The organism is Pseudodesulfovibrio piezophilus C1TLV30, from assembly GCF_000341895.1.
Classification (GTDB): domain Bacteria; phylum Desulfobacterota; class Desulfovibrionia; order Desulfovibrionales; family Desulfovibrionaceae; genus Pseudodesulfovibrio; species Pseudodesulfovibrio piezophilus.
In genome coordinates this window covers 1,440,001-1,495,990 of sequence record NC_020409.1, presented here as the reverse complement: position 1 = coordinate 1,495,990, position 55,990 = coordinate 1,440,001, and the positions used below count along the sequence as shown (strand labels likewise).

57 protein-coding genes (1 of these 57 cut by a window edge) are annotated in these 55,990 nt (G+C 50.4%); 21 read left to right on the top strand and 36 right to left on the bottom strand.

What is annotated here, in order from left to right; genetic code table 11:
* Window positions 1-958: the 3' portion of an EAL domain-containing protein gene (locus BN4_RS07195; RefSeq protein WP_041720787.1), read on the top strand. The gene continues 308 nt to the left of window position 1, outside the view; only the last 958 of its 1,266 coding nucleotides appear in the window; its start codon lies beyond the left edge, outside the window; its stop codon occupies window positions 956-958.
* Here BN4_RS07195 and BN4_RS07190 read toward each other — a convergent pair.
* The 5 genes from BN4_RS07190 to panC form a co-directional block, all read right to left on the bottom strand.
* Complete coding sequence (locus tag BN4_RS07190) at window positions 950-1,969, bottom strand: methyltransferase (RefSeq protein ID WP_015414713.1); 1,020 nt, start codon at window positions 1,967-1,969, stop codon at window positions 950-952. The genes BN4_RS07195 and BN4_RS07190 overlap by 9 nt on opposite strands.
* Window positions 1,970-2,018: 49 nt before the next feature.
* Window positions 2,019-2,477, bottom strand: a complete 459-nt coding sequence (locus BN4_RS07185) for a MarR family winged helix-turn-helix transcriptional regulator (RefSeq protein WP_015414712.1) — start codon at window positions 2,475-2,477, stop codon at window positions 2,019-2,021.
* An 82-nt stretch (window positions 2,478-2,559) separates the two neighbouring features.
* The gene (metK, locus tag BN4_RS07180; RefSeq protein ID WP_015414711.1) at window positions 2,560-3,729 is read right to left on the bottom strand and encodes a methionine adenosyltransferase; all 1,170 of its coding nucleotides are present in this window, start codon (window positions 3,727-3,729) and stop codon (window positions 2,560-2,562) included.
* Window positions 3,730-3,858: 129 nt separating this feature from the next.
* Window positions 3,859-4,236: an aspartate 1-decarboxylase gene (panD, locus tag BN4_RS07175; RefSeq protein ID WP_041720786.1), complete on the bottom strand. Its 378-nt coding sequence runs from the start codon at window positions 4,234-4,236 to the stop codon at window positions 3,859-3,861.
* 5 nt (window positions 4,237-4,241) lie between these two features.
* On the bottom strand, window positions 4,242-5,090 hold the full coding sequence (gene panC, locus BN4_RS07170; RefSeq protein ID WP_015414709.1) for a pantoate--beta-alanine ligase: 849 nt from the start codon (window positions 5,088-5,090) through the stop codon (window positions 4,242-4,244).
* 186 nt (window positions 5,091-5,276) lie between these two features.
* Here panC and BN4_RS07165 point away from each other — a divergent pair, with 186 nt between their 5' ends.
* The gene (locus BN4_RS07165; protein WP_015414707.1) at window positions 5,277-7,700 is read left to right on the top strand and encodes a tetratricopeptide repeat-containing diguanylate cyclase; all 2,424 of its coding nucleotides are present in this window, start codon (window positions 5,277-5,279) and stop codon (window positions 7,698-7,700) included.
* Between the two features lie 120 nt (window positions 7,701-7,820).
* Here the strand turns inward: BN4_RS07165 and BN4_RS18320 are convergent, their stop codons facing one another.
* From BN4_RS18320 to rpmH, 9 genes are all read right to left on the bottom strand, one after another.
* Complete coding sequence (locus BN4_RS18320) at window positions 7,821-9,188, bottom strand: methyl-accepting chemotaxis protein (RefSeq protein ID WP_015414706.1); 1,368 nt, start codon at window positions 9,186-9,188, stop codon at window positions 7,821-7,823.
* Between the two features lie 377 nt (window positions 9,189-9,565).
* Complete coding sequence (locus BN4_RS07155) at window positions 9,566-10,030, bottom strand: GNAT family N-acetyltransferase (protein WP_015414705.1); 465 nt, start codon at window positions 10,028-10,030, stop codon at window positions 9,566-9,568.
* Window position 10,031: 1 nt separating this feature from the next.
* Window positions 10,032-10,310: a hypothetical protein gene (locus tag BN4_RS07150; protein WP_015414704.1), complete on the bottom strand. Its 279-nt coding sequence runs from the start codon at window positions 10,308-10,310 to the stop codon at window positions 10,032-10,034.
* A 2-nt stretch (window positions 10,311-10,312) separates the two neighbouring features.
* Complete coding sequence (gene mnmE / locus BN4_RS07145) at window positions 10,313-11,704, bottom strand: tRNA uridine-5-carboxymethylaminomethyl(34) synthesis GTPase MnmE (protein WP_015414703.1); 1,392 nt, start codon at window positions 11,702-11,704, stop codon at window positions 10,313-10,315.
* A gap of 176 nt (window positions 11,705-11,880) precedes the next feature.
* A complete protein-coding gene (locus BN4_RS07140; RefSeq protein ID WP_015414702.1) occupies window positions 11,881-13,011 on the bottom strand; it encodes a Jag family protein in 1,131 nt (376 codons plus the stop codon).
* Window positions 13,012-13,056: 45 nt separating this feature from the next.
* Entirely contained in the window at window positions 13,057-14,724 is a 1,668-nt protein-coding gene (gene yidC, locus BN4_RS07135; protein WP_015414701.1) for a membrane protein insertase YidC, read from the bottom strand.
* Window positions 14,694-14,975: a membrane protein insertion efficiency factor YidD gene (gene yidD, locus BN4_RS17530; RefSeq protein ID WP_083863084.1), complete on the bottom strand. Its 282-nt coding sequence runs from the start codon at window positions 14,973-14,975 to the stop codon at window positions 14,694-14,696. The genes yidC and yidD overlap by 31 nt, the downstream gene beginning before the upstream one ends.
* A gap of 7 nt (window positions 14,976-14,982) precedes the next feature.
* A complete protein-coding gene (gene rnpA / locus BN4_RS07130) occupies window positions 14,983-15,354 on the bottom strand; it encodes a ribonuclease P protein component (RefSeq protein WP_041720781.1) in 372 nt (123 codons plus the stop codon).
* The gene (gene rpmH, locus BN4_RS17695; protein ID WP_097012604.1) at window positions 15,342-15,476 is read right to left on the bottom strand and encodes a 50S ribosomal protein L34; all 135 of its coding nucleotides are present in this window, start codon (window positions 15,474-15,476) and stop codon (window positions 15,342-15,344) included. The genes rnpA and rpmH overlap by 13 nt, the downstream gene beginning before the upstream one ends.
* Before the next feature lie 249 nt (window positions 15,477-15,725).
* On the opposite strand from rpmH, the gene BN4_RS07125 reads away from it, so the two are divergent.
* On the top strand, window positions 15,726-16,379 hold the full coding sequence (locus BN4_RS07125) for a lactate utilization protein (RefSeq protein ID WP_015414699.1): 654 nt from the start codon (window positions 15,726-15,728) through the stop codon (window positions 16,377-16,379).
* A 74-nt stretch (window positions 16,380-16,453) separates the two neighbouring features.
* Window positions 16,454-17,200 carry a UPF0280 family protein gene (locus BN4_RS07120; RefSeq protein WP_015414698.1) on the top strand — a complete coding sequence of 249 codons (747 nt, stop codon included), beginning with the start codon at window positions 16,454-16,456 and terminating at the stop codon, window positions 17,198-17,200.
* Window positions 17,201-17,439: 239 nt separating this feature from the next.
* Here BN4_RS07120 and BN4_RS07115 read toward each other — a convergent pair whose 3' ends face one another.
* From BN4_RS07115 to BN4_RS07100, 4 genes are all read right to left on the bottom strand, one after another.
* Window positions 17,440-18,084, bottom strand: a complete 645-nt coding sequence (locus BN4_RS07115) for a Crp/Fnr family transcriptional regulator (protein WP_015414697.1) — start codon at window positions 18,082-18,084, stop codon at window positions 17,440-17,442.
* Window positions 18,085-18,147: 63 nt separating this feature from the next.
* Window positions 18,148-18,456: an MTH1187 family thiamine-binding protein gene (locus tag BN4_RS07110; protein ID WP_015414696.1), complete on the bottom strand. Its 309-nt coding sequence runs from the start codon at window positions 18,454-18,456 to the stop codon at window positions 18,148-18,150.
* Between the two features lie 13 nt (window positions 18,457-18,469).
* Entirely contained in the window at window positions 18,470-19,096 is a 627-nt protein-coding gene (locus tag BN4_RS07105; protein WP_015414695.1) for a cysteine hydrolase family protein, read from the bottom strand.
* Between the two features lie 99 nt (window positions 19,097-19,195).
* The gene (locus BN4_RS07100) at window positions 19,196-20,026 is read right to left on the bottom strand and encodes a YkgJ family cysteine cluster protein (RefSeq protein ID WP_015414694.1); all 831 of its coding nucleotides are present in this window, start codon (window positions 20,024-20,026) and stop codon (window positions 19,196-19,198) included.
* Between the two features lie 309 nt (window positions 20,027-20,335).
* Here BN4_RS07100 and BN4_RS07095 point away from each other — a divergent pair, with 309 nt between their 5' ends.
* The 3 genes from BN4_RS07095 to BN4_RS07085 all read left to right on the top strand — a co-directional run bounded on the left by BN4_RS07095 (window position 20,336) and on the right by BN4_RS07085 (window position 23,712).
* Window positions 20,336-21,322: a hydrogenase small subunit gene (locus BN4_RS07095; RefSeq protein WP_015414693.1), complete on the top strand. Its 987-nt coding sequence runs from the start codon at window positions 20,336-20,338 to the stop codon at window positions 21,320-21,322.
* A gap of 65 nt (window positions 21,323-21,387) precedes the next feature.
* Window positions 21,388-23,106 carry a nickel-dependent hydrogenase large subunit gene (locus BN4_RS07090; protein WP_015414692.1) on the top strand — a complete coding sequence of 573 codons (1,719 nt, stop codon included), beginning with the start codon at window positions 21,388-21,390 and terminating at the stop codon, window positions 23,104-23,106.
* Window positions 23,107-23,160: 54 nt separating this feature from the next.
* Window positions 23,161-23,712, top strand: a complete 552-nt coding sequence (locus BN4_RS07085; RefSeq protein ID WP_015414691.1) for a hypothetical protein — start codon at window positions 23,161-23,163, stop codon at window positions 23,710-23,712.
* Window positions 23,713-23,793: 81 nt separating this feature from the next.
* On the opposite strand, the gene BN4_RS07080 is transcribed toward BN4_RS07085, so the two are convergent.
* From BN4_RS07080 to icd, 3 genes are all read right to left on the bottom strand, one after another.
* Complete coding sequence (locus BN4_RS07080; RefSeq protein WP_015414690.1) at window positions 23,794-24,051, bottom strand: HypC/HybG/HupF family hydrogenase formation chaperone; 258 nt, start codon at window positions 24,049-24,051, stop codon at window positions 23,794-23,796.
* Complete coding sequence (locus BN4_RS07075) at window positions 24,014-24,574, bottom strand: HyaD/HybD family hydrogenase maturation endopeptidase (protein WP_015414689.1); 561 nt, start codon at window positions 24,572-24,574, stop codon at window positions 24,014-24,016. Before BN4_RS07075 ends, BN4_RS07080 begins: the two co-directional genes overlap by 38 nt.
* Before the next feature lie 205 nt (window positions 24,575-24,779).
* Window positions 24,780-25,922, bottom strand: a complete 1,143-nt coding sequence (gene icd / locus BN4_RS07070) for an NADP-dependent isocitrate dehydrogenase (protein WP_015414688.1) — start codon at window positions 25,920-25,922, stop codon at window positions 24,780-24,782.
* Window positions 25,923-26,096: 174 nt separating this feature from the next.
* Here icd and BN4_RS07065 point away from each other — a divergent pair, with 174 nt between their 5' ends.
* Window positions 26,097-26,828, top strand: a complete 732-nt coding sequence (locus BN4_RS07065) for an SIR2 family NAD-dependent protein deacylase (protein WP_015414687.1) — start codon at window positions 26,097-26,099, stop codon at window positions 26,826-26,828.
* A 146-nt stretch (window positions 26,829-26,974) separates the two neighbouring features.
* Window positions 26,975-27,442: an META domain-containing protein gene (locus BN4_RS17140; protein WP_015414686.1), complete on the top strand. Its 468-nt coding sequence runs from the start codon at window positions 26,975-26,977 to the stop codon at window positions 27,440-27,442.
* A gap of 21 nt (window positions 27,443-27,463) precedes the next feature.
* Here BN4_RS17140 and BN4_RS07055 read toward each other — a convergent pair whose 3' ends face one another.
* Complete coding sequence (locus tag BN4_RS07055; RefSeq protein WP_015414685.1) at window positions 27,464-28,630, bottom strand: glycoside hydrolase family 3 protein; 1,167 nt, start codon at window positions 28,628-28,630, stop codon at window positions 27,464-27,466.
* 48 nt (window positions 28,631-28,678) lie between these two features.
* On the opposite strand from BN4_RS07055, the gene BN4_RS07050 reads away from it, so the two are divergent.
* From BN4_RS07050 to BN4_RS07040, 3 genes are read left to right on the top strand one after another with little or no spacing between them, the layout of a single operon-like run.
* Window positions 28,679-29,698: a rhomboid family intramembrane serine protease gene (locus BN4_RS07050; RefSeq protein WP_015414684.1), complete on the top strand. Its 1,020-nt coding sequence runs from the start codon at window positions 28,679-28,681 to the stop codon at window positions 29,696-29,698.
* A gap of 58 nt (window positions 29,699-29,756) precedes the next feature.
* On the top strand, window positions 29,757-30,587 hold the full coding sequence (locus BN4_RS07045; protein ID WP_015414683.1) for a metal ABC transporter ATP-binding protein: 831 nt from the start codon (window positions 29,757-29,759) through the stop codon (window positions 30,585-30,587).
* Entirely contained in the window at window positions 30,584-31,387 is an 804-nt protein-coding gene (locus BN4_RS07040) for a metal ABC transporter permease (RefSeq protein ID WP_015414682.1), read from the top strand. Before BN4_RS07045 ends, BN4_RS07040 begins: the two co-directional genes overlap by 4 nt.
* 13 nt (window positions 31,388-31,400) lie before the next feature.
* Here BN4_RS07040 and BN4_RS07035 read toward each other — a convergent pair whose 3' ends face one another.
* Complete coding sequence (locus BN4_RS07035) at window positions 31,401-31,811, bottom strand: DUF3592 domain-containing protein (RefSeq protein ID WP_015414681.1); 411 nt, start codon at window positions 31,809-31,811, stop codon at window positions 31,401-31,403.
* A gap of 167 nt (window positions 31,812-31,978) precedes the next feature.
* Between BN4_RS07035 and BN4_RS07030 the strand changes: the two genes are divergently transcribed.
* On the top strand, window positions 31,979-32,353 hold the full coding sequence (locus BN4_RS07030; protein ID WP_015414680.1) for a hypothetical protein: 375 nt from the start codon (window positions 31,979-31,981) through the stop codon (window positions 32,351-32,353).
* 74 nt (window positions 32,354-32,427) lie between these two features.
* On the opposite strand, the gene BN4_RS07025 is transcribed toward BN4_RS07030, so the two are convergent.
* Window positions 32,428-33,048 carry a D-sedoheptulose 7-phosphate isomerase gene (locus BN4_RS07025; protein WP_015414679.1) on the bottom strand — a complete coding sequence of 207 codons (621 nt, stop codon included), beginning with the start codon at window positions 33,046-33,048 and terminating at the stop codon, window positions 32,428-32,430.
* 209 nt (window positions 33,049-33,257) lie between these two features.
* On the opposite strand from BN4_RS07025, the gene purU reads away from it, so the two are divergent.
* Complete coding sequence (gene purU / locus BN4_RS07020; RefSeq protein WP_015414678.1) at window positions 33,258-34,139, top strand: formyltetrahydrofolate deformylase; 882 nt, start codon at window positions 33,258-33,260, stop codon at window positions 34,137-34,139.
* A gap of 79 nt (window positions 34,140-34,218) precedes the next feature.
* Here purU and BN4_RS07015 read toward each other — a convergent pair whose 3' ends face one another.
* Window positions 34,219-35,931 carry a hypothetical protein gene (locus BN4_RS07015; RefSeq protein WP_015414677.1) on the bottom strand — a complete coding sequence of 571 codons (1,713 nt, stop codon included), beginning with the start codon at window positions 35,929-35,931 and terminating at the stop codon, window positions 34,219-34,221.
* 167 nt (window positions 35,932-36,098) lie between these two features.
* Here BN4_RS07015 and BN4_RS07010 point away from each other — a divergent pair, with 167 nt between their 5' ends.
* On the top strand, window positions 36,099-36,878 hold the full coding sequence (locus BN4_RS07010) for a M48 family metallopeptidase (RefSeq protein ID WP_015414676.1): 780 nt from the start codon (window positions 36,099-36,101) through the stop codon (window positions 36,876-36,878).
* A gap of 4 nt (window positions 36,879-36,882) precedes the next feature.
* Here BN4_RS07010 and BN4_RS07005 read toward each other — a convergent pair whose 3' ends face one another.
* Complete coding sequence (locus BN4_RS07005; RefSeq protein WP_015414675.1) at window positions 36,883-37,785, bottom strand: HD domain-containing protein; 903 nt, start codon at window positions 37,783-37,785, stop codon at window positions 36,883-36,885.
* A gap of 121 nt (window positions 37,786-37,906) precedes the next feature.
* Here BN4_RS07005 and BN4_RS07000 point away from each other — a divergent pair, with 121 nt between their 5' ends.
* A complete protein-coding gene (locus tag BN4_RS07000; protein ID WP_015414674.1) occupies window positions 37,907-38,218 on the top strand; it encodes a zinc-ribbon domain-containing protein in 312 nt (103 codons plus the stop codon).
* A gap of 48 nt (window positions 38,219-38,266) precedes the next feature.
* On the opposite strand, the gene BN4_RS06995 is transcribed toward BN4_RS07000, so the two are convergent.
* Both BN4_RS06995 and BN4_RS06990 read right to left on the bottom strand, forming a co-directional pair.
* Window positions 38,267-38,788 (bottom strand): hypothetical protein, encoded by a 522-nt coding sequence (locus BN4_RS06995; protein WP_015414673.1) that lies wholly within the window; start codon window positions 38,786-38,788, stop codon window positions 38,267-38,269.
* Window positions 38,789-38,803: 15 nt separating this feature from the next.
* Complete coding sequence (locus BN4_RS06990; protein ID WP_015414672.1) at window positions 38,804-39,016, bottom strand: hypothetical protein; 213 nt, start codon at window positions 39,014-39,016, stop codon at window positions 38,804-38,806.
* Between the two features lie 506 nt (window positions 39,017-39,522).
* Here BN4_RS06990 and BN4_RS06980 point away from each other — a divergent pair.
* Both BN4_RS06980 and BN4_RS06975 read left to right on the top strand, forming a co-directional pair.
* Complete coding sequence (locus BN4_RS06980; RefSeq protein WP_015414671.1) at window positions 39,523-40,671, top strand: glycosyltransferase; 1,149 nt, start codon at window positions 39,523-39,525, stop codon at window positions 40,669-40,671.
* A gap of 149 nt (window positions 40,672-40,820) precedes the next feature.
* Window positions 40,821-41,465 carry an outer membrane protein gene (locus BN4_RS06975; protein WP_015414670.1) on the top strand — a complete coding sequence of 215 codons (645 nt, stop codon included), beginning with the start codon at window positions 40,821-40,823 and terminating at the stop codon, window positions 41,463-41,465.
* A gap of 215 nt (window positions 41,466-41,680) precedes the next feature.
* Here the strand turns inward: BN4_RS06975 and BN4_RS06970 are convergent, their stop codons facing one another.
* The 5 genes from BN4_RS06970 to BN4_RS06950 all read right to left on the bottom strand — a co-directional run bounded on the left by BN4_RS06970 (window position 41,681) and on the right by BN4_RS06950 (window position 46,276).
* Window positions 41,681-42,994 carry a TRAP transporter large permease gene (locus tag BN4_RS06970; protein ID WP_015414669.1) on the bottom strand — a complete coding sequence of 438 codons (1,314 nt, stop codon included), beginning with the start codon at window positions 42,992-42,994 and terminating at the stop codon, window positions 41,681-41,683.
* A 1-nt stretch (window position 42,995) separates the two neighbouring features.
* Window positions 42,996-43,487: a TRAP transporter small permease gene (locus BN4_RS06965; protein ID WP_015414668.1), complete on the bottom strand. Its 492-nt coding sequence runs from the start codon at window positions 43,485-43,487 to the stop codon at window positions 42,996-42,998.
* A gap of 54 nt (window positions 43,488-43,541) precedes the next feature.
* On the bottom strand, window positions 43,542-44,543 hold the full coding sequence (locus BN4_RS06960) for a TRAP transporter substrate-binding protein (protein ID WP_015414667.1): 1,002 nt from the start codon (window positions 44,541-44,543) through the stop codon (window positions 43,542-43,544).
* Between the two features lie 97 nt (window positions 44,544-44,640).
* Window positions 44,641-45,645, bottom strand: a complete 1,005-nt coding sequence (locus BN4_RS06955; protein ID WP_041720190.1) for a TRAP transporter substrate-binding protein — start codon at window positions 45,643-45,645, stop codon at window positions 44,641-44,643.
* A gap of 37 nt (window positions 45,646-45,682) precedes the next feature.
* Entirely contained in the window at window positions 45,683-46,276 is a 594-nt protein-coding gene (locus tag BN4_RS06950) for a TetR/AcrR family transcriptional regulator (protein ID WP_015414665.1), read from the bottom strand.
* A gap of 187 nt (window positions 46,277-46,463) precedes the next feature.
* Between BN4_RS06950 and BN4_RS17525 the strand changes: the two genes are divergently transcribed.
* The gene (locus tag BN4_RS17525) at window positions 46,464-46,955 is read left to right on the top strand and encodes a methyltransferase family protein (RefSeq protein WP_041720772.1); all 492 of its coding nucleotides are present in this window, start codon (window positions 46,464-46,466) and stop codon (window positions 46,953-46,955) included.
* A 47-nt stretch (window positions 46,956-47,002) separates the two neighbouring features.
* Here the strand turns inward: BN4_RS17525 and BN4_RS06940 are convergent, their stop codons facing one another.
* From BN4_RS06940 to BN4_RS17130, 3 genes are all read right to left on the bottom strand, one after another.
* The gene (locus tag BN4_RS06940) at window positions 47,003-47,938 is read right to left on the bottom strand and encodes a DUF2971 domain-containing protein (protein ID WP_157871300.1); all 936 of its coding nucleotides are present in this window, start codon (window positions 47,936-47,938) and stop codon (window positions 47,003-47,005) included.
* 166 nt (window positions 47,939-48,104) lie between these two features.
* Complete coding sequence (locus BN4_RS06935; RefSeq protein WP_015414662.1) at window positions 48,105-49,793, bottom strand: FAD-dependent oxidoreductase; 1,689 nt, start codon at window positions 49,791-49,793, stop codon at window positions 48,105-48,107.
* 91 nt (window positions 49,794-49,884) lie between these two features.
* The gene (locus BN4_RS17130; protein WP_157871298.1) at window positions 49,885-52,065 is read right to left on the bottom strand and encodes a diguanylate cyclase; all 2,181 of its coding nucleotides are present in this window, start codon (window positions 52,063-52,065) and stop codon (window positions 49,885-49,887) included.
* A gap of 263 nt (window positions 52,066-52,328) precedes the next feature.
* Between BN4_RS17130 and BN4_RS06925 the strand changes: the two genes are divergently transcribed.
* Both BN4_RS06925 and BN4_RS17125 read left to right on the top strand, forming a co-directional pair.
* Window positions 52,329-52,538 carry a hypothetical protein gene (locus BN4_RS06925; protein WP_041720189.1) on the top strand — a complete coding sequence of 70 codons (210 nt, stop codon included), beginning with the start codon at window positions 52,329-52,331 and terminating at the stop codon, window positions 52,536-52,538.
* A gap of 337 nt (window positions 52,539-52,875) precedes the next feature.
* Window positions 52,876-55,440, top strand: coding sequence for an ATP-binding protein (locus BN4_RS17125; RefSeq protein ID WP_162138612.1), 2,565 nt, complete (start codon window positions 52,876-52,878; stop codon window positions 55,438-55,440).
* The last annotated feature ends 550 nt before the right edge of the window (window positions 55,441-55,990 follow it).

The following is a 55,990-nucleotide window of genomic DNA, read 5'->3' as shown; positions in this document are numbered from 1 at the left end:
CATGACTCGCGGGTCCAATCATCTGCTTGAACTCGTCAAGCGTTGTGGGATCAGCCCGAACAATGTCATTATAGAAATCATTGAATCGCGATGCGAAGATGAAAATGCGCTTATGGAGTTCGTTCGATTCTATCGTAAAAAGAACTTTCTCATCGGGCTGGATGATGTCGGCGCGGGCTACTCTAATCTGGATCGGATCCCATTGCTCAAGCCGGACATCATCAAGCTTGACCGATCTCTTGTTTCCGGAGTGGATAAACAGTTCCACAAGCTGGAGGTTGTGCGCAGTTTTGTGCAGATGTCGAGCCGCCTTGGCTGTCTGGTACTTGCCGAGGGAGTGGAAACAAGCAATGAAGCCATGTGTCTGCTTGGCAATGGTATTGATATCTTTCAGGGATTCTTTTTTGCCCGGCCAGCACCGGGCCTGTCAGCAGTTCCGTGTATGGCCAACAAGATTGATGCTCTTGCAGAAAAATACAGGGATAATCAGACCCGCCGTATTGCAGAGGAAAAACAGCTTTTTTCCGGATTCTACCATATTGTACTCACGATGTGTCAAAGCCTGGCAAACCGTCCATCCCGTGAAATTGACCATCGCTTGTCTGAATTTATAGCGAATTATCCAAATGTTGAGTGCCTCTATGTGCTTGATATGCAGGGCAGGCAGGTTTCAAATACCATATGCAATCCTGACAAGCTTCGTAAAAGCAAGCGGTTCCTCTATGAACCGGCCCGAATTGGCGCAGATCACTCACTCAAGGAGTACTTTCTGCCAATCCAGGCCGGGCTTGAGAAGTTTACAACTCCTCCTTATATATCGATGGCTTCGGGTAATCTTTGCACCACCATCGCTCAGGTTTTTTACCATAAAGGCAGTCGGGATCACCGTATCCTTTGCGTGGATATGGGGCGACAAAACTCAGACTCCTGCGGGGCATCATCAGCTGAGTCAGGTTGAGGACTTTCGAGCGATCAGTAGGAGGCTCTGTCCGTCAACGCCAGTGAATGTGTGTTCCATCTGTCCGAACCCAGTCTTGAGCAAGGCGTCTTCCAATTCCGCACGAGCGATGAAGTGGGTGTCGTAGCCGAGCAGTCTTGTCAGCAGTTCCACATTGGTCTTGTACAATTCAGATGCGCCGCCTTCAGGGGCGAAATGTTGGCTGACGAGGCATCCTCCAGTTTTCAGGGCATTCTTGGCCATTGTGAAAATCGAGTGCAAATCGTCCTTGCAGCCGTACAGTATATGGGAGAAGAAAATCAGGTCATAGGAGTCCCGGGGTAACGCGTCTGCGCGAAGATCAAACTCGGTGCACGTCAGCCTGTCGGCAAAACCCCTGTCTTTGCAGCGTTGGGAGGCGGCTGAAACAACTGCCGGAAAGTCGTAGAGAGTGCTTTTCAAGTCAGGGTTTCGTTCCAAAAGTTCCATGGAATACTGCCCATGGTTGCCGCCGACGTCTGCCATGCTGCGAAAAGAAGGGAATTCCGGGAGTGCTGCCAGGTATGCTGTTGTTCCTTGTATCTGACCGTTCAGTGCATGTTGATAGGTTCCCAGCATTGTTTCGTACTCCCCCCAATTTTCATCCACCTCATTCCGTTTGAGCGATCCCTCCTTCAGGATGTTTCTAAAACCTTGTCGCATTGTCTCGTTGAATCGGGCTTGCATGGTCATGGCCGCTCCCTGAAAAAGAGGGGAGGAGCTTACCATGTATTCTTGAGCCATGAGGCTATTGGCGTACTCAGTACCGGGGTGTTCAAGAAGTTTCTTGGTGACCAGTACGTCAAGCAGTGCTTCAAGAGGCTTTTCTTTCAACCCCAGTTTTTCGGCAAGACCATGAGCCGTGAGAGGAGCCTCGTTCAAATGGTCGAAAATGCCTAACTCGATGGAATCGAGAATTGCGTGGGCACTGACAGCTTCCATCAGGGTGTTTTCGATCGGGGCCAGGGATGCTTTTGGATTGGGAAAAGACATAAAAACCTCCTTTAAGGGGTTAGTAGCTATACTCTTCAAGTAAAAAAAATTACAGGGAATACGTACTCATCCAGGCGTCCATTTTGTGACAGAGTTCTTTGAAAAATGCGTATTTTTCCGGGTCAAGATTTGCGATGTAATCAAAAAAATCTTTGTCGTGTTCCATATGAAACCGCATATGACCCTCGTGGGCTTTTAGGCCGAGTTCTGTGGGGATGATTTGGTGCTTTGATAGATTGTCAGGATCTGTCTCACGATAGGCGAGGCCTTTTTTAATAAGTTTGCTGACCAATTGCGACATGGCACCTTTTGTTACTCCCGAGGATTCGGCCAACTCGGTGATGCTCATCGGTCCTCGCTCACACAGTCGCTCAACAGTATGTATCTCAGCGGGGAAAATATTGATCCCAACGCCGAAATCCATAGGGCGCTTGCTGATCTGAGTAAATCGCATGAACGTTTTTGTCAGTAAGTTCATTTCCGGGGTCATGTCTTTTATGGTGCGCATAGGTTATGTGTATAGTAGCTAAACTCTTTGGTCAATAAAAAAGGTGGACGCAGAGCGCCCACCTTGGAGTGGTAGAGAGTTTTTAGATTTTGCAGGCTGTGCGTAGGTCGTCGACAGCATCGGTTTTTTCCCAGGTGAATTCAGGCAGTTCACGGCCAAAGTGACCATAGTTGGTGGATGCCTGAAAAATTGGCCGACGCAGATTCAGGCGCTCTAGGATGTAATAGGGGCGCATGTCAAATACTTCGGTGACAGCTTTGGTCAGCTGTTCATCTGTGACTTTTCCTGTTCCGCGAGAGCAAACAACCACGGAAACCGGGTTTGCCACACCAATGGCGTAGGCAATCTGCACTTCGCATTGGTCAGCCAGGCCTGCGGCCACGACGTTTTTGGCAACGTAGCGGGCCATGTATGCGCCGGAGCGGTCAACCTTGGATGGATCTTTACCGGAAAATGCTCCGCCGCCATGTGCACCAGCGCCACCATAGGTGTCATTGATGATCTTGCGTCCGGTCAGCCCGCAGTCTCCCACAGGGCCACCGATAACAAACCGTCCGGTCGGGTTGATGTAGGTCTTGAGTTTGTCGTCGATCAGGTCTTCAGGCAGGGTCTTGAGGATGACTTCCTTGAAAATATCCTCTTGCAGATCCTTCAGTTCAATGCCTTCGGCATGCTGGGACGAGACAACGACGTTGTCGATACGCACGGGTTTCCCGTTATCGAATTCAACGCAGACCTGTGTTTTGCCATCAGGGCGCAGGTAGTCAAGAATTCCTTCCTTGCGGACCTGAGTCAGACGTTTGGAAAGCTGGTGGGCGTAGTAGATAGGAGTCGGCATCAATGTTGGCGTTTCGTTGGTGGCAAATCCGAACATCATGCCCTGATCGCCAGCACCCTGTTCTTCCGGCTTGGTACGATCGACACCTTGAGCAATATCCGGGGACTGTTTGTCTATGGATGAGATGACTGCGCAGGTTTGCCAGTCAAAGCCCATGGTATCGGCACTGTTATAGCCGATATCCTTGATAGTGTTACGAACAATGTCAGGAAAATCGGCATAGGCCGTAGTGGATATTTCCCCGGCGATGAACGCCATACCGGTCGTGACCAATGTTTCGCATGCCACACGAGCCATAGGATCTTGGCCGATGATGGCATCCAGTATTGCATCGGAAATCTGGTCGGCAACTTTATCGGGGTGACCTTCGGTCACGGATTCGGAAGTAAACAGGTATTTGCCTTCGATCTGCATTGAATCCTCCTAACAGATTCTTTCCGGCCGGTGTCGCCTGTCCCTCTTGGGAGTGATGTCCTCCACGCTCGGGAGGGACAGTGCAGCCAGAACTTTGAAGTGTCCGTTGTAACTATTTTGTCATACCAATTAGAAATCGAGAGTAATGTCGCACTCCAGAAATTCGTCGACAGTGTTGTCCTTGCCCGCAATCACGACCTTGGGCTTGTAGCTCAGGGCTTCTTCTTCGCTGAACCATGCATAGCTTGCGATGATGACCCGCTGTCCGACCTGCCCTTTGTGAGCTGCTGCGCCATTGAGACAAATCTCGCCAGGCTCACCAGGAATGGCGTACGTTGTCAGTCGCTCCCCGTTGTCCAGGTTGTAGACATCTATTTTTTCGTAGGGGATCAGGCCGACAGCCTTCATCAGGCTGCTGTCGATAGATAAACTCCCTCGGTATTCAAGCTTTGCACAGGTAATGGTTGCGCCATGGATTTTGGCACTGAGAAAACATCGTTGAGCCACAGTCTTCAAACCTCTATCAAAATGTTGTCGATGAGCCGGGCCTTTCCGAGTCTGATGGCTACAGCAACCAGAGTCGACGAACTGATGGTTTCCACCGGTTCGATGTCGGCAGGGTCCACGGCCTCTATGTAGTCGACCTTGCCCGTGGGCAGGGTGGCCGCATATTCCTCTTGCAGAAAATGTTTGATCAATGCCGCGTTGCGTTCTCCGTCCCGGACCTTTGAAATGACTTTGAGCAGCCCCTGTCGGATCGCCGGAGCGACATCTCTCTCATCTTTCGTGAGATACGCGTTCCGGGAACTCATGGCAAGGCCATCTGGTTCCCGCACTATCTCATGCCCGATAATTTCGACCGGTATATTCAAATCCCGCACCATCCGGCGGATTATGGCTAGCTGTTGCCAATCTTTTTGGCCGAAAACCGCGATTTCCGGTTGGGTGAGCATGAAAAGTTTGGTCACAACAGTGCAAACCCCACGGAAATGTCCTTGGCGGGAAGCCCCGCAGAGATTGCTCCCCAGAGCAGGGACATCTATCCATGTGGCATGGTTTTCGTGGTACATTGATTGAGGAGCCGGGGCGAAAAGGACATCAACCCCCTGTGCTTCTGCTTTGGAGCAATCCCCGTCAAAATCGTGGGGATATTTATCCAGATCTTCGTTCTCCCCGAACTGAGTCGGATTGAGAAAAAGACTGACCACCAGCTTGTCGCATAGTCCACGAGCCTGCCGCATCAGGGCTTGGTGTCCGTCATGGAAGAATCCCATGGTTGGGACAAGGCCTACTTTCAGACCTTGGTTCCGCCAGGCGAAGCATTGTTCTTGGAGTGAGTTCAGGTTTTTTATAATTTTCATGATCCCTCTATGTTCTCTGTGGAACTGACAGGCTTGCTGTCATTAGTCAAGAAAAATTTCTATATCTGGATACATTGATATAGTCCTGAAAAAGAATTGATATCCTTTTCAGGGGAACACGTATTTATGCCGAAAGTCGGAACTTTTGTTTGAGTTAAATTCGACCCCGATGTATTCTCCGGCATTATGAGGACGATAAAAGACATCTTTTCTAACGGTTCCCTTTCTTTCACTCCGCAGGAGCTGATTGATTTCGAGCATACGATCAAAGATTGTATAGCTGAATTCCTGCCTTTCACCTCCTACAGCCTGTTTTTTCCAAGAGATCATCCGGGCACGCCGATTCCTGAACCCGAGTTCAGGGTGGCGGACAGGGAATTGATTCTTCCGCTTGTTTTTCAAGGGCGGATGCTCTGCTATTTTATAGCTAAGGGAGTGAAGCTCAAGGCTCCGGGGACAGCCCCCAAATATATCATGGCCCTTGCCAGTTCCGTCCTGGAAAAGATCGCCTTGTATAAAAAAAGTGTCACCGATCCTCTGACCGGATTGTTTTCGCGTGATTATTTTATGGATGAATTGGAGAAATCCATTGATCAGGTACAGGGATGCATAGAGACCGGCAGTTGCCCTACGGACATGGAAGCAGCAGAAGTGGACGTCGCCTTTTCCGGCACACTGGGGGTTCTGTTTCTTGATCTTGATGGTTTTCAATGGATCAACGAGCATTATGGGTATCTCAAGGGAGATGACATTCTTTCGGAAGTTGGTCGTCTGCTTGATCTGGTCTGCCCGAAATATACAACTGTTGCCCGCTTTTCCAACGACAAATTTGCCATCCTGGTGCCGGATGCCAAGCCCAGAGCAAGTTTTCAGCTTTCCGAAGTTATTCGGTCGGGTATCGGTAAGTTGTCTTTTACCGATGATATAACCAACGACACCATTAGTATTTCCGGTTCTGTTGGGTTTGTTAATTATCCGCAGGGTTTGGAAGGCGCTCAGTTTCGAAGAACTGCCTCGGAGCAGGCCCGCATGTTGGTCCGTAAGGCGCGTAAGGGTGTGGCTGTGGCCAAAGATCAAGGGCGCAACCGGGTCTTTGGGTATGCGGATATTCTCTCCAAGGGAGGCCGTGTTCTCGAAGTGCTTCCAATGAACCGGATGCTCGTCTCTCTCGGCGAAACGACCGGGGCCAAGGTCGGGCAGCGATTTCTTGTCCGTTCCCCCAAGTCCGGAACGGCAACGTCCGCATCACTGACTGAGGATGAGCGCATAGTCGGGCGCTATCCCGCCATGTACAAAGGGGAGATCGTCCTTGTGGAAGTACAGGATGAAATCGCTTTTGCTGAAGTCTTGCATCTGGGTGATGCCACAACGACCCTGGTGGCAGGGGACCGCTTGAAATTGGTTTCAGGCGACGATTCGCTTTTTATCGATCTTGGAGCCAAGGATGAAGAAACACATCGGGATGTCGCGACCAGGCTCTATAGCTACAGTGATTTTATAGCCAATTTTGCTTCGGCTCGCCTTGCTCCGGAAACCTTCGGGCTTTCCCTTCTCCGGGTGCTCGACCAACCTTCGGACACCGGGGAGCGGTATCAGGAAGCAATGGAACAGATGGTGTCCGATATTGCGACCCTGGCTCGAGGCGCATTCAACGAGAGCGCGCTTGGCGGGCGTTATGGCCTGAACGGCATGGTTTTCTTTCAGGAGGGTGTGGATGCCGAAATCATACGCCGACAATCTTTGGAAATTGAGCGGTTGGCAAAGGATACATTCGGACTTCGTGTCGCAGTGGGAGCAGCAGTGTATCCTTTCCTCAAATTCAGTCGTTCGGATATTTTGGAGAATTGTCGGAAGGCATTAGAGCATGCTCTACTACTCCCTGAACCGCGTGTGGCTGTCTTTGACTCCATTTCCTTGAATCTTTCAGCGGATCGACGCTTCATGGATGGTGATGTCTACGGCGCGATTGAAGAATTCAAGTTGGCTCTGCTTGACGATGAAAACAACTTGTTGGCTCGTAATTCACTTGGAATATGTTTTGCCCAATTGGGACGATTCGAGGATGCCCGCAAACATTTCGAAGGGGTTTTGCAGTTTGAAGAAAAAGATATGCTTGCTCTCTACAACCTTGGCTGGGCCAATCATCGGCTTGGAGATTTGGAAAAAGCCGAACAAGCGTATCGCGAATGCCTCAAAATAGAGCCGAACCATGTGTATTCATTGATGAGGCTGGGGACTATCGAGGAGAATGGAGGCTTTTTCGACAAGGCCAGTTCCTTGTATAAAAGGGCCGCGGATTTACCCGGAGGTGAACGCATGGTGCTTCGCCCCCTTGCCCGTGTGTCCTATCGCCTTGGTGATATTGAAGCGACACGGGAGTATTTGCATCTGGCTCTCAATGCTGATCACAACGATCATCAGGCTATGCATATGCTTGCCAAGCTTTATTTGGATAAAGGTGAAGATCCACAGATTGCTGAAGTCCTGGCTCGTCAGTCCGCTGCTTTGTCTCCCGGCAAGGATGCCTATTGGGATGTCCTGGTCGAAGCGTTGGAGGCTCAAGGGAAAGGAGAGGAGGCGATAAAAGTGGCTGCTCGGGCTGCCGGATAATCTTTGTATATCACCTGGTTTGCACTCCGCATATGGTGATGCGGATCGTGATGGTGGGAAAAATGAAACCGGAGGCACTGATCAGTGCCTCCGGTTTTTCGTTGACCTGAGGAAGGCGGGTTAAAATCGTTCGTATTCGTCCATGCTATCGGCAAAGGCACTCATGGGAGGGGCTGGTATAGCCAGAGTGCCTGGGGGCGCAGACTGGGAGTTATAAGGACGTTGTGAAGGCTGGTCTTTGACCTTGAAGTAGCCGATGACACCTCGCAAATGATCGGCCTGCGCCGCCAGTTCTTCGGCAGTGGAAGAAAGCTCTTCCGATGCGCTGGCATTTTGTTGGACCACTGTGTCCATCTGTGCAACGGCATGGATAATCATATCGCTGCCGTGCTGCTGTTCATCACTTGATGCGGAAATTTCTTCGAGATGTTCGGCTGTTGCGGAGATATCGGGAACCATATGGTGCAGTATCTGTCCGGCCTGGGATGCCACATGTTGGCTTGCGGCAGAGACTTCACCAATTTCGGCAGCGGCTTCCCCGGACTTTTCAGCCAGTTTTCGAACTTCGGCGGCAACGACGGCAAACCCCTTGCCGTGTTCTCCAGCTCGGGCGGCTTCGATAGCCGCGTTTAACGCCAGGAGGTTTGTTTGCCGAGCAATCTCTTCGATTATGGTAATCTTGCCAGCTATTTGATTCATTGCTTCCACTGTTTCCGTGACGGATTTGCCTCCGCGCGCAGCTTCTTGCGCGGCTGCTGTCGCTGTTTGAGAAGTGGCCCTGGCGTTTTCGGCATTCTGGGTGATGTTGCTTGCCATCTGTTCCATCGCAGCCATGGTTTCTTCAACGCTGGCAGCCTGTTCGGTTGCTCCCTGGCTCAGGGTCAATGATGAGGATGAAAGAGCGGCACTACCATCTGCTACGTGACTTGCGCTGTTCTGGATTTCTCCGACAATTTCACGCAGCTTGTCACCCATGGTGTTGAGTACGGAACCCAACTCTTCAAATTCATCATGCACGGCATGTTTATATATTTTGCAGGCTCGACAATCGAGTCCTTTAAGTGCTTTCGGGCAATGAGGGTCGGCATTGAATGATCCTGCCTCAACCCAACAGTAGGCGTCTTTGCCATATGAGCGGCAGTCTTGCTGGCCGCAGCCAACTTTTTCGCCACAGTTGACTGCTTTGCCCATGGGAATATAGTTGACGTCCAGATTGCCAAGGTTCAGTTCCTTCAGAACATTGGCAACTCGTTTGACTGCACCTGTTACGTATGAGCCAAGCCAGATGCCGAGGACGGCAGCGAGAGCCAGGGAAAAGACGCCGATACCCCATGCCCATGTGCGAAGCGATTGAAAAATCTGAAGGTTTTTTGTGGACGCTGAGTCCATTACTGCGCCTGTTTTCCAGTAGATAAGCCCAATGAAACAGCCGGTGGTGACGAGAGCTAAAAAGCCACTCAATGCACCTACTTTGTATCCAACTCTCATTGTATTGTTCCCTCTCTATTGCATGTGTTGTCATGACTGCCTACCGCCATAGAGCCACAAAGCACTGTGCAGTTGACCTTCCTACAAGCATTTTCTACCATGTAGGTAGGAATACCACGTAACGTTCTCTGATTATTATTACAAGCATATTTTATCCCGATACTCGGAGTTCTCTAAGCTCCAAGAGTGATAATAGTATTCACTTGTATGAGAAGAACCGAGGCGTGTATTGTGTAAAAGTTGTGTTGAACTGGATATGAAAAGTGCTGTTTTGGGTGGAATGCAGGCATCTATAGAGTGAGCCTGTGAAGCAGCAAATTCATTACTGCATCAATAAAAGAGGGGATGGGGAAGTACGAGGTCGTTACAACAGCTCTTCAGGGGGATGGGACCTGTTGAAGGAATGTTATGGAGCGCGGTTTGAAGCCATATTTGGCATAAAACGAGTGTGCTTTTTCATTGCCATAGATGACATTGACTGATTTAGAATGAGCGCCGTTGGATTCCATCCAGGCAAGAGCCGCTTGCATAAGCCCTTCACCCAGCCGTAAGCCTCTGTATGCCTCAAGTATGAATATGGACTCGATTTCACCATGACTTTCACATATCGAGACTGCACAATATCCTACTCGGCGTTCATTGACATAGCCGAGGAAGATACGAACGACCCCTTGCTCCGCCTTATGGTGTAAAGCCTTTCTGCGTTGGGCAAAGCTTGTGGATTCGAAAAGATGGCTGAAGTGAGGAGAAATCGTGGCATGGTGCTGGTTCAACTCTTCCCAGAGAGGCTGGATATCTTCCACTCTTTCGATTCCGATTTCCGATATGGAGAATTGAGGCATCCTAGAATTCCATTAACCCCAGTGGGTCCAGTTCGTTTTCTTCTTCCCGTCTGAAACAGGCAATATCGAAGAAAAGGTCCTTGCGAATCTCGATAAGTCGCCACAGTCCGCCTGTGCCAAAGGAATTCCATAGTTCGGTTTCAATGCCCTGTCGGATCTTGAATTCGAGTGCGTCTACATGGGGTTCCGAGCCTTCCAAGTGAGTCTGCATGAGTGGAACAAGCCCACAAGTCACATGTTGGACATCAATAATTTCCGGAGTATTTTTCTTTTCATTCACAACTATTTTCCTATGCAGAACGAGTCAAAGATCGCATTAAGTACTTCATTTGAGGTGATCTCTCCTGTCATGCCAGACAGAAGATCACATGCGGATTCCAACCGAACGCTGAGCAGATCGTAAGGGATACCGAGTGCCGTGTCTTGCTCAAGCCCTTCAAGTTCTTCAAGAGCGTGTCTCAGGAGAGCGGCCTGCCGGGCGTTGGGAGCAAGCTCATCTGGATCAGGCTGCCCGGCTCCCTGAAGGATTCGTTCTCGGATACGCTCACAGAGTCTATCGATATCTGTTCCCTGCTTTGCCGAAACTGTGACGGATTCTATGTTGGATGCCAAGAGTGGCACTGCATTCCCTGAATTGAAGAGGGGAAGGTCCGCTTTGTTGAGAACGACCAATGTTTTTTCCGGGTCCAAAGATTCGGCAGTTTCAAGCGCATCTGCGGGGAGAGGGATTGTTCCGTCGATCATGAAAAGGACAAGGTCGGCTTTATCCATAAGTTCTCGGCCGATTTTGAGTCCTGCTGCTTCGATGGCATCATCAGTCTTTCTCAGACCCGCTGTGTCGGTCAGTCGAATATTCAGTCCGTTGAGATTGATGGTTTCTTCCAGATAGTCACGCGTGGTCCCTGGCTGGTCTGTCACGATGGCTCTATTGCGGCCAAGCAACGCATTCATCATACTGGATTTGCCTGCATTGACACGGCCGACAAGAACCACCAGAGCGCCTTCGCGCCAGGCTTTGGTTCTGTCCACGGCGGAAAGGAGCAGGGTTATTTCATTTCTGACCTGCGCAGATGTCTGCTGCAGTTCTTCAGGAGAAAGACATTCCACTTCATCATCAGGGAAATCCACTGCCACGACGAGTTGTGCACGGAGAAATTCCAAGCGAGTTCTCAGTTCACGTATTTTTTTGCCCAAAACTCCTGAAAGTTTCACTTGGGCAAGGTGCATGGCAGCTTTTGTCGGGGCATGGATCATTTCGGCAACAGCTTCTGCTTGCGTCAGATCCATACGACCATTCATGAAGGCTCGGTAAGTAAATTCTCCGCGTTCAGCCAGCCTTGCCCCCTGATGAAGTATCTCATGAAGTACGGCTGCCAAAATAGCTCGCCCGCCGTGGCAGTTGATTTCCACGACATCTTCACCGGTGTATGAGTTGGGGCCAGGCATGAAGGCAGTCAGGACATCGTCGATCTCATGTCCATGTCCATCCAGAATATGTCCATAATGTAAATGGTATGGGATGAAATCCACAAAGGTATGGCTTCCAGGGCGAAAGACTGTGGCTGCAAAAGCACGGGCGTCTTTGCCACTTATACGGATAATTCCGACACCGCCGTCTCCGGGCGGTGTCGCAATGGCGGCAATAGTGTCGCCTACAAATTTAGGGTCAAGCATGTGGGTCTTTTACAGTAAGCTTATTGGAAAGGCAAAAGGTGAAAGATAAATAAAAGAGCGAAGCAGGGTGCATTTATACCGTAATTGCATCAGGATGCTTGTCAAAAATAAAATGGCCGATTGAATGTTCAACCGGCCATTTTTTCTAGTCAAAATGGATCTATCGCCAGATTTATCTATCTTCTGGGGCGATTTTCATTCTTGCGGCTTTTAGGGACAATCAGCACGCGCTTCATGGGACCGTCGCCCTTGGAGCGTGTAAAGACCTCCTCGTTCTCCTGGAGCGCCAAGTGAATGACCCGGCGATGATAGGAGGAGAGAGGCTTGGTCGATTGGGTGCGGCCAAGATCACTGGCCTTTTCTGCTAAATGCTGCGCAATCTGGCGTAGTTTATCGTCCTGGCGTTCACGGTAATCCCCAGTATCAACCTGGATGCGAACAGAGGCTTCCATTTTGCGGGATACAAGACGGTTGACCAAATATTGCAGGGAAGACAGTGTCTGCCCCTCACGGCCGATAAGAAGTCCACTATTCTCTTCATCATCTATAAAGACTTTGACACGGTCCGACTCGATAGTGACTTTGAGGGGAGTTTCACCGACTATGGGACGGAGTAGTTCGGACATGATTTCAGTCGTGGCACTTTCCAGGACTGCCGGATCAAAATCTTCCATGTTGGCGCGTGGTCTTTCTTCGACCTGTGCACCCTCACGGGGTTGACGCTCACGAGGTTTGCGTTCTCGACGCGGGCGTTCTTCCCGAGCTTGAGGCTCACGAGATTGCCTGTCGTTGCGGGCACGTGGCTCACGTGGTTTCTTTTCACGCGGCTTGCGCTCACGCGGCTTGCGTGATTGCTTTGGTGAGGATTTTTGCGGGTCAACATTGCCATTGACTGCGTTGTCGAGGGCTTCCAGGTCGACTTCCGGTTCCATCACATTGCCGTTGATCTTGTTATCAAGTTCGTCAAGATCAACTTCCGGGGCCAGAGCATTACCTGGGTCAACTTTCTGTTTTTTGGGTTGAGGCTGAGCTTTGGGTGCCTGCTTCGCTTTTGGCGCAGCTTGCGGCTTTGGGCTTGCCTTTGGTTGTGTCCGCTCTTCCCCATTGAGGATGTCGGTGGTGTTGACCTGAGCACGGGGGCGGGCCTGAACTTTGGCCTTTTTCACTCCCATGATGCCGAAGATGCCTGACGAGCCGCCTGCGAGGATTTCTATTTCCAGGCGGTCACGCTTGAGATTGAAGTAATCGCAGGCACTTTCGATGGCTTCGTCCAGATCTTTTCCCTGGAATTCTTTGAAGTCACTCATAGTACATTCCTTTTCATGCCGGGGTGAAATGGCCCCCCGGAGGCGTTAATCGTTTTGTGCTGCTGCTTTGGTTTTGTTTGCCCGAGCGATCATGAGTTGCTGACCAATGGACAGGAGGTTGTTGAGCAACCAGTAGATGACCAAGCCTGACGGGAACTGCAGGAACATGAAGGTGAAAACCAGAGGCATGATGAGCATGATTTTCTGCTGGGTCGGGTCGCCGGCACTCGGGGTCATTCGCTGTTGCAGGAACATGGAAGCGCCCATGATGATTGGCGAGATGTAATACGGGTCCTTTGCAGACAAGTCGGCAAGCCAGGGCAGGTCGGTAAACGGCAGGTGAGCTATAAAAGGCGCATGCCTGAGTTCAACTGCTCCGAGCAGAGCCTTGTAGAGGCCGAAGAAGACCGGGATCTGTACGACCATGGGCAGACAGCCTCCCATGGGGTTGACCTTGTAGGTCTTATACAGGGCCATGGTCTCCTGGTTGAGACGTTGTTTGTCATCACCATATTTCTCGCGCAGTTTGGCGACCATGGGTTGCAGTTTTTTCATCTGCTCCATGGAACCGTAGCTTTTCTGGGAAAGTGGCCAGAAGATGAGTTTGATGACGAGGGTGAGAAGGATAATGGCGACGCCATAGTTGCCGACATAGTCATAGAAGAAGTTCAGACCTATGAGCATGGGCTTGGCAAGAAAATCGAACCAGCCGAAATTGATGGCATCGCCGAGTTGATGAGGCATCTTGGCGAGCATCTGACGGTTTGTGGGCCCGAGAAAGTAAGAAGCCTTGAATGATTTGGCAACATTGGGGACAAAAGTTGCCTTCTGATTGACCGCCATGCGGAAAACATCGTCCTGGTATCCTGCGGACAGGGAAGTGTCGTTGTTTTCCGGGACAATGGCAAACATGAAATAGTTAGATTCGATAACACCCCATTTTAGGCCGTCAGTTGCGGTCAAGCCTTCTTTCTGGAGATCCTCACGATCACTTTCTTCCTTCCGGGTCTCACTGTTCTCGTACGCTATCTTGGTCGGATTGTAGCGGTTGCCGTCAGCAGACATGGATTTGGCCGCTGCTGTGAAGGAGACAGAGCCATCAACACCAGTGGTATTCAGGTTGGTGACAGTGGTATTTTCTTCGATGAGATAGGTGTCTGCATGGAATGTCAGAACTCTCTGAATGCGGTAGCCATGGACATCGCCGGTGAAAGTCAGGGTTTTTGTGCCATCAGTTTCGGATAAAGCGATATCGTTTCCATCAAAGGCCCACTGGCCGTATTTCCATGTATGAACCTGATCATCTCCACCACGGGAAAGAAACAAGCCCAGCGGTCCTTTGGCATACGCATTGTTACCGATGAGATCCACGTTGAATGAATCCGGCTTAATGGTATCTTTGTACTGCTTGAGAATAAATTTTTCGAGGATACCGCCCTGGGAATTGAATATTGCGGTATAAAGAGGAGTATCCACCGTGACGGAAACGCCTTCGGTGGGGATGAAGTCAGGAGTTGGAATGGCTGCCTGGGCTGCCTGCGGAGCGACGCTTTCCTGAGTGAGCGCGGCGGTCTGTTTTTCGGCTTCGGCGGCTCTTCTGGCCGTTTCAGCTTGTTCTTGGGCAGATGGAGCCATGAAGTACTGCCATCCGAAGATGACGATGGCGCTTAATGCCATTGCAACTACAAGGCGGATTTTCTCCTGCTTGTCCATGAAATGATTCTCGCTTTTAATTGGGGATCTGGCCAAACGGCCGGTACGGGGTCGTAGCCCCCGTTACAAAAAGGCTGGCAACGAAGGAGACGCCAAGACGCGAGAAGGGTTCCCTTGAAGGCTCCATGGAGGATAACAGCTTCCTTCGCGTACTCCGAGCACGACGGAACGAACCTGCATGCTCTGGGCAGCAAGGGAGAGATGAGTTTTTGGTAAAACCAAATGAGCGCTAATACTGGTCTGCGCATCATTTCCTCTCTAAGAGGCCGCCGCTTCCGCACAGATGCGGGTAAAAAGCGGGGTGAACTCTTCTTTGGTGAGGGCGAGTGTCAGCTGCCTGGCCTCAAGGTTCCGTTTGGGAACAACGACAATGTCCAGAGGCAGTTCAAAGTCAAATTGATGCAGCCGGAAGTACTCGCGCACTACCCTTTTTATCCGGTTGCGCGCCACTGCATTTCCCATCTTCTTGCTCACGGTGAGACCAAGGCGTAGTCCGCCTTGGTCTTCATTGCGTCGATGAATGAACAGGATGAAATTTCGGGTGAAATATTTCCTGCCCCGTTCGTAACATTCCGTGAAAGCGGGACTTTTGAGCAGTCGGCGCTCCTTGTTCCAAGCTAGACGGCTAATCTCTTGCGACCTTTTGCGCGACGGCGGCGAAGCACTGCCCGTCCGTTTTTGGTGCGAGAGCGCACCAGGAAACCGTGGGTTCTTTTGCGACGGCATTTGCTGGGCTGGTAAGTACGTTTCATATCACTATCTCCTGAGAGTAAAATTTCGCTGTAAAAGCTCCGTAGAACGGAAGCATATAACCGGGTCGATGTCGCTCGTCAAGTTCTAATTGGTGACAATCCCGTGGGAAGTGCTTCTCGGAGCCCTTTCTCGCGGCAGGGAATTCTGCTACAAGTTTTTGCGATGAATGGCGAGGATTTTTATCGCGATTCCGGTGAAATGTTTTTCGAACCAAGGCCATAATCATTATAAAAGCGAATGGAGATACCATGGACAAGCCAATCGAAACTTTCTGGGATATTCATCTTCGTGATCTGAAGATCAAACTCGAAAAAAATGGATTTGATACCTATCTTGTCGAGTCTGCGGAAGACGCAAAGACAGTGGTTCTGGAAGAAATATTGCCTGCAAGCAAGGCCAGAACCGTTTCCTGGGGTGGGTCTGAAACATTCGTGGCGACAGGGCTTTACGAAATCCTGCGCGATTCAGAAGAATTTGAATCCCTGGATGCGTGGGATGACAGTCTGTCAAATGACGAAAGATATGAGTTGCGTCGGCAGGCTCTTCTTGTAGACTGTTATTTTTCAGGGACCAATGCAGTTACCGAGGAAGGCCATCTCGTCAATCTTGACATGATAGGCAATCGGACAGGGGCGCTCGTTTTTGGTCCCAGAAATGTGGTCGTCTTTATTTCGAGAAACAAGGTCGTGCCTGATCTCTCCAGGGCCATGGACCGGATCAAAGAATTTGCAGCCCCTACCAATGCCATGCGGTTGGATATGAAGACTCCGTGTGTAAAGACAGGATACTGTATGGACTGCAACTCTCCCCAGCGCATTTGTAATGTGTGGACCGTGACGGAAAAATCTTTTCCCAAAGGGCGCATTAAAGTTGTTTTGATCAATGAAGACCTTGGTCTGTAACCTGTGGAAAACGTGTTCCTAAACATGTTCTTAAGCTGTTACTTCTTAATCATAACTCTCAGGAGTCATTGTCATTGAAGGAAAAATATCTTTCCACAAGGCGAACATATCGAGAGAGTGTGCGTCCGCATGATGGGGAGGTTCGATTTCAGGTCGCAGTGGAGCAGACGGATCTGCTCATTGTGGCGCAGGAAGATTTACGTCATGAAATCGCTTCTTTCGTCTTTCAGGTTCGCGGTGAGATCAAGAATTGGATTCTGTTTCACCCCGAGTTTGCGGAAAGTCTTTCGCCTGTGATTGTCGATGATGGTGCTCCTGAGATCATTCGGGCCATGGCCCAGGCTGCGGCTTTGTGCGACGTTGGGCCAATGGCTGCCGTCGCCGGAGCTGTTGCTCAGGCTGTGGGGGATTTCTTTTCCCCTCGGACCCCTAATATTTTGGTCGAAAATGGTGGAGATACTTATCTTCATTCCACCCGCGAGCGTGTCGTTGCCCTGCTTGCCGAGCCAGATTCCGGGGCGGTGGTCGGTCTTGGTATCGAGGCTGAAGCATTCCCTGTTGCGGTGTGTGCTTCCAGTGCCACGATCGGACATTCTCTTAGTCTTGGTGCTGGTGATCTCGTGGCTGTTCGGGCACAGGATGCGCGGCTTGCAGATGCCGCTGCCACGGCGCTTTGCAATATGCTTCGCAGTGAGGCTGATATTGCTTCAGTCCTTGAGAGGGCTCAGATATTGGCTGAGTTCGGCGTGGAAGGGGTCTTTGCCCAATATAACAAAAAAATAGCTGCCTGGGGCAATGTGGAACTTGTGGCATTGAATTAAACGGGTCAACGTGAAATTGTGACCGAAAAATCGGCTTATCTGCTGCTTCGCTTTTCCTACTTTTCATGTTTGTTGGACAGACTTTTGTTTCTTTCTCTTTTCTGAAAAAGGGGGAGTTTTCAGATGGCCTATCCCGTGAATCTTTTACCGATCATGTGCGGGAAGGGGGGGCGCTCCTTCATTGAGGGAAGAGGGGTGACCGGTCAACAGGAAGCAGCTTCCAAGTGAGCTTGTTCTGCTCAATTCTTGCGGGTCAGGACTTCCCGGAGCAGGTTGCGTTCCCTGAGTCGAATAATGCGGGTATCGTTTCGGTCCCGGCCAACGACGAGGAGTTTTTGATCAGCGAGGCCGTGGATATAGCTTTCGATATTCTCCGGTGTGGTGACAAAGGTATCCGCCAATGATTTGACTGTGGTGTCATATTTGATTTTCATCACCCCGTTTATGGCAAAGAGGTCAAGGGTACGGACAACACCCATGCCGATAGACGGAACTTTCATGGCTTTTTTGGTGGTTGATTTGAGTCGGCTGACTAGAACGGTTATGATAGCAGAGATAACCTTTGGGGATTCGTTCATGAACTGAAGCAGGTCGTTCTTGGTGACGACGATGACTTTGGAATCCTCCAGAGCAATGGCAGTGGCCGTGCGGATTCCCTCGTCCAGCACAAGCGCCATTTCTCCAAAAATTGAAATGGGGGTGAGTACTGCAAACACTTTTTTGTGCCCTTCCATGATTCCTGAAATTTCTATTTTCCCCTCCGTGAGTATATAGGCCGCATCACCACTTGTCCCCTCATTGAAGATAACGTTGTGTTTGAGAACACTGCGCATCAGGTAGTTCCCTCGGGAGACCTGTTTCATCTGAATGGACTGTTGGGCCATGATTCCCTCTTTGGGGGGTGGGTGGAAATCTTCCTCCCGACTTCGGGCAGGTTGAATATTCGTCTATCGGGAGTCAGTCGCCTTGGAAAGGACACTCTCAACCTTAGCGATCATTCCTTTGGTCCTGTTGCGCCTGCTGTCTGCTTTGATCGTCAGGTAGATGCGGTCGCAATCCTGTTCCAGTTCCCGGTAGCAGCGGTCGACAACCTGCATGACCTTTGACCATTCGCCCTCAATGCATGTCCCCATGGGGCCAAGCTGGTATGAAAGGCCGGACGATTTGATGATGGATATGACGCGAGCTACATACGGGCTCAGACTGAGTCCTTCCTTATCCATGGGGAATATGGAGAGTTCGACAATGACGCTCATGAGTGTGCTCCGATTATTGGATTGTAATGAGATTGGATGTGGTCAAGGTGGTATTACGGCGTGTGCCGGGACCATTGATCAGGCACCAGACTGCCGCTTGTTCCGTGTATAACGATGCACCAGAAAGACAGTCTACCGGGATGATGACGGACAGTCCGCGCATGGCAGCTCCTGTTGCCGTATGCAAAACCGCTCCATGGGCTGCTGTTCCGGTGATGATGACAGTGTTTATTTTCTTTATTTTCAGGATGGCCTCAAGGTCCGTGTGGTAAAATTTATTCACTCCTGAGCTGACTATCGGATCTCCGGGAGCAGGAAGAACTTCAGGCAGGATTGGTGTTGGTCTGGCTATTTGACTATAGATCACCGGCATGGCCTGGGCTCGTGCCGATTTCATGAGTGCGGCGATATGTGGAACAGTCTCCAGGCACCGTGGACGTTGTTCTATGTCACAAGTGCGTTCCTCAATATCAAGAATCAGCAAGGCGGTGTGGTGTGCATCTACCGTCACCGGGAAGACTTTGGGCACGGGTGGAGGGGGTGCCTTGGTCCAGAGTTCAATGATTGTCGAGCCGGCTTGGGCTTTTGACCATGCTAACAGCGTGATGGCTGTCATGAAGAAAATGACTTTTCTCAGCATCGTTGTTTCCTCCGGTAAAGAAGTCACAGGGACATGTTTGAGTCTCTACCGTGCTATGATGTCAGCGGTCTGTCAATGATGTCCTTGCTCCTTGCAGAATCAATTTGATCTGGAGAAACCGATGGCGAGCAGGTCGAGGAAACGATTCATCATGCGGTGTGCGTGGAGGGTCGGTGGTGATTGGGAGAGAAGGCCGCGCTCGGCGAGCAAAGAGAAAATCAAAGGAAGGGCGCGGGAATGGGCTAATCCTTCTCCGGAAAAAGAGGCCAGGGCACCGCCAACGTCTGCTGGGTGAATGACAACCTCGTGCCTTGCATCGGATGAATAGAGGGCGGCACATTGGTGTGGCGCAGAAGTCACAAGGTACTGTCGACAGGCGACAGGGCGATGTGGATGGATCGAACAGGAGTTCTCTTCGAGAAAAGGGCAGGGAATGGCGAGACGCCAATAGTGTTTTTTCAAGTCCAGGAGCTTGTGCTGGTCATGCACATCGCGGGTGTATGCCTGGGCGAGTTTCGAGACAAGTCCCGCTTTGTCCAATCGGGCAATCCCCTGATTAAAGCGGTTTATGACGCGGGAGCGTCTCCCTTTGGGCATATTTCTGACGACCGTTGCAATATGGACGGCTTCGTACTCGCTGATCGGGACAAGCTGGTTGCAGCAAATGCCACAGCCTGGACCACATTGAACGGTGTTTCCAGACAGGGCAAGAGCCTTGCATGTCTGTGTGATCATGGCATCGGTTATCTGATAAATATGGGGCACCAGCTCAAAGGGGGAGAGGGTCTTGTCAGGGAGGTCCAACTCTAACCGAACGGGAGCACCAATTCCGAAATCGAGTATGTATGGCGTTGCCGAATGACGTTTCATGGGGAGTTTCTTGGGTGTCCTGAATGTCCTGAGGAGAGTCCTCTTTTTGCCAGTATTCATTGATTGCTCAATCAGTGGGAACTCGTTTCCCGTTGGAGGGTTCAATGCATCTAGCGTGCCGATACGTTTGAAAGTTTTTTATAGTTGCCTATTGATTTTGTCAGTGATCCGAGATACGAATTTCTTAATTAATTTTTCCGGGGGGTTATAGCACGAACTCGGGAAAAGAATGTCAAAAATGGCACGTTTATCGTATTCGTGCTATTTGATGTTGGTTAGGTCCGAGTTCGGGCAGGTGTCCGACGGTCGCGGGTGGGGATAACGGTGTTCACCACTCGTGACAGACTCATTTTATTACGGAGGTGTTCTATGAAATTTTCCGTAGGTCATGGCAGGGACGGAGCCGTGGAACGGCTGGAAAAGCGCGGCGTCACTCGTCGTGATTTCATGAAGTTCTGCGGAACCGTGGCCGCAGTGATGGGCATGGGACCGGCTTTCGCTCCGAAAGTCGCCGAAGCCCTCACCGCAGATACCAGGCCTGATGTCGTTTGGTTGCACAATGCAGAATGTACTGGGTGTTCCGAATCTATTTTGAGAACCGTGGAACCCTACATTGATGCTCTCATCCTGGATTATATCTCGCTGAATTACCATGAGACCATCATGGCTGCCGCCGGTCACGCTGCCGAGGAAGCCCTGTGGGAAACTGTGGAGAAAGGCGCGTACGTTGCTGTCATCGAAGGTGGTGTTCCCACTGCCGTGGCCGGAACGGCCAACGAGCCTGGCGCTCATGGTAAAGTCGGTGGCCATACCATGTATGAAAACACCACCAAGGTTGTTGAAAAAGCATTGGCCACAATCACTTACGGTACCTGTGCTTCCTATGGCGGCGTTCAGAAGGCCGCACCGAATCCGACCGGAACCAAAGGCGTCGGCGAGCTGTACCCCGGCAAGCCTATTGTCAATGTTCCCGGTTGTCCCCCGAATCCATTCTCCCTGGTCGGTACCATCGTGTACTATGTGACCAAGGGTATCCCCGAACTCGACGATGTTGGTCGTCCGGTCGCTTTCTATGGCGAGACCGTTCACGACAACTGTCCTCGTCAGGAATTCTTCGATATGGACCAGTTCGCTCCGTCCTTCGGTTCAGAAGAAGCCCGCAAGGGGTGGTGTCTGCGCAAGCTCGGTTGCCGTGGTCCCGAGACCTTCAACAACTGCCCGACAGTGAAGTTCAATCAGTACAATTGGCCCGTCCAGGCCGGTCATCCCTGCATCGGCTGTTCTCAGCCTGATTTCTGGGATGGTGCCGATTGGGATGGCGAAGCTCACATGTACGCCGATCTGACCGACTTCTAGTCTCTGGTCCGATACGCTTCACTTAAGCAGACGCAAATCAGAATTCATTCCAAGGAGGATATATTATGTCCGGTTGCGCAAAATCCGGCCCCGCGATGGTTCAAGGGAGACACGACGTCGTCGTTGATCCAGTGACCAGAATTGAGGGTCATCTTCGCGTGGAAGCAGTGGTCGAAGACGGCAAGATCGTCGATGTCCGCTCCAGCTCTCAGCTGTTTCGTGGTCTCGAGATCATCCTGAAGGGCCGTGATCCCCGCGATGCTCAGCATTTCACCCAGCGCTCCTGCGGTGTCTGCACATACGTGCACGCACTCGCTTCCATCCGCTGTGTCGATAACGCCGTTGGCGTTGACAAAGAACTGCCTCACAATGCTACCATTATTCGTAACCTTGTGCTGGCTTCCCAGTTTATGCACGATCACATCGTGCATTTCTATCACCTGCATGCACTTGACTTTGTTGATGTTTCAGCTTGTTTGAACGCCGATGTCTCCAAAGCCGCAGAATTGGCCGCAGGTGTTGCCCAGACTGTTCGCAAGGACCCGAAGATCGTTTCCAGCAGGGAAGAACTTCAGAAGACCAAGGACACCGTCAAAGGAATTGTCGAATCTGGTCGTTTGGGTATCTTCACCAATGCGTACTTCCTCGGCGGTCACCCGGCTTACGTTCTGCCGCCCGAAGTCAACCTGTTGGCGACAGATCACTACTTGAAGGCTCTGCACATGCAGGTCAAAGCTGCTCGTGCCATGGCTGTCTGGGGTGCCAAGAATCCGCATACCCAGTTCACCGTCATGGGTGGAGTGACCTGCTACGAAGGGCTCACCGACAAGTACATCAATGATTATCTGGCTCTGTATTCCGAAATCAAGGACTTCGTCCTCGACTGTTACATCCCGGACCTCATTGCCGTGGCTGGTTTCTACAAAGATTGGGCTTCCATCGGTGGCACAACCAACTTCATGAGCTTTGGCGAATTCCCGGCTCCGGGAACCGAAGCGGACCTGAGTGGTCGTTACGTGAAGCCCGGCGTCATATACAATCGTGATCTCGGCAATGTCATGGACTTCAATCCTGACAATATCGAGGAGCACGTCAAGCACTCCTGGTACAAGGATGACTCTCCGAAACACCCATACTCAGGTGTGACTGATCCCATGTATACCAGCCTGGATGACAAGACCAAATACTCTTGGATGAAGGCTCCCCGCTACGAAGGGAAATCCGTCGAAGTCGGTCCTCTCGCAACGTGTCTGGTCAACTACGGTCTCGGACATCCTGAATACAAGACTTATGTCGACTTCGTTCTCAATGCGTTGAGTGTCGGTCCCGAGGCTCTTTTCTCCACTCTGGGGCGGACAGGCGCACGCGGTATCGAGTGCCTGATCACCACGCTCAAGACAGAAGAATGGGTCAATGATCTGAAAGAAAACGTGGCCAAGGGTGACATGGACATCTGCAAAGATTGGGACATGCCTTCCGAAGCGCAGGGTGTCGGTTTTGTCAACGCTCCCCGCGGTGGTCTGAGCCACTGGATTGATATCAAAGACTCCAAGATCGACAATTTCCAGCTTGTAGTTCCCTCCACCTGGAATATCGGTCCCCGTTGCGACAATGACCTCCCCGGTCCGCTGGAAGAGGCATTGCTCGATAATACACCGATCGCTGATCCTGAGCGTCCGGTGGAAATCCTGCGTACCGTTCATTCCTATGATCCCTGCATCGCCTGTGGCGTGCACGTCATTGATAACAAGACCGGTAACGTCAAGAAGTTCAAGATCCTGTAAACGAGGTATCCTCGAACGATCATTAAGGAGCTGGGCTTATGTCCGGCTCCTTTTTTGTTTGAATTGTATGGTGGATTTGACCTTCACAATGTCCTTGGCTATCAGGGCTTCATGATGGGTGAACGAATTATGGCCGGGTTTCGATTTGCCAAAGCCGCACCCTGGCCCTACGTGACGGGGGTGGGTGCCCTGTTTACAGCCCTTCTCTTTAAAGGGATGGGAGTTTCCTTGTGGATACAGGGAAACCCCTTTCAGGCATCCTTGTTTGCCCTTTGGGGATTTGGTTGGTTGGGCATTGCCGGTTTTGCCTTTGCCGATGGAATTTCCCGTCATCGTGAATATAGACGCATCAAGGCTATGCTTTTGAAATTCGGCTATAGCGAACGCATCTTTGAACCGCTTGCTTCTTCCCGTTGTCAACGCGATGCCGCTCTTTTTGCGGCTGATGAAACTGGGCATGGCGTCTCCGCGCGCGCTTATTTTCATCTGTTGGGTTATCGTTGGTATCATGTTTTACCAGACAAGGTGGTGAGGAACCCGTTCGTCTTTCTTTGTCCGGATTTTTTGCGGTCTTCTTTTTTGCCAGGCAAAAAAAAAGGCTCTTGAGAAATGTTTTTTGTTCATCAATGCACACGGCCCGAAACCATATGGTTCCGGGCCGTGTGCATTGATGAAGCGCCGACTGATTTACAGCATTTCGTGTTGGTATTCGTCTCCGCCGACCAACTCAAGCATATCTCGTAGGATTTTGAGTGTTTCTTCTGCTTCTTTGGGGTCGAGTTTACGCAAAGCAAATCCGGCGTGAATGATGATGTAATCACCCAGGGTTACTTCTTCGTCCAGCAACATAATCGATGCCTGAACCGTGGTTTCGCCTTCGCCTACTTTACAGGTGGCGACTCCGTCATTAATTTCCAGAATTTCTGCTGGTATCGCGAGGCACATACACTTTCTCCGTAGCGGGGTTCGTCTCTGTCCGAAGGGTGTAAGTTCCACCCGCCTTTTCAACTTCCTTGAGCACTGTCTCCATAACCTCGGGAATCCTGGCTTCTAGTTCAGGAGTCAAGGCCGCGGACATATCCTTGTAATTGACCGGTTCAATGCCATAGAGGATGACATCGTCCGGGACCTTCCCCATCAGACTACACTGGGCCAAGGTATCAAGCAAGTCGGTTTGGTGCATGGAATTTTTGAAAGCACAGGCCTTTTGCAGGTCATTACCAAGCAATCGGAACATGTCACCTGGAGCACCTTCATTGAGCACAATGTCAATAATGATCAGATAGTCCGCATCCATGATGGGGCCCATCAGCCTCAGTCCCAGTGTGCCACCATCAAGAATCTCGACATTGGGGGAGAATTGATACTTCTGATCCAATTCCTCAGCAACACGGACTCCAAAGCCTTCGTCCGTATAGAGGATGTTTCCGACGCCAAGAATCAGTATTTTTTTCTCATTTTCAGACATTCATCCCGTTTAGTGGACAGGGCAAATTTAGGCAAGCCAAATAAGACCTTGTTGGGTTATTTCCTCATTTTTTCCTCTCTTGGTAGGAGGGAGAACAAGAAAAGATACGTGTTCTCAATCGCGAAGAGTGTGATTGGCAATGGAGGTATGAAAAAGGCCGGTCCTTGTGAAAAGACCGGCCAGGATATGAATCTTTTTGGGGACTCTAGAGTTGTGACAGCAGGATATCACCGAACTCCTGACATCCGATCTGAGTGGACCCAGGGATCTGGACGGCGAGATCAACAGTGACCTTTTTGGCTGCGAGCGCCTTTTCCACGGAGGCATGGATCAGGGCTGCGGCTTCATGCCAGCCGATGTGCTCCAGCATCATGGCACCGGAAAGGATCAGGGAACCAGGGTTGGCCATATCCTTGCCTGCGATGGTCGGAGCAGTACCGTGAGTCGGTTCGAAGAAGGCGAGCGTGTCGCCCATGTTGACACCGGGGGCAAGACCAAGCCCACCGACCTGGGCAGCGAGGGCATCAGAGATGTAATCGCCGTTGAGGTTGGTGGTGGCGAGCACAGAGTATTGTTCCGGATACATCAGAACATTCTGGAACATGGCATCAGCAATGCGGTCCTTGATGATGACACCTTCACCTTCTTCGCCTTCACGAACAACCTGGCCCTTGTAGTCTTCATCTGCCAATTCGTATCCCCATGCCCGGAAACCACCTTCCGTGGTTTTCATGATATTGCCTTTGTGGACAAGGGTGACTGACGGCTTGTTGTGTTCAATGGCAAAATCAAGGGCTTTCTTGACCAGCCGTTTGGAACCTGCGGGTGTGATTGGCTTGATGCCGACACCGGCTGTCATATCAATCTTGGCTCCTAATTCGTCCACAAGAAATTCGATTAATTTCTTGGCTTCCGGGCTGCCTGACTGATATTCAATTCCTGCGTAAACATCCTCGGTGTTTTCTCGAAACACGGTCATGTCCACGAGGTCCGGACGCTTGACAGGGGATTCGATTCCCTTGAAATATTTGATGGGACGAATACAGGCGTACAGATCAAAGACCTGGCGCATGGTGACGTTGAGACTGCGGAAACCTTTGCCAACCGGAGTGTTGAGTGGTCCTTTCATGGCCAGTTCGGCCCCGGCAAGGGCATCCATGGTCGCTTTGGGCAGATGCTCGCCTGTTTCAGCAAAGCCTTTTTCACCGGCCAGCAGTTCAACCCAGTTGAGTTTTTTTTCTGTGCCGTATGCCTTGCTGACTGCGGCATCGAGAGCCGGGCGGCCGGCCTTCCATACTTCCGGGCCGATACCGTCACCTTCGATGTAGTATACTGTCTTCTCTGCCAAGGGGTCCTCCTTATAGTGGAAAATAAGCGGGTGTTTTTGGTCGGGGGTCTTTTGAATGTGGAAGCGGACTATGCCGCGTATTCGGCTGGATTGCAAGTTGTCCTGCGGAATTCTCCCTGATAGGGCTGTGTTTGATGTGTTGTTGAATACGATAAAATATATGGGTAAATATTTATGTTGGGTGAGTTGGAAATGGTCAAGGCGGTCCTTTCGGGGAGCAGAAGAACGGTTGTCCTGACCGGGGCGGGGATTTCTGTTGAAAGCGGTGTGCCGACCTTCAGGGGGCGTGATGGTTCATGGAAGAATTATCGCCCGGAGGATCTGGCGAGGCCAGATGCCTTTGAAGCAAGACCTGAGTTGGTATGGGAATTCTACAATTGGCGTCGTGAATCTCTTCGGGAGAGCGAGCCGAATGCAGCCCATCTGGCCCTTGCGGAAATGGAGAGGAAAAAAAACAATTTCCTTTTGATAACGCAGAATGTCGATGGGTTGCACTGTCGGGCCGGGTCTCGGAAGATCATGGAAATGCACGGGAGTCTTTGGCAGATTAAATGCACGAAATGTACTCATGCACGGGAGGATTTCTCCCCATTGCCTCCTATGCCGGAATGCCCCGTGTGTGGGCATCTCTTGCGTCCTGGCGTGGTCTGGTTTGGTGAACCTTTGATTCCCGGAGTGCTCAGGGTTGCCATCGACGAGATCAATAAATCCGATGTGTTTCTGGCAGTGGAGACATCCAGTCTGGCGCAACCCGCTGCGTCATTTTATCAGCTGGCCAAGGACCATGGCGCGGTGACAGTGGAGATTAACCGTGAGCCGACCCCCATTTCCGGATTTATGGATTTTGCCCTCCACGGCAAGGCCAGTGATATCCTTCCCGAATTGATGGCTGGACTTTCCGAGTGATTTCGAGGCGCGATGCCGTCGTTCTGGCAGTGACGCCAAGGCGTCCTCACTTCTTCATTGCGGGCCGGGGTTTTCATTGTTCCTTGCCAATTGCTCGAAAGACCTGTTATTTCTGACGCTGTACATATATTTTAAGGAGTTTTTCAATGTTGAATTGTCGCCCTCGTTGCGTCCTTGTTTTTATATTATCGCTTGTGATCGTGACTATGGCCGGGTGTGGCTCCGGTAAAACGATCCCGACCGATCCCGGAGCCGTCAGAAATGCCCTTGTAGGGACAATCTGGAATTGTGAGTCCTTGTTCAGACGAGAGGTGCGGGGGAACGTCCCATTGACCCTGGAGTTCTTGGCTGATGGAACAGTTCGGGGCAATGGAGGGTGTAACGATTTTTCAGGACCCTATTCCCTGAACGGGGAAAATCTCACATTTGGGCAGTTGACGAGCACCAAGAAGACATGTGGCCCAGCCGCCGATGAGCAGGAATATACCTATCTGAGCTTTTTGCCGACCATCACCAAGGTGAAGGTAGATGGGGACGAGATGGAGTTGTTCAAGGACACAGACCCTGAACCCATGGTCTTTGGCTCTCAAAAGGGTGGCGGGTTGTTCTGGTAAAATTGAATGCGAATCGGAATGTTACTCCTCCGGAGTGACTTTGTCTTGAAATCCTTTGAGTTTCATTATTCTGGCGTAGGACTCCGCTATCCTATCCCTTGATATAACTCCATCAGAGACCAGCTTCATGATGGTGCGGTGCGCGTGAGTGACGATCATCGGGTCAAATGTCAGATTGTTACCAAAGAGCAGAATATCAGCGCCTGCCTGAATGGCAAGACGAACTGATTCTTCAAGTCCGTAGTGAGCGGTGATGGCACCCATGTTCATGTCATCGGTGACAACGACTCCATCAAATCCGAGCTGTTCGCGCAGCAGGCCAGTGATGACTTTGTGTGAGAGTGTGGCTGGGAATTTCGGGTCCAGCCGCGAATTGAAGATATGAGCGGTCATGATCACTTTGGCGGTGCCGTCCGCGATCAGGCGGCGATAGGGAATCAATTCTTTTTCCGACCAGGAACCAGTCACATCGGTCAGCCCTTGATGGCTGTCGGTTCCGGCACTGCCATGGCCCGGAAAGTGTTTGAGACATCCCAGAATGTCATGGTGAGCAAGCCCCTTGATGAAAAGTCTGTCACAAACTGCGACTCGTTCCGGATCAGCGGAGAAGCTGCGTCCGATCTTGCCGATAGCGGGACTGTCCGGGCGGATATTGACATCGGCAACCGGCGCAAAGTCGAGCGTGAAGCCAACTTTTTTCAGCTCCTTGCCAACTTTTTCTCCTGCTTCCAGTACAGCTTGATCATCCTTTTTCCCGAGAATCTGGGCTGATGGCGTCTCGCTAAAGCCGTATTGTTTTTTGAGGCGCTGCACTGCGCCGCCTTCCTGGTCGACCGCGACAATCAGGGGGATGGTAGCCGCTGCATTCAGGTCTGCCGTCAGTCGTGAAACCTGCGCCTGATTTTTTATGTTTCTGCTGTACCAGCCGCGCATGACATCATAGTCGAAGAGGATGACGCCTCCCAGATGGCGTTCTCGTATATCCTGCATGATTTGACTTGATTTCGTGACGGTCTGACCACGAAATCCTGCCATGATCATTTGCCCGACCATGACGTCGAGTTGCTGAGCCATGGCAGAATGGCATGAGAGGGAGAACAGGGCGATGAGAAGAGTAAGGCAGCGTATCAACATGATGACTCCGTGAACGATTTTTCCCTGTATAGGCTGGCCTTCCTGTTTTCGCAAGATATCCCTCCTATGCCTAGAGACCATTTTCCCTTAAAGTGATGCCTGATGCCCAATACTCTCTTCCACGACTTTCTGTCTCATTACCTCAGATCTGCATGGGTGAATATCGTTCCTCGTGTGTTTGAAGATGAGGAAAATGTGGGATCTCTTGCTCTGTCCACTGCTCAGCTCTGGGCATTAGTCCTTGCCTCTCGCCATATCCCCTGTCGCATCAGTCGTCTGACACGGACAGGGGAGCAGATATATGTGGTTCAGGTCAGCCCATGGTTCGCTGATCAGGCAATTGATGAAATTCTCCTTTATATGGAAGAGAATGCTCCTGATGAGGGGGCTGGCCCTCCTTCTGTGTTGAGTCCGATCAGTGGTCCCTGGGCCACAATCACGGCAATGCTTGGAATGGTGCTGTTTTTTTGGGTTTATGGTCGGACATATCCTGCTTTGGCTCTACATCCGGGGTGGTGGCTCTCTTCGGGGAGCGCGGATGCGGGGCGTATTTTGGGGGGAGAGTGGTGGCGTGTTCTTACTGCATTGACCCTTCATGCAGATGGCGCTCATGTTATGGGGAATGCGCTCATAGGCGGTGTTTTTGTCTGGTTGGTGGCGTGTCGTCTCGGTTCGGGGCTTGCCTGGATAATGACGATTCTGGGTGGAGGGTTGGGAAATATTCTAAATTCCCTGGCTCTTGCGGCACCTCATGATGCCATTGGATTCTCCACTGCTGTATTTGCCGCAGCCGGGTTGCTGGCAGGTATTTCCCCTTTTGGTATTGGCGGGGGAATTCATGGATTCGGGACTGGAGCCTGCTTGCGGCGATTTTCACGATTTATCGGATCGGCGGTAATCCCTGTGGCGGCTGGTTTGGGGTTGCTTGCCATGTTGGGAGCAGGTGAGAATACTGACTTGGGTGGGCACTTTTTCGGATTTGTCTCCGGCCTTGGTCTTGGTTTTATTGTCGGTTTGACCGGAACTCGCAGGGGAGTGCCTTCCAGGCGAATTGATGGGATTTTATTTGCTTGCGCCATGACACTTCCTCTTTTGGCGTGGGTTTTTGCATGGTTGGCATGATCGGGGCGCTGTGTTAATTTGACGCAGGTTACATGAACATGAATTTGAGGAGCCTCCATTGGTTGTACTTGGCATGAAGCCTGTTATCAAAATAGACAATGTATCCCTGTCCATAGGGAACGTCTCAATACTGGAAAATATTTCCTTAGTTGTTGAACGTGGTGATTTTATGGCTGTCCTTGGTCCGAATGGCGGGGGAAAGTCGACGCTACTCAAACTTATGCTCGGTCTGCTCAGGCCAGACAGTGGGACAATCAGGGTTTTGGGTGAGGAGCCTGGTTCCACTGGAGGGCGTATCGGGTATTTGCCACAGCACACTCATGTCTCAAAATCCTTTCCTGTGACGGTCCTTGATGCGGTAATCATGGGAACGGTGAGGCCTGGGCTGCGTGGCATCGCTGGCCGGTCCCGTTCCTCGGATGAAGTCGTTCGCGCTCGTAAGGCCCTTGAAAAAGTTGGATTGTTGGCGCAGGAAAGTCGTCGTCTGGCAGGTTTGTCTGGCGGGCAGAAGCAACGGGCCTTTATCGCTCGCGCTCTTGTCAGTTCGCCTGAGTTGCTGCTGTTGGACGAGCCGACGGCCAGTGTTGACCCCGAGAGCAGGAACTCTCTGTTTGCCCTTTTGAGTGAACTGAATAAGGACATGACGGTCATTATGGTCAGTCATGATATTTCTTCCCTCACTTCTGGCGTGAAATCAGTGGCATGTGTTAATCGAGATCTGCATTTTCATAAAGCACCAGAGATAACCGGCGAGATGTTCAAGATGAGCTATGGGAGCGGTGATACCTGCTGTCCAGTGGAGTTGGTGACGCATGGAGATGTGCCGCACAGAGTGCTTGGCCCACACGAGAAGACGGACAGTGGAAATACTGGGGAGGAGGGACAATGATGGAACTTCTCCATTTTGATTTCATGCAGAACGCGCTGCTGGCTGGACTGCTGGCGAGCGTTATCTGCGGGATTATCGGAACCTTGGTGGTCGTCAATCGTATTGTCTTCATTTCCGGTGGCATTGCCCATGCCTCCTATGGCGGCGTCGGGCTCGCTTTTTTTCTTGGGCTGCCTGTCCTGCCTGTTACTACGGCCTTCACGGTGCTGGCAGGACTTGTCATGGCCCTGGTGACCCTCAGAGCGCGAGAACGGGCCGATACTGTCATTGGAGTCATATGGGCGGCAGGAATGGCTTTTGGTATTATTTTGCTCGATATGACACCGGGCTATAATGTTGATCTCATGAGTTATCTCTTCGGCTCGATCCTCGCGGTGCCTTCTTCGGATATCTGGATAATGGGAGGGTTGGCCTGTCTTGTCCTCATAATGACGATGGCTTTTTACCGCGGTTTTCTGGTTATGAGTTTTGATGAAGAATTTGCCCGTAGCCGTGGTGTGCCTGTAGATTTTCTCTATTTTTTGCTGATTACCATGGTTGGCTTGAGCGTTGTCATGATCATTCGTGTGGTTGGATTGATCCTGGTCATCGCTTTACTGACAATTCCCCCGTTTATTGCAGAGCGCCGGGCACGATCTCTGGGATCGATGATGCTGGTTTCGACTCTGTTGAGTTGTTTTTTTACCGTTGCCGGGCTGGTCCTATCCTATATGGCGGATATCACTTCAGGAGCTTCGATTATCGCGGTAGCTTCGGTGTGTTTCTTTCTTTCATTTGCGCTTCCGGGCAGAACCGTATAGACCGTCGCTCCGGCTACCGGAGAAGATTGCGAAGCCAGATTTGGAATGGGGGTTCCATTTCACCCTGTATACGAGCCAGGTCAGGCCTTGATTTGGCGTAGAGAACCTGCAACAGACTGCCAGGACGAAATCTTTTCCAAGTTGCTTCAGGTAAGCGGGCTGAGCCCCATCGCGCCAATCCGTCGTTATCCACGTATTTGTATTCAATGAAATTGAGTCGCTCGCCGGATGTGGCTTGTTCACTTCGGATTTCAGTTACCACTCCTGTGGTCATTGATTCGCCGAAGAGCCTGAATCGTTCTTCCCGGAGAATATTATAGGGGATGTTCCAGAGCGCGACGATAATCAGGGTGATGGCTGCGAGGCCGAAGAGTTTGCGACCAAAGCGCTCAAGGGGAGTGCGGTGTGGGATATTGCCGGACATGTAGACCATGTCCTTTGATACACTGGGAAATTTGTCCGCGCAAGGAGACTGTGCGGATGGGGATGTTCTCATCGGCCTTGCCAAGGGGTGGGTGAGAAGATTAAAATAATATCTTCTGCAATTGAGCGGAGCTATAGTCCTTTCAGTAAAGGGATGACAGGATAATCATGATCATACAGGATATAGAGGACAGTATTCGGCGGTTGACTGCTGTTGTCCGCCAGGACCTAGCCTTTGAGGTGCACCGGAGTTTCGGGGAAGACCCGAACGCCGAGATCAAACCTCTTGGATGGTGGGTCCTGGCATGTGGGGAGAAGTTGAAGGCGAATACTGTGATGGGCAGGGATGTTTCCAGGAACCAATTGCTTGAGGACGTTCGCATGGCGGGGTTGGTTTTGCCGGAGAATATATGGATTTGGGATGAATCCGATCAGGCACAACTCGTCATCAGTACGGTTCCGACACTGAAGCGTGCCGAGTACCTTGCCAAACATTTGCGGCGAAAGGGATTGGAGATCAGGATTCGACGCGAAAAACTGTGAGCTGGATGATCAAGAGCGCAAGAAAAGACCTCTGCAATAATGGAGAGGTCTTTTCTTTTTCCGTTTCAAACGAGTTAGCCTTCCTGCGGCAGAAAAGGCGTCAGTTCGGAGACAGCCTCAAAAAGGAAATGGTCAACGAGGTGGCACATCATGTGCGCGGCAGAAATGTGGATTTCCTGAATGATCGGAGTGTCACTGGATGGGACTGTGACAAGAAAGTCCGACACCGAACTCATTTCGCCACCAGTTTGCCCGGACATCCCAATAGTGACTATTCCAATTCGTTTTGCTTCACGCATGGCGCGAATGACATTGGAGCTGGTGCCGGATGTGGACAACCCCATGAGTATATCGCCAGGGCGTCCCAGAGCCTGAAGTTGTTTTGAAAAAACTTCATCAAAGCTGTAATCGTTTCCGATGGCTGTCAGCGCTGAAGTGTCTGTGGTCAGAGCCAGGCCCGGAAGAGGGGGGCGTTCCAGCTTGAAGCGGTTAGTGAATTCCGCAGCCAGATGTTGGCTGTCGGCGGCACTGCCGCCGTTGCCACAGAACATGATTTTGCCTCCACTGGCCAGACAAACGGCCATGGCGCGGGCGATCTCGACAATGAGTTCTCCCTTGGAATCAAAAAAAGTCTTGCGGGCGGTGAGTCCGGCTTCTGCGTGATCCATCACTTTCTTCAAAGCGGCTTCAGACATCGCTGTTCATCCTTGAAAGGTTACGGTTCAGAGGAGGGCAACACTATCGCAAATCCTGTGGCCGTGCAATCGACGTACGCCTTTTGACGCCGGAAGTACGGGGAAAAAGACTTTTATTCAGACCTGATTTGCGTTAAAGCCCACCATTGGCTTGAGCCGCATTACCGGATAGAGCCAAAAAGACCAAGTAAAAAAAGAGTGATTATCCCATGACCGAATCAAAGGAAAGTACTGTCCGGCTGCTGATCACCTGCCCGGACCAGCCCGGTATTGTTGCCGCAGTCAGCCGATTCCTGCACAGTAAGGGCGCGAATATTATTCATTCAGACCAGCATTCGACCGATCCTGAAGGTGGTCGTTTTTTCATGCGCAACGAGTTTTATCTTCCTGGCCTCGACCTGGAAGGGTTGGTTCAGTTGCGAGCTGATTTTGAAGCCGAAGTGACCGATGGGTTCATTATGGACTGGAGCCTCAATCCGGTTTGGGAACCCAAAAGAATGGTCATCCTTTGCTCCAAGGTGGACCATGCTCTCATGGAATTACTCTGGCGCTGGAAACGGGGCGACCTGGAGACGGAAATCGCCATGGTCATCAGTAATCATCCCGATTTGCAGTCTTCAGTAGAACATTTTGGTGTTCCCTTTCATCATATTCCGGTCGGTCCGACCCTGCGCGACAAAGTCGCCGCAGAGGATAGGATTATCGAGCTGATGGAGGGGCAGGTTGATCTTATCGTTCTTGCCCGGTACATGCAGATTCTGACATCGGATTTTGTGGCGCGCTACGGGAATAGTATCATCAACATTCATCATTCCTTTCTGCCTGCGTTCGTGGGCGCTGATCCATACCGAAGGGCACATGAACGCGGAGTCAAACTCATCGGCGCAACAGCTCACTATGTGACGGCCGAGTTGGATGAAGGGCCGATTATTGAGCAGGATGTGATCCGAGTCACCCATTCTCACGATGTTGATGATCTCAAGCGGCTCGGCGGGGATATCGAGCGGCATGTCTTGGCTCGGGCTGTCAAATGGCACCTTGAGGATCGCGTGATTGTCGATGGGAACAAGACAATCGTCTTTCGTCGTTAATTTTTCTGAACTTAAAAAAAGAACGCTTTCGCAGTATTACTGCGAAAGCGTTCTTTTTTTATTTTTTTAATGGCTGACGTTATTCTGTCTTGGGTGATTGCTCCTGGGCGTCAGTCAATTCTTCGTCCTGCGGGAGTATTTCTGATGGAACTGGTTCCTGCTTTTCAGGCGTTTTCTCGATTCGTGTCACGGATGTCTGAATTTCTTCGACTTCTTCAATTTCGTCCTCGTCTGTTTTGGGGGAAGTCTTTTTGGAAACACCGTATTTTTCGAGTATCTCTGCGAGTTTGACCGTGATATTGGTGGTTGTCCTGGCAATTTGTTCAAGATTGAGCAAAACCATGATGTCCACGCGAAAGATGGCTTTTTGCCACAGTTCGGTCAGTGCTTTTTGCAAATCAGGTTCCAGGCTGAGCATGGTCATGGCCCCGGCCATCTGCTTAGCGGTTTTGGGCTTGAAGAGGAGGGTCCCTTTTCGGGTCACGTCATTTCCGAAGAGCTGCTTTTTCCTGATCTTGGTCATGGCAGGCAATGCGTCCACCACTGCTTCGCCCACACGCCGTGCCCGTCCACTGCGGACTTGGATTTTGCTCCCCTCGGAACGTCCCATTTCCTGGAGAATATGGATCGTATGATTTTCCAGAAGGAAGTAGAGGATTCGTTCCAGAGTGGGAATACCGAAATCTTTTGCCAAGGGGCGGATCCCGTCAATTTGTTCAGGGACAAACCCTTCTAGAGCTTTATAAAAATGGTCGCTGGTCCGGCCTATGGCGATCGCTGCACCGACACCCATGGCAACAATTTGATCCATGAGAAACTTGAATTCGAGATTCTCGGCCTTGATCGCCTCAGGGTCCCGTTCGTCAGGCGTGTCAGGAGAGTTTTTTCTGGCTCGGTTCTGAAGAACCCTATGCTGATATTGGGTCTCGAATTCTTCAGCAATGGTATCAACACAAGTGATTCTGGCAGCTTGGAGATATTCGTTGTTGGAAATTTCTTTTGCCTGACTAAGGGAACTCAACCCTTTGATCAGAATGGATTGGATGAATTTGGCCCGTTTTCTTCCATCGAATTCCGTGCGGCTTGTGACGTAGCTTTTTTGGATGCGGGTTTTTTCGATAGTCTGGTCAGTCGGGTTGAGCTTGGCCAGAATGTCATCGAAGAGAAAGCGGATGACCAGAAAATGCCGTTCTTTGGAAATATCGTATTTTTCGCCTTCCAGTATCTCTTTATGGGCCTCTTCCACGCGACTTGCCACGAATTGTTCGACAAAAGCTTTCCAGAACTGGTCATCCAGTTCATACTTTTCGATCAGATCGCTATACTCGCGCAGAGCGTGTTGGCCAAAGTAGCGAAGGACGATTTCCTCAAAGTTATCAGTGATCAAGGCCATGGCAAAAACAATACCCTGAATGCACTTAATGAGCATTGCTTCAGTGTTGACAATGCCGGCCTGAAGTTCCTCGGCTTGGGGTGTGTCTTTTGCCTTGACCGCTTTTCCATGGTGGGCAAGGAGGATGATGAAGTTTGCGATATGCTGATGGATATATTCGTATCCAGGGTGTCCTATTCGACCGCAGAGCAATTCCAGAACACTTTTTTGTTGGGCTTTGAGGAGAGGGTATTCGTTGATCCGACTCTGGTTGACCGTAATGAATTCAAGGAGAAGTTCTCTCTCCATGACTTCCCGGAGTGATGACCGTTCCTTGAGCGCACGGAGCTTCTTCTGATATGCTGTCAGTCTTTGTTCGGTATCGAGCTGTGGTGCGGTTGATGCTGCTGGTGTTGTCATGGTACCCTGATACGGTCCTGGATGTTACGATTTCTTTCAAACCCTATGTCAAATCAGGCTTTTTTGCAAAATAAATATCTGTGTTGGCAAGGCAATCCAGGCTGGTCTCCGAGGCTGTAGTCATGTAGTATAGCAGCACATTTCAATCGATATGCAATGGAGTAAGGATGCGGCGACTGTTTATCCATATGGCAGTGATTCTGATCATGGCAAGTATTCTGGTCGGTTGTGCCAAGTCTCCCTACACCGGACGAAGTCAGTTGATGGTGATGAGTGAGGAGCAGGAACAAGCCCTGGGGCTGGAAGCAAGTCAGGAAGTCAAGAAGCGCGAAGATATTATTTCAACAGGACCCGGTGTAGATCGGATTACCGATGTCGGGCTGCGGATTGCCGCAGCAGTCGGGAACCCTGAAATGACTTGGGAATTCCTTTTGGTTAAAAACGATGAAACCGTTAATGCCTTTGCATTGCCAGGTGGCAAAATATTTGTTTACACGGGCTTGTTGAATCTGGCGAGTACAAATCCCGAGCTTGCCACCGTCATGGCACACGAGGTGGCGCACGTCCTGGCGCGGCATGGAGCAGAGCGTCTGTCTACACAGATGTTCATCTCTCTTGGTGGGCAGGCCGGAGCCGTTGCTCTGGGTATGGGCAATTCGGCAGTGGCGTCTGTCTTCAGTCAGGTTTACGGGACGGGTGTCAATGTCGGGGTCATGCTTCCTTTTTCGAGAAATATGGAGTCCGAGGCTGACTATATTGGCCTGATTCTGATGGCTAAGGCTGGGTATGATCCAGAGTCGGCTCTTACTTTCTGGCGAAAGATGGCGAAGAACAAGGGAGGGAAAAGTGTGCCTGCATGGCTTTCAACCCACCCGACCAATGCCGCCAGGATAGAGAAAATTCAGAAGGCATTACCGGAAATCAAAAAAAAATATTGGAAGCCATAAATTGTCAACCGGAGTGTTTAATCGGATGATCGCTTCGATTCAGACTGCGGCGTAATCCTTGACTGTATTCTTTGCCATACCGGGCGAGGATGCTTTCAAGATACTCCAGGTTTCGCAGGGCCGATTCAGAATAAAAATCATGTTCGATATTGTATCGTTCCTTGAAATGAGCTGGCATGCAGTTGATGACGTTGGAAAGTCTGCATTCCATTTTTGACCACATAAAGGATGTAAATCCGCGTGTTTTGGTGAAGAGATCATATTCACTGGAAAAGTCCGTAATGCCCCCTTCCGTGAGTTCCTTGAACAGCAGGGGAAGTCGTTCCAGATAAATGTCGCTGCCCATCTGAGCGACGATATCCGCTGTTGCCAGAACATGCGCAGCGAGCATGGATTCAATATTGGTGAAGACCACTGTTTCCGGCGTCCCGGACGGGGCTGTACACTGGAGCATGGAGTCGAGATCAAGGAGATCCATGATCGGCCAGTGGTGTGTGTCTGAATAGTCTTCCAGGAGGAGCAGTCCCCGCTGAACATGGTCTAAAGTGAACTGTGCTCCGGTTCCAGTGTGTTCGTCTTCCCGACGGATATAGCCGCAATCATGGAAAAGAGCGGCTATGAGGGTTAATTGAACGATGTGCGGGGAGAGAGCCTGTCGAGCGAGGTGAATACCGTGTAAAAGGCGCGCTGTTGCCAACAGGACATCCAGCGTGTGGTGCCAGTTATGGTAAGGGGTGTCGCATTGTTGAAATCCAGGATAGAATCCCGCATAAAGACGACGAACATCTGCGAAAGCCTGAGAGTAGGTCGAAAAATCACTTTCAGGAAACATGGCAGTGACGATTGACCTGACCTCCTGGTCAATGCCTTCGGGAGTTCTTATATAAAGTTGGATGGCCGTCTGCATGAATCCGTTTCGGGTTGAATTGTAAAATAATTGCTCGTGAATTTTCACAATTTGGGCAAATCGTCAACCGGATCTGTGTGACTTTCTTGACCTGATTCTGTAAAAGAGCAATAAGGACATCGTGATTATTTGTACCGGATGCGGCAGAAAGAACGACGATGAAACCCGTTATTGTGAACAATGCGGGAAGAAGCTCCAGTCCTCTTATCAGTCTCCGACTTTTGAGCCTCGCACAGACTCTCGACTCACTCGCTTTACCCATCAGGGGATGCCGCCTGACAAATGGGAGTCATTCAGAAAACTGATCGAGGCATGGTGTTATCTTTTGCTCCTGCTTCTGGTCGGAATAGGAAGCCTGACGTATGAAGTCTGGTGGCCGTTATATCCGACGGTAGTGGGGATTGGATTGCTTCTCTATTTCCGCCGAATTTGAAAAAACACCCCTGATACTCGCATGTACAAGGGGTGTTTTTTTTGTGATCTATTGTGCTGGCTGTTCGGTATCGGATTGAGTGCCTGTGCTGGCATTGTCAGCCTGAAGTGCATTTCGCAGGTCTTCTTCCAGCAGGTCCGGGATGGGACGATCCCAGAATTTTTCATCGAGTTGTTCATCAAGCGTTTTTTCCGAGCAACAGACAATTCTTTCCGAGGTCGGGCAGTCCGGGACCGAATAATCCACTATACCGCACTTGGATGTCTCATCAAAATGATAGGGAATGGACCGGGTCACGGTCATGAAATCCTTGCCCTGCACCCGGATCATATCCTTGTAGACTCCAACGAAGAACCGTGCTTCCTTGTTGGCGTAGAAGACAGAAAAAAGATAAATATTTTTGCGGACACGGGAGACATAGTCAACTTCACTGACGTCCTTGCAGAGGATGCGGGCCACAATGTTTTTGCCTATGCAGATGTCCATATCAGGAAATTCTGATCCACTTGCGGGAAGTGATGAAAAGGTCAGTACGGAAAAGAGGCAAATCAATATGAAGAAGTGTCGCATGCGTTCTATCCTAGGCTAGCCAAGGTCCAGAAAAAGTTGGAATCCATCCGGGTCCAAGGTCTCGCATTTTTCTTTGCAGCCACAGCATTGATAATGCCCTTCCTTGAGATACCAGATGGCTTTCCAGGAGCAGTCGCAGTTGAAATATTCGTAGACCGAGGCATCCACAGCGCCTCGATAACGTGTGTATCCCTGTTGTTTTATTATTTCCGAAAACTTCATCGTCATGTTTGTCCGTTTAGTTAAGGTGTTATGTACACCGCCCTTCGGCTTTTTGCAAAAGAGGGCGCATCTGGCAAGCTCTTTTCCTTACCATGCGCGTGAAACATATGCCCCTCTTCTTTCATTGCTATCCCGACACCTCAGCCGGTTTTTTAATGACGAAGATGGCTCCAAGTCTTGGAATCTCATTCCAGGCTCATGCAGTCAATGTTTTGTCATATGATATCGCCAGAGGTGTACAGCCCCCTTTTGAGTCGCCGCCCATGCTGAAATTCAAATATGTTTGCCTCTTCTCTTTTTTTGCGTTTACTCTGCTGAATTGATCTTTGGTTACGAGAGGTTATATGTGTATTTTGATGAAGTTAAGAATCAATTGAAACACCATATCATCTCCTCCTTCTCAAGGCTCTGATACAAGAACGACTTTATCGTCATAGTTTTTGCAACGACTTGTGGAACAGGTCCCGAAGCGTGGGCCGTGGAAGTCGCAGCAGCCACAAGGGAGGAGTGCCATGCCAGGACCCACCATAAGTTTGATAACATATACGTTCAATGACGCAGAGTTTGCCGAGGAACTCATTCAGCAGGCTCAGTCCTTTACCGTTCAACCGGATGAGATTGTCGTCGTTGATGACGGGTCGGATATTCCTTTTTCCATGCCTGATCCTCCCGACAATCTTCGTATCATTCGTTTTGAAGAAAACAAGGGCATTACCCGCGCCAAGGGGGCCGGGATATCAGCCGCAGCAGGGGATTTCATTTTTTCTATGGATTGCGATACCCGAGTCGATGCTGATTGGTTGGAGCGAGCCTTGCCCCATGCGAATGTCCCGGAGATAGGTCTGACAGGCGGAGCTTTGAGCTATCGATCCGGCAATGATCTTGTTTCGCGGTATTTGATGCATTTTGGTGATAATCACAATCAGAGCCATACCGGAGCCGTGGATTTCATTCCCGGCAATGCTTTTTTGATTCGCCGTGACACCTGGGAGCATGCGGGTGGCTTCACTGCTTACGACGAGACCAACTGCCAGGATCATTATTTGAGCCACCGTTTGAAGCGTCTTGGGTACACATTGTACTCCGACGCCCGTGCCAAGGCATGGCAGCAGCGGCGTATAAGCCGAACAACCATGTGCAACCGAGTTTGGAAGTGGTGCCACAAGCCCGTCAAGATGCAGGCATTGGAAGTGCATGCTCCTGAAGATGTGGTTCAGTATCTTTTCGGGACACTGGTCGCACCCATGATAGATCGTTTTCAGGATGCAAACACACTTGGCGAGCCACTTTTCTACTACCTCGAATTACTCTACCTTGCCCATGCGGTTTTTGATGCGCTGGAGTATCTGGTACAACGAGGTAGAGTAAACGACTCTCTTCGGAACGGATTTCACTCAGCTCTGGTTGACCTTTTTGCCGGGTATCCCAAGGCCTGGGGCATGCTTCGAGCTGATCTTTTTGCCATGGGACATGAGCTTTTTTCCTTTCCCAAGGCTGGTTCCGGGAATTCTTGGCGCGATTTCTTCCTTTTTTCACATATGTTGCGAGAAGGCGGTTTGCTTCAATGGCTGGATACTCAGGGCGTCTCGCAACTTATCCGGGATGAGATGGAAGGTGGATTTGACTTCTCATCTTATGCGAAGGCATCTTTTGCCGTGTAAAATAGTTCCTTGATAAAAGGAAATACTTGTGAAACCTCATTGAGCTTTGCGGGTAAGCCTGCTAGTGATTTTGCCGGATAATTTGTCTGAATCGGTTTTGCGAATACGATCACACGGAAGGTGACGCTTTGAATAGAGTCGGAGGGACTGTGAAAAAAGGTTTTTTGACGTGTCTGGCTGTGGCGTTTCTGCTCATGTCTTTTGGCTCTTCGGCCATGGCTGATGGCGGAGGACTCTATGTGGCAGCGAAAGCTGGGCTTGGTTATATGCGGGGTGACGAGTCTTTCAGTCATAACCAATCATCAGAACCGAACAACAGCGAGTCCGGGTGGAGCAACAGTGCTTTCAACTATGGCGCTGCTCTTGGGTACAATTGGCTTGATGAGGGGGTTCCCTTGCGTACCGAGGTCGAATACTACGACCACGGAACTGTCACCATGCGTCATGATGACGACAATGCCACCTTTGAGATGGATACGGACATACAGACTGTTCAGCTGAATATCTTCTATGATTTTTATACCAAAACGAATTTCATCCCTTATCTGGGAGCTGGGTTCGGAATCGCGCAGCTTGATACGGATGGTGAGACCACATCCAACTTTTGCTACAGTCTTTTTGCCGGAACAGCTTACAAGCTTACGGACATGATCATGCTGGATTTGACATACCGTATCAATCAGTTCGGCGACAGCAGGGATTATTCCTGGAGTGACACGAATAACGACTATACCGTTAAAGCCAAGAATCTTTTCTCCATTGAAGGGACACTTGGTGTCCGTATCCAGTTCTAATACGCCAAATTCGTGATCATGACGGGCTTTTGCCAAAGGGCGAGAGAACGGTTGTGGTCAGCATGCTGTAACATATCTAAAAGGTCAGGATCAGGTATCCCGGAATGGGGATCTGATCCTGACCTTTTTATATCGTTTCTTCAATTCACCTGGTGAATCTCTTGGAGAGGATGCGTATATGCGTTCAAGCCTCTTCAATTTCATAAGCTAGACGATCAATACATAAGTCCAGGCAAAAACAGGATTATCTGTGGAAAGATGAAGAGCAGAGCAATGCCTACGACGATGGAGAGCATAAAGGGCAGGATGCCTTTGAAGACTTCTTCAAGAGTGACGTCGGGCGCTATTTTTCGGCACATGCCGTAGACAACATAGACATTGATGCCGACCGGGGGCGTGATAACACCCATTTCAGTGATCAAGACGATAATGATGCCGAACCAGATGGGATCGTATCCCATGTTGGTGACAACCGGGAAGAAGACCGGGATGGTCAACATGATCAAGGCCAGCGAATCCATGAAACAGCCACCGATGAAGTAGATGAATATGATCGCGGCCATGATGCCAAAGGGGGGCATGTCGAACGCCGAAACCCAGTTGGCAATATCAAAGGGAATGCGCGTGACAGCCAAGAATTTTCCGAAAACCACGGCTCCGGCTATGAGAACCAGAACCATGCATGAGGTCCGGAGTGTTTCATACAGGGAATTCACGAATCCTTTCCAGGTCAACTGTCTTTTGATGGCAGCAAGGACCAGCACTCCGATGACACCGACGGAGGCCGCTTCGGTCGGGGTGAACCAGCCTTTGAATAGGCCTCCGATGACCAGTGAGAATATGATAATGGTGTCCAGTAGACCGACAAGGGATTTGAGCTTCTCGAGACCAGTGAAGGAGTCGCCTTTGGGCCCCAGTTCTGGGGAGAGGCGGCACTGGATATGTATTCCCGCTACAAACAGGGCTGTCAGTAAAATGGCCGGAAGAATGCCTGACACAAAAAGTGCGCCGATGGATTGTTCCGTCAAGACTCCATAAATGATGAGCACGACTGAAGGGGGCATGATCATGCCAAGTCCGCCGCCCGAGGCCACAGATGCCGTGGCGAGGGAATTGGCATATCCGTATCGTTTCATTTCCGGGATACCCACTGTGGACATGGTGGCTGCTGTGGCCGGGCTGGACCCGCAGACCGCGCCGAATGCCGTGCAGGCGGAGACCGTGGCCATGGCCAGCCCGCCGCGGACATCCCCCAGAAAATGATAAGCCGTCTTGTAGAGTCGTTTGGAAATCCCGCTATTGAAGGCTATCTGCCCCATGAGAATGAAGAGTGGAATGGTGGAAAGTTCATAGGATGCAAAAGCGTCATAGATGTTTCTTGACATGAGGTTGAGGCCACCTTTCCATGATGTGAGCATGGAAAATCCGATAAAACCTACCAGCATCATGACATACGCTACCGGCATTCGGGTCATGAACAGGAAAATCATGATCACGATACCAATGATGCCAACGAGTGTCGGGTCCATGCTATGCCTCCCTTCCCTTGAAAAAAAGAATGATATCCTTGAGTAGACTCACGGCGTAGGCGAGAAAGCCGAAAGCCAGGACATATATAATAATATATTCCGGCAACTCCAGATTCATGGAGACTTCGCCACTTCGGGCCTGTGTCATGGCATAGATCGTCATGCGCCAGGTCACGATGACAATGAGAAAGAGCGTTGCCGTTGTCGTCATGAGCTTGATCCCTGAGCGGACCCGACGGGAAAACTTTCGGTAGAATATTTCCACGCCGATGTGGCTTTTCTGGGCATGGGTGTAGGGCAGGGCAAAGCCGACGGCAATAACTCCCAGAATACTGACAAGCTCTTCAGAGCCGAAGATGGGGGTGTTGAAAAATCCGCGCATGGCCACGTCGGCCCCGGTCAGGAGCGCCATGCCGAAGAGACTGACCGCCGCCACGATTCGCATGCCTTTTTCCAGACGATCGAGAGGGCCGGGCCGTTTGATCAAATCCATGATTGTATCCTTGCAGGATACGGGGAGGAAAAATATCCCTCCCCGTATGGTTGTTTATTCTTGAAGGGTGGAGAGGGTAAAGTCGATGATCTCCCGGCCGTTAAGCCCCTTGGCATCGGCTTCCTTTATATAGTTGTCTATCACGGGCTGGGCCGCGGTTTTCCATCTGACTGTTTCTTCGGCGTTCAGCTTGAAAATCTGGCCGCCCTGGTCAAGCAGGAACTGTCGGCCGATAACATCAGCTTCATCCCAGGCTGCGGCGTGTCTGACAGCCCACTCGGTATTGATCTCCCGGATGATTTTTTGTGAATCAGCATCCAGCGCATTCCATTTGTCCTTGTTCATGACAATAAAGAAAACAGTGGTATACGCCACATCAAAGGAATCTGTGCCGAACGTGCAGACTTCACCGAGTTTGAAGGATTTATTCGATTCAATAGGATGCATGGACCCATCGACAACACCCTTTTGCAGGAGTTGGTAGTTCTCGGGCATGGGTTTGGCGACAGGAGTGCCTCCCAGCGCCTTGACCAATTGGGCGGAATTGCCGGTTGAGCGTATTTTCAGTCCCTTGAGATCTTCCAATGTTCTGACAGGGGTGGTTGCAGTGAAAAGCAGTCCGGGGCCATGACCGTTGAAATACATGACCTCCACATCATCAAGTTCGGCTGGCTTGAAGTGCGCGTATACGGCATTGGCAGTAGCGGTGGCCTGTGCTGCCGAGGTATAGCCCAGAGGAAGGTCCACGGCTGCCATGACCGGGAAGCGTCCCCGAGAGTATGCGAGGCAGGAAAGTCCCAGGTCGGATATGCCTTCCACAACACCGTCATAACATTGTTTTGCCTTGGTCAGGGTGCTTCCGGGGTAGTATTCGATGGCGACTTTTCCGCCGGTTCTCTTTTCGACTTCCCTGCACCATTCCTCGGCCAATCGGGATTGGTGGTTGGTTGGTGGAAAGAAGTTGGAATAGGTCAGTCTTGTCGCCGCCTGCGTCTGAAAAGGCAGGGCGGCACAGAGCATGGGCAGAAGAGTGAGGAGTGTCAGAAGTCGTTTCATTGGTTTTTCTCCAAAGAGTGCAAGAGTCCCAGGAGGCACATGGCCCCCCTTGTATATGAAATCGGCCGTCACCGTGAAAGGCAACGGTCGGTTTGAGTTATTTCGAGGTCATTCTGGTTTTGATGAATGAGATAACAGCAGCTCCATCAATGCCCTTGCGTGAGACATCTTCGGTATACTCATTCAACACAGGGTGCACAGCCGAGGTCCAACGTTGTGCTTCCTGAGTGCTCAGAGATGTGAATGTGCCACCTTTCTCTTCAAAGAAGGTTTTCCCGGCCTGATCGGCTTCATCCCATGCCTGGCCATGCTTGATTGCCCACTTCTGGTTGATTTCCTGGATGATCTTTTGTGTACCGGCATCCAATTCATTCCATTTGTCCTTATTCATGACGACAAAAAAGGTCGTGGTGTAGGCCACGGGAAAAGACAGTGTGGCGTGGCGTACAACCTCTGCGAGTTTCCATCCCTTGTTGGATTCAATGGGGTGCATGGAGCCATTTACGATACCTTTTTGCAGGGATTGGTAGCAGGTGGGCATGGATTGGGCCACCGGGGTGCCGCCCAAGGCCTTGACCAACTTGGCTGAATTGCCTGTGGCGCGTATCTTCAATCCCTTGAGGTCTTCGAGAGTTTCCACGACTTTTTCCGTGGTGAAGAGCAGTCCGGGACCGTGGGCATGGAAATACATGGGCTGCACATCTTTCAATTCCCGAGGCTGGAATTTTATGAAGACTTCGTTGGCTATGGTCGTGGCCTGTGATCCGGTGGTATAGCCCAACGGCAGGTCCACTGCCGCCATGACCGGAAATCTGTTTCGGGTATAGGCGAGAGCGGACAAACCGATGTCGGAAATTCCTTCGACCACACCGTCATAACACTGTTTGGCTCCGGTCAGGGTGCTGCCTGGGTAGTAGTTGATCTTGACCTTGCCGTTGGTCCGGGTTTCGACTTCACGGCACCACTGCTCGGCCAGCTTGGATTGGATGTGCGTGGGTGGGAAGAAATTCGAGTAGCTCAGGGTGATTGTTTCGGCAAGGGCCAGGCTGGCTGTTCCGAGTACCAGTGTCAGTACGAGCAGGATTTGGAGTCTCTTTTTCATGATATGCCTCGTGGGAGTCTTATCCGGCAGGCCGGAATTAATTTTGTATGGTGCCATTTTGGAGAGCCAGGGAGATGGCGGCGGAGCGGACATCATCAAAGGAGAGAACCTGAGTACCGAGGGTGCGGTGGATAAGATATCCTTCAAAGAGAGCCGTATTTATGGCTCCCAGTTTTTCGGGAGGATAGTCGGTTTGAACGTGTTCGCGTACCAGGTCGGCAAAGATATCATTGGACAGGCGGTAGACTGATTGATTCATGCGCGTGCGAAGGTTCTCGCTTTGCGCTGAATACACCGTGAATTCGAGAAATATGGTTGACCATTTCTGATCGTGAGTAATGGATTCAAGAAAATCCCAGATGACATCCAGTGCTTCTTCAAGATTCCTTGCTGAGTGAACCTTCCCATTCCTTGACTGGCGATACTGCTTGAGCTTTTGTTCAACTATCAGCAGAAAAAGCTCATCTTTGCTATTCCAGTGACGATAAAAGCTTCCTTTGGCATACCCTGCATGTTCGGTTATTTCCGCAACAGAAGTACCGACAAACCCATTGGTCCCGAATAATTCTATGGCTGATGCCATGAGTTCGGTCATGGTTTGCTGTGATTTTTCCTGCTGTTTTTTTGACATGGTAACTGATTTCCTAAATATCGGATCGAGTGCCCCGGTGGGTTTGTCGGGTCTTAAAGTGACCGTGAGTCGAAAAATGACCAATGGTCATTTTTGTGCTGCACAAGTAGCAAGGCCCCATATGGCTGTCAAGCAATGAGGGGGGCATCTTTCTGGTCAATGACGTGGTGGTATGGTATTCTTTGCCATGCATAGACAACGGCAATCGTATTTTGGTTGTGGTCCGAAGATCTTTCGTCCGTCTTGTGCCTGGGTTATGGTTTCCGTGCTTCTAGCGTGGATCTGGCCCGGAGTATTCAGGCTTTCCGCATCGCCTATTGCCTTGGCTCTCTGTTTTCTGGGATGGGGAATGGTGTTTATCGGGATAGGGGGGTATATTTGGAGTGTGAGGGCAATGGTCCGAGCTGTGAAGCAGAATCGCCTGGAGACTTCAGGTCCATTTTCACTGGTTCGGCATCCTCTCTACGCAGTATGGATTCTTTTTTTGTTTCCTGGGGTGGCATTGGCTTCCGGCATCTGGATAATGCTTGGCGCAGCCGTTGTTGCCTGGTTCTTTTTTGAGCATTGGAGCAAGGAAGAAGAGCGGTTTTTGGAAGAGATTTTTGGACAGGAGTATGAGCAGTACAGGCTCAGTGTACCCGCTTTGATGCCTTTTCTTTCTGGTGGTGGCCCACCTTGATAAATTTTGACTGATCGAGAGAGGGGCGGGCAAATGACGGGAAAAGGTTATTCTCGGAAAGGGATGGTTGATTCCACAACAGGAACATGTCCATACCCGGTCTGATTCAGGAATTCCTCTATACTTCTCATGGTGACCAATTGGCTGGCTGTCGGGCCGACTCGTATTTCAGTAATGGGGAGCAGCGGAACGGTATCCTTTTCCAAGCGGTCTTTGTAAAGATCCGTGGAGAGCAGATAAGGGACGATGCGGTTCTTTGTCACCCGATGATGTACCTTCCTGGAAAAGTCCGTACTGCAACTGGGCACGACCATACGAGTCTCGGCCTCCGACTCATAGGCAGCGTGTTTGAAGGTGATGAATTCCAAGGCTAGGGCGTTGGCCAGCCAGTGCGCCCACTGATCGACCTCTGTTTCCAATCCGTTTTCCCTATCCTTGGCACATTCTTTGGAATATTTGGCCAGAGTCCTCACTAGCATCATGGTTTTGACATCGTCACAGTATATTATGCGGTACATCTGCATGATGTGCGGAATGATGAAGTGGCTTTGTCCATCTCTGGGGTGATTTTCAAAAGTCATGGCAACGCCCTGTTGTCCTGGCGCATATGCACGCCACTGGTCCAGGCTGTCCGGCTTGACGGAAAAGGAGCACATATACTGTGGCGGTTCCTGTTCATATTCCAGCAGGCTCGCTGTTTTGATCAGCACCGGATGAAAGTGGGAATGTCGTTTTTTGTCCAAGAGCCTGGATATAATGGATAGAACAAGTTTTCGGCCGTTGTGATATTCTTCGGAATCATTGAGAAAGCGGTGATCGGAAAGCCAGAATCCACCGGACTGAATGATTCCCACCAATCCTTTCATGGAGGTATAATGTGTCAGGTGGCTTCCGTATCGCTCAAGCCAGTTTTCCTCCAGATATTTGGCGCGATAGGTGGAGTCGTTCTCAATCCGACAGTAGCCGGGGAGGGGATATTTCATGGGAGGAGACATACAGCAAGAGTACTTTGTTTCATCCATCTTCTCGATTATTTTAATGGCCTCATTCGCTTCTTTTCCTTTTTTTATGAGAGGCATCCCAAGAGCATAAAAAAGCCGCTCCGTCTTCAGAAGGTCGGAGCGGCCTGCAAAGTGACTTAACAGTTGATTATTCTTTCCAATATGGATGACTGATATCTTCGAAGGCACTCATGGCTGCGATGGAGCCTTCTCCTATGGCTGTGACAATTTGTTGAAGACCGCCGGTCAGGTCGCCTGCAGCGTATATCCTGGGTATATTCGTTCGCATATGGGTATCGACTTCGACGAATCCGTCTTCCTTTAAGGTGACGCCCAGCAGTTTGGCAAGATCGGTGGCCGCCTCCTGTCCAATGGCCACAAAGAGACCATCCACAGGAAGTTCCGATGTTGTTTCATCTTTGGTATTGCGAAGCTTCAGGGTATGGACCCTGCGATCATCGCCGTCTATTTCTTCGACGACGGTGTTCCAGAGAACCGGAATCTTTTCATGTTCCAAAGAATCCTGAAGGGGCTTCTGTGCCCGGAATTCCTCACGTCGGTGAATAATGGTCACATCGACACCCAGATTCTTCAGGTGAAGGGCATCTGTCAGGGCAGTGTTGCCGCCGCCGACAATGGCGACGGATTTTCCTTTGTAGAGATATCCGTCACATGAAGCACAGTAGTTAACGCCACGTCCGAAGAAACGGGTTTCCCCCGGAACACCGAGTTGGCGGTACGCGGCTCCGGTCGTCAGGATGATAGCTTTAGTGGAATATGCGCCACGGTTGGTTGTCACTTGAATGGGCATGTCTTCTTTCGGGTCAGGCATGGTGATAGTCTCAACGCCTTCTCCCTCGTGGACCGGGACATATTCACGAGCGTGTTCGCCCATGATGTCCATAAGTTGCTTGCCGGGAACAGTGGTAAAGCCTGGATAATTTTCGACAACAGGTGTCAGGGCTACCTGGCCACCCACAATGTTCTTTTCGAGCACAACGGTCTTGAGTCCTGCTCGGACCGCGTAGATTCCGGCGGTCAGACCGGCCGGCCCGGCTCCTATGATGACCAGATCTACTTCTCCAGGTTCTATCGTGCCGAAATGTTTGGGAGCTTTTTTGTCTTCGGCTCCGGGCAGGTCGCCATCTTCAAGGAGGTTCTCAGCACTTTTGAGGTAAACCAATTCCACTGTGAAGCGTTCTTCAGGCATCAGGCCCAGCGAGTCGTGGACCCCGCCATTGAAAATAGTATGCGGTACCGACCCTATATTGAATTGCTCGGTCAGTTTGGGGTTCTCACTCATTTCTACGCATTCAGCCTGAACCAGGTTGGGCTTGGCTATGGCGCATTTTATGGCATGCATGGTTTGGCCGGGACAATACGGGCAGGTCGGGCTGACAAAAACCTGCACCAGTCGCTCCTTATCCAGATCCTGGAGAACAGACATGGAGACCTCTGAAAGCCCGTGCATATTAAGAGAAACGAGCATGATAGCGGTGATAAAGGCCTTGCCTTCTTCTCCCACTGGCGCACCGAGGAATCGAATGTGATATTCGTCGGGGTTGATGCACATGGTCGGAGAGGCGGTAATCCCTAATTCCGTGGCTCGTTCGGACGGAATTTCAAATCGTTTGACCTTGATCTTGTTTGTCAGTCGGGCGAGATCATCGCAGAATTTGAACATATAGCTTGAGAATTCATCATTCACCCCGGTCTTGCTGAACACTTCGAGTACAATTTTCCCTTTGAGACCGTCAAAGGTTTTGCTCAGTTGCTTGCGAACATCCTCGGGCAGGAACCAGTCACTTTCTTTATCTTTCTTGAATAAGGGACTCATAATAATCTCTCCTGGAGTTCAAGGAAATTGCCATCAATATGGGAGAATATGCGGCGTGGCTCATATCGTCAAGGGGGGAATCGGAAAACGTCTACTCCTCTTCAACGCGGTTTCGGCCGAATTCCTTGGCTCGATACAGAGCCTTGTCCGCCCGTCTCATGAGCCTGTCCAGCAGGTCCTTTTCTCCCTGGAGTATGGAAACCCCGATGCTTATTGTATATCGGACGGTGTCTGCTCCGGCATGAACCATATCAGCTTCCACAGCTTCCCGCAGCCTTTCGGCCGTGGCACGGGCCGAGTCCAGATCTGTTTCAGGCAGAATTGCGGAAAATTCTTCACCGCCCATGCGGGAAAATATATCCGTTTCCCGGAGTGTTTCTCGGCAGACCTTGACCAGTGATCGCAAAACCATATCGCCCACCGGGTGTCCATAGGTGTCATTGACTCGTTTGAAGAGGTCTATGTCCAGGGAGAGGAGAGCCAAAGGCGTCCCATAGCGTTTGCTGCGGGCTATTTCCTCATGGGCACGTTCCATGAAAGATCGTCGATTATTGGCACCGGTCAGGGAGTCTGTCGTGGCTATATGGCGGAGTTTTTCTTCCAGTCTGCGTTTGGTCGTCACGTCCCAGTTGACTCCGATCATGCGTTTGGACATCCCGGACTGTGTCTTGACCAACGCGGCCGCCTTGACATGGCGAATTTCACCATCGGGCCAGACTATTCTGAATTCGGCATCAAAAGGGGTTTCCTTTTCAAAGCACTCCATGAGTTGTTTTCTGAGAGGCTCCACATCTTCTTTGCCGATATATCCCATCCATGAATCGAACGTCCCTGCAAATTTCTTTTTATCGGTCTGGTAGAGATGCATCATCATTTTGTCCCAGAGAATCGAGCCGTCTTGGGCGTTCCATTCCCATATGCCTATCTTCCCTGCATCGGTAGCCAAAGCCAGCCTTTCCGAAAAGATTTTGAGCTTTTCCTCATGACGCTTTCTTTCTGTAATATTACTGGCTGTAATGGAAACAAAATCGATGGAACCGTTGGCATTGCAGACGGGATGATACGTAATGGAAAGGTGCATACGTGTATTTACGTGTGTCGTTATGACACTTTCTTTCTGCACGACTTCCCCGTTAAAGGCCTTGTCCAGATATGGTTTAAGCTCATTTTTGAAGTAGTCCGTGCCGAGGACATCCTCCATGGGTTTGTCCACGACCTGTTCAATGGGCTTGCCAAGGGCTTTCAGGTAAGAGTCATTTGCCAGTCGGTTATAGTATTGCCTGTCCACAAGAGCGATAAGGTCTGGGGTGGAAGCAATGATTCGTTTGAACCGGAGCAATTGTTCTTCAGCCTGCCGCCGGTCGGTAATGTCATGGACAATCGAATACGTGAGTGATGTTTCCCCATATTCCACAGGTCCACTAAAAACTTCGACTCTCCGAATTTCTCCAGATGCAAGCTTGTGACTGAAAAAGGAATTGTGATGCTGCCGTTTTTCAGCCCGCTCTTTCTCCTCCCTGAATTCTTCGGGGGAAAGGGAATTGATTTCCGCGATAGTCATGGTTGTCAGTTCGTCCAGAGAATAGCCGTAGTATTCGGATGCAGCCGGATTGGCATCTTTGATCTCTCCGGTTTCGGCATCAAGAAGGAGCATCACGGCATGGCTGTTATTGAAAAGCGCCCGAAATTTCCCTTCCTTTTCCCTGGTTGCCTTGTCCAGTTCGCAGTTCTTTTGCGAAAGTTCGCAATCCAAGGCTTGCACGGCCTCTCTCGATTGCTCCAAATCAATGGCATGGTGGCGAAGTGTTTGCCGAAGCTCCTCTCGCGTGAGTTGCAATTGTTCGTGTGTTTTCTTGTGGGAGCTGATGTCGAATATGGACAGCAGAGCAGCAGCTTCTCCTTCGTAAACACCGGGGCGAGCGTTGAGTCGCAACCAGTGTTCGGATTTTTCAGTGTGTTGGAAGCAGACCTCGCGGTCTTCCAGGGACTTTCCTTTTGACAATTCCTCCAGCAGGGGGGGGAAGTCCTCTGCTTGAAGGAACAGTTCATCCAAGCCCATGCCTGACAGTTCCTCTTGAGAACGACCCAAAAGAGTTGCTCCGGCTTGATTGCATACGGCTATCTTACCGGATAAAAAAAGAATAATCAGGCCACCGGGGATATCCTCAAGACGCATTTCCTTTCCTATTCGGCATTGGGGCGGGGTTTGAGCATCATTTCTCGTTGCGTCGTGCCCCTTGCGGCCACTGGCAGTCTTATTTCTTTTCTTCAAATGCAGGCCTTCTTTTGTTTGATGTTTTCAAAGTATCTTTTCTCACATGATATACTCACCAGTTGCCGGTCAGTTGTCAATACTTGCAGACTTACGAAAGGGGCTGCACTCTTGCGCTCCATGATGGGAGATAACAATGGCAAGGGATGTCGGTTTTTATGCGATTTTTTTGATGAGTTGTTCAAGTGTCATCGTAATGTCACACATCGCGTCTTCGAAAGGGGTATCCGTAGGAGTCCTCTGTTGAGAAAAAGGAGAGAGCAATGGAAGAATATTATATGGAATCAGAGCCGTACTCGGAAAGTGAACGCAAAGAATGTGGTGCATTGAGTTGTCACTGTGCGGTTTGCTTTACCCCGATAGAGGATATTTCATCCGCTGCCAGCTCTCTTGCAGGTCGGTATTACTGCCAGCAATGTTGGGCCGGATTTCGGCATGAACCTCTTTCCAGGGGGCAGGAGAAATTTGCCTGATTGAAAGAGATGCGCGCATGACCCGCTGTTCTGATCTCCATTTCAGAAAGACTGTTTGAATTTCCTTATCCCTTTCGGGCTGTTCACCGATTCAGAGCTGTTTTTTTAGCATCCTTGAAGGGTGTTATTCTAACCGTATTGATTTTTGCCACGGATGAGATATCCTTAGTCGGTTATATCTCTATAGTCCCTGTGGCAAAGCGCTTTCCTGCACGGCCGCCGGGAAAGGAGTGCAATGATCATACGGATTACCATACGTCTGCTTTTGAGTTTCCTGACTCTCTCATGGATACTGCTTTTCTCCTCCACCGGGTATGCAGAGCAGCGGAGAGTTCTCATGATCAGCTCTTATCATCCCGGTTTTCCTACTTTTTTTCAACAGATAGCAGGGGTTAAGTCTGTCTTTGACTCAGAGAATGTGAGTGTGGATGTCGAGTTCATGGACAGCAAGCGGTTCTTTTCAACTGATGCCTCGGCACGGTTTCTCGATCTGTTGCGATTCAAACTCTCGTCTTCAGTACCATATGATCTGATCATTACTGCGGATGACACTGCACTTCATTTCGCTTTGGAACATAGAAGTGAGCTTTTCCCTTCACAGCCAATTGTTTTTTGTGGAGTAAATGATGTTAGGAAGGCGTATTCCCTGAGTTCAGATGAAAATGTGACAGGTGTCGTGGAATCCATTTCCATGCGGGAGACCGTGGAAATGGTCTGGCGGATACTTCCGAAGACGAAGGTTGTCTACGCGCTTGTTGATTCAACTCCCAGCGGTTTGGGAGATTTGAGTGTATTCAATGGGTTGAGAACTCTTTTCCCGGAACGAAAATTCAAAGTCCTGAACCTTGGGGAGTTGAGTTGGAAGGAATTCGGGGAAGAACTGCGGGGGTTGGTTCCTGGAGAAGTTGCCCTCCTTCTTTCAGCGTACAGAGACAAGAACAGGGCTGGAAAATTATTTGACGAAAGCCGTCAATTCATCCTCGAACAGAGCCGGATTCCTGTTTTCCACCTATGGGAGCATGGCGTCGGGCAGGGGCTGTTGGGCGGCAAGGTTATTTCGCACTTCGAACAAGGCAGAATTGCGGGAACACTCGCCTTTGAGATACTTAACGGGCGCCCTATCAGGGACGTGCCGATCATTGGCGGAGCTCAGGCGAATAAATATCTTGTGGATTTCAAGGTTCTGCAGAAATTTGGCATATCTGTCCATCTACTGCCGGAAGGGACCGAGGTTCTGAACAAAAGCAAGAGTGTTTTTGTTCAGTATCAAACGGAGTTTATCATTGCCGGTGCCGGTCTGGCTCTTCTGATTCTTGTCACCGTGGTGCAATTTGGAATGGTCATCAAATTGAGAGAATCAAAAAGAGCTTTGGAACGAAGTGAAAGACGCCATCGAGTGCTCTTTGAAAAATCTCCCCTTGGCATGATTCTGTTTGGTGCGAGTGGGGAGGTATTGGATTGCAATGCTCCGTTCGTCGAGTTGATGGATAAGTCTCGGGAGGGGCTGCTCGGGTTCAATGCAATTCAAAACACCTCTACGGAGCTGAGTCAGATGATTGCTGCGGCGTTGGGGGGGGCTCCTGCCGTATACGAAGGACTCTATTCGTTTTTACAGGATGAGAGTCCTCAATCTCTAAGGATAATTTTTAACCCTATATATAATGATACTGTCCCGACTCCTGTCATAGCGACAATTGAAGATATAGGAGAGCGTAAAAAAGCTGAAGAAACCATTATGTTCGCTAACGAGGAACTCGAACGGGCCAATCAGGTGAAGTCCGAGTTTTTGGCAAACATGAGCCACGAAATCAGAACCCCTCTCAATGGCATTATGGGAATGCTTCAACTCATTGAGATGAATGGTGTGGAAAAAAAGAATGGCGAATATATCCGGTCGGCTCTTGAATCAACCCAAAGATTGAACCGTCTCCTCTCGGATATTATGGATCTGACCCGCGTTGAGGCGGGGAAATTAGGGTTGCACCCCGAACCTTTTGATCTCCACCAAGTCGTCAAACAAGTTATCGAACTCTTTCAGGTGCCGCTTGGACAAAGGAAAGTCGGTCTTGAAACATCTATTGATCAGAATATCCCTCAAGTCTTGGTCGGTGATCCTGCCCGATTGCAACAAGTTTTGAATAACCTGGTTGGAAATGCACTTAAATTTACTCAGGAAGGGTCTGTTCGTGTGGATGTGAATATGCTGTCACCGCTTCGATCTGGAGAGCCTCGTTTCCTTTTTTCTGTCACCGACACTGGGATCGGCATTCCTTGTGAGCAGATTGAACCTTTGTTTGAATCGTTTCGGCAAGCCAGTAAAGGATATAGGCGGCAATATCAGGGAGCAGGTCTCGGCTTATCCATTTGTAAGCATCTCGTCTCCATCATGGGGGGGACTCTTTTCGTGGATAGTGAAGTCGGTGTTGGCACGAGTTTTCATTTTTCCTTGCCGTTTCGAGTTCATGACGAGCCAACAACAGCGCAACAGGAGGACAGCCGTCAAGTGCGGTTACCACGAGGGATCCGTGTACTTCTTGTTGAGGATGATCGGGTCAATAGCATTGCAGCAAGTGGTCTCTTGAAACATTTACACTGTATCGTTGAGATAGCTGAAGACGGTGTGGTGGCTTTGGACGCTCTAAGACAGCAGGATTTTGACCTGATATTGATGGATATTCAAATGCCCAATATGGATGGGTTGGAAGCAACCAAGGCCATTCGTGAAGGGAGAGTGGGGGAGAACAAGAAAACAATCCCTATTGTCGCTTTGACGGCATATGCCATGAGAGGGGATAAAGAAAAAATGCTTTTGGCTGGGATGAATGATTATATGGTCAAGCCAGTCAGCATCGAAGCTTTGATGTCAATTCTTGGTCAATATGCCCAGAACCGCTACGCATGATTTAAGGACACGCTTCATGACGTCGGTTGTTCAAGACGAATTGATTCCTTGATCCGTGGTAATATGGGGGGGGGCATATAAGGACTAAATGAGATCCCTTCCAAAGTGTCCTTGAACGATATGTGATGCATAAGGAAAGTGCCACATGTGTCAAGAATTGGGTGAAGACGTGGACAGATAATAATTGTTTTGAAAAACTCACAGTGAAATAAAAGCAGGAGAAGTGGCTTGGGCAAAGGGTTTTCTCCTGGGCGAGGGGTGAAGTTGCCATAAAAGTTGTCATTTTACTTCAAAAAGGGCTTGACCGTGGAACGTGTTTACCCTAGAACTCCTCTTCGCCGCACGGGAAAGCCCGAAGGGATGAACCGGCGGCTTGCTCTTTCTTAAAAATATCGAATGGTTAGCACGAGACTCGACTGAGAAAAAAAGTTGAGAAAGTAGTTGACGGGCGTAAGCGAAAAACATAGCTTGCCTCTCCTGCCTCCGGGCGGGAAGTTGATCCAGGACGCGGCGAAAAAAAGTTGCAGAAAAGGGTTGACGGGGTTGAGCA

Excerpts from the sequence above, each read along its gene's own strand:
- yidD (WP_083863084.1), bottom strand. The coding sequence starts at position 14,975 with ATGATGCGCAGACCAGTATTAGCGCTCATTTGGTTTTACCAAAAACTC.
- BN4_RS07075 (WP_015414689.1), bottom strand. The coding sequence starts at position 24,574 with ATGTCTGAAAATGAGAAAAAAATACTGATTCTTGGCGTCGGAAACATC.
- BN4_RS07065 (WP_015414687.1), top strand. The coding sequence starts at position 26,097 with ATGTTGGGTGAGTTGGAAATGGTCAAGGCGGTCCTTTCGGGGAGCAGA.
- BN4_RS07100 (WP_015414694.1), bottom strand. The coding sequence starts at position 20,026 with ATGAATACTGGCAAAAAGAGGACTCTCCTCAGGACATTCAGGACACCC.
- BN4_RS06990 (WP_015414672.1), bottom strand. The coding sequence starts at position 39,016 with ATGACGATGAAGTTTTCGGAAATAATAAAACAACAGGGATACACACGT.
- BN4_RS07015 (WP_015414677.1), bottom strand. The coding sequence starts at position 35,931 with ATGACAACACCAGCAGCATCAACCGCACCACAGCTCGATACCGAACAA.
- BN4_RS07165 (WP_015414707.1), top strand. The coding sequence starts at position 5,277 with ATGAGGACGATAAAAGACATCTTTTCTAACGGTTCCCTTTCTTTCACT.
- BN4_RS07125 (WP_015414699.1), top strand. The coding sequence starts at position 15,726 with ATGGACAAGCCAATCGAAACTTTCTGGGATATTCATCTTCGTGATCTG.
- BN4_RS07005 (WP_015414675.1), bottom strand. The coding sequence starts at position 37,785 with ATGCAGACGGCCATCCAACTTTATATAAGAACTCCCGAAGGCATTGAC.
- BN4_RS07050 (WP_015414684.1), top strand. The coding sequence starts at position 28,679 with ATGCCCAATACTCTCTTCCACGACTTTCTGTCTCATTACCTCAGATCT.
- BN4_RS07025 (WP_015414679.1), bottom strand. The coding sequence starts at position 33,048 with ATGTCTGAAGCCGCTTTGAAGAAAGTGATGGATCACGCAGAAGCCGGA.
- BN4_RS07095 (WP_015414693.1), top strand. The coding sequence starts at position 20,336 with ATGAAATTTTCCGTAGGTCATGGCAGGGACGGAGCCGTGGAACGGCTG.
- BN4_RS07185 (WP_015414712.1), bottom strand. The coding sequence starts at position 2,477 with ATGCGCACCATAAAAGACATGACCCCGGAAATGAACTTACTGACAAAA.
- BN4_RS07105 (WP_015414695.1), bottom strand. The coding sequence starts at position 19,096 with ATGCTGAGAAAAGTCATTTTCTTCATGACAGCCATCACGCTGTTAGCA.
- BN4_RS06925 (WP_041720189.1), top strand. The coding sequence starts at position 52,329 with ATGGAAGAATATTATATGGAATCAGAGCCGTACTCGGAAAGTGAACGC.
- BN4_RS07190 (WP_015414713.1), bottom strand. The coding sequence starts at position 1,969 with ATGTCTTTTCCCAATCCAAAAGCATCCCTGGCCCCGATCGAAAACACC.
- BN4_RS18320 (WP_015414706.1), bottom strand. The coding sequence starts at position 9,188 with ATGAGAGTTGGATACAAAGTAGGTGCATTGAGTGGCTTTTTAGCTCTC.
- BN4_RS07030 (WP_015414680.1), top strand. The coding sequence starts at position 31,979 with ATGATCATACAGGATATAGAGGACAGTATTCGGCGGTTGACTGCTGTT.
- BN4_RS06980 (WP_015414671.1), top strand. The coding sequence starts at position 39,523 with ATGCCAGGACCCACCATAAGTTTGATAACATATACGTTCAATGACGCA.
- BN4_RS06965 (WP_015414668.1), bottom strand. The coding sequence starts at position 43,487 with ATGGATTTGATCAAACGGCCCGGCCCTCTCGATCGTCTGGAAAAAGGC.
- BN4_RS07010 (WP_015414676.1), top strand. The coding sequence starts at position 36,099 with ATGCGGCGACTGTTTATCCATATGGCAGTGATTCTGATCATGGCAAGT.
- mnmE (WP_015414703.1), bottom strand. The coding sequence starts at position 11,704 with ATGCTTGACCCTAAATTTGTAGGCGACACTATTGCCGCCATTGCGACA.
- BN4_RS07155 (WP_015414705.1), bottom strand. The coding sequence starts at position 10,030 with ATGCCTCAATTCTCCATATCGGAAATCGGAATCGAAAGAGTGGAAGAT.
- BN4_RS06950 (WP_015414665.1), bottom strand. The coding sequence starts at position 46,276 with ATGTCAAAAAAACAGCAGGAAAAATCACAGCAAACCATGACCGAACTC.
- BN4_RS06960 (WP_015414667.1), bottom strand. The coding sequence starts at position 44,543 with ATGAAACGACTTCTGACACTCCTCACTCTTCTGCCCATGCTCTGTGCC.
- BN4_RS06955 (WP_041720190.1), bottom strand. The coding sequence starts at position 45,645 with ATGAAAAAGAGACTCCAAATCCTGCTCGTACTGACACTGGTACTCGGA.
- BN4_RS07080 (WP_015414690.1), bottom strand. The coding sequence starts at position 24,051 with ATGTGCCTCGCGATACCAGCAGAAATTCTGGAAATTAATGACGGAGTC.
- BN4_RS06940 (WP_157871300.1), bottom strand. The coding sequence starts at position 47,938 with ATGAAATATCCCCTCCCCGGCTACTGTCGGATTGAGAACGACTCCACC.
- BN4_RS07090 (WP_015414692.1), top strand. The coding sequence starts at position 21,388 with ATGTCCGGTTGCGCAAAATCCGGCCCCGCGATGGTTCAAGGGAGACAC.
- BN4_RS07115 (WP_015414697.1), bottom strand. The coding sequence starts at position 18,084 with ATGGCCCAACAGTCCATTCAGATGAAACAGGTCTCCCGAGGGAACTAC.
- BN4_RS06970 (WP_015414669.1), bottom strand. The coding sequence starts at position 42,994 with ATGGACCCGACACTCGTTGGCATCATTGGTATCGTGATCATGATTTTC.
- BN4_RS07035 (WP_015414681.1), bottom strand. The coding sequence starts at position 31,811 with ATGTCCGGCAATATCCCACACCGCACTCCCCTTGAGCGCTTTGGTCGC.
- rpmH (WP_097012604.1), bottom strand. The coding sequence starts at position 15,476 with ATGAAACGTACTTACCAGCCCAGCAAATGCCGTCGCAAAAGAACCCAC.
- BN4_RS17125 (WP_162138612.1), top strand. The coding sequence starts at position 52,876 with ATGATCAGCTCTTATCATCCCGGTTTTCCTACTTTTTTTCAACAGATA.
- BN4_RS17525 (WP_041720772.1), top strand. The coding sequence starts at position 46,464 with ATGCATAGACAACGGCAATCGTATTTTGGTTGTGGTCCGAAGATCTTT.
- BN4_RS07040 (WP_015414682.1), top strand. The coding sequence starts at position 30,584 with ATGATGGAACTTCTCCATTTTGATTTCATGCAGAACGCGCTGCTGGCT.
- BN4_RS07140 (WP_015414702.1), bottom strand. The coding sequence starts at position 13,011 with ATGAGTGACTTCAAAGAATTCCAGGGAAAAGATCTGGACGAAGCCATC.
- metK (WP_015414711.1), bottom strand. The coding sequence starts at position 3,729 with ATGCAGATCGAAGGCAAATACCTGTTTACTTCCGAATCCGTGACCGAA.
- BN4_RS17140 (WP_015414686.1), top strand. The coding sequence starts at position 26,975 with ATGTTGAATTGTCGCCCTCGTTGCGTCCTTGTTTTTATATTATCGCTT.
- BN4_RS06995 (WP_015414673.1), bottom strand. The coding sequence starts at position 38,788 with ATGCGACACTTCTTCATATTGATTTGCCTCTTTTCCGTACTGACCTTT.
- BN4_RS06935 (WP_015414662.1), bottom strand. The coding sequence starts at position 49,793 with ATGAGTCCCTTATTCAAGAAAGATAAAGAAAGTGACTGGTTCCTGCCC.
- purU (WP_015414678.1), top strand. The coding sequence starts at position 33,258 with ATGACCGAATCAAAGGAAAGTACTGTCCGGCTGCTGATCACCTGCCCG.
- panC (WP_015414709.1), bottom strand. The coding sequence starts at position 5,090 with ATGAAAATTATAAAAAACCTGAACTCACTCCAAGAACAATGCTTCGCC.
- yidC (WP_015414701.1), bottom strand. The coding sequence starts at position 14,724 with ATGGACAAGCAGGAGAAAATCCGCCTTGTAGTTGCAATGGCATTAAGC.
- BN4_RS07110 (WP_015414696.1), bottom strand. The coding sequence starts at position 18,456 with ATGAGCGTCATTGTCGAACTCTCCATATTCCCCATGGATAAGGAAGGA.